Origin of the sequence: Rhodococcoides trifolii, assembly GCF_014635345.1 — a bacterium.
GTDB classification, from domain to species: domain Bacteria; phylum Actinomycetota; class Actinomycetes; order Mycobacteriales; family Mycobacteriaceae; genus Rhodococcoides; species Rhodococcoides trifolii.
Window position 1 is genome coordinate 964008 of record NZ_BMCU01000001.1, and the last position, 57671, is coordinate 1021678.

At 65.9% G+C, this 57671-nt stretch carries 52 protein-coding genes and 1 riboswitch (2 of these 53 cut by a window edge); of the genes, 36 read left to right on the top strand and 16 right to left on the bottom strand.

What is annotated here, in order from left to right:
* Together IEW02_RS04540 and IEW02_RS04545 are read left to right on the top strand one after the other, a co-directional pair.
* On the top strand, positions 1-5180 hold the final stretch of the coding sequence (locus IEW02_RS04540) for a non-ribosomal peptide synthase/polyketide synthase (protein ID WP_188543456.1). The gene continues 21070 nt to the left of window position 1, outside the view; 5180 of the gene's 26250 nt are visible here — the last part of the coding sequence; the start codon falls outside the window, past its left edge; the stop codon is at positions 5178-5180.
* Positions 5181-5279: 99 nt separating this feature from the next.
* The gene (locus IEW02_RS04545) at positions 5280-6527 is read left to right on the top strand and encodes an HNH endonuclease signature motif containing protein (protein ID WP_188543457.1); all 1248 of its coding nucleotides are present in this window, start codon (positions 5280-5282) and stop codon (positions 6525-6527) included.
* Here the strand turns inward: IEW02_RS04545 and IEW02_RS04550 are convergent.
* Positions 6524-7897, bottom strand: a complete 1374-nt coding sequence (locus IEW02_RS04550; protein ID WP_188543458.1) for a wax ester/triacylglycerol synthase domain-containing protein — start codon at positions 7895-7897, stop codon at positions 6524-6526. The genes IEW02_RS04545 and IEW02_RS04550 overlap by 4 nt on opposite strands.
* 243 nt (positions 7898-8140) lie before the next feature.
* On the opposite strand from IEW02_RS04550, the gene IEW02_RS04555 reads away from it, so the two are divergent.
* Both IEW02_RS04555 and IEW02_RS04560 read left to right on the top strand, forming a co-directional pair.
* Positions 8141-16603 carry a non-ribosomal peptide synthetase gene (locus tag IEW02_RS04555; protein ID WP_188543459.1) on the top strand — a complete coding sequence of 2821 codons (8463 nt, stop codon included), beginning with the start codon at positions 8141-8143 and terminating at the stop codon, positions 16601-16603.
* A 134-nt stretch (positions 16604-16737) separates the two neighbouring features.
* Complete coding sequence (locus IEW02_RS04560; protein WP_188543460.1) at positions 16738-17613, top strand: glycosyltransferase family 2 protein; 876 nt, start codon at positions 16738-16740, stop codon at positions 17611-17613.
* Here the strand turns inward: IEW02_RS04560 and IEW02_RS04565 are convergent.
* From IEW02_RS04565 to IEW02_RS04580, 4 genes are all read right to left on the bottom strand, one after another.
* Entirely contained in the window at positions 17610-18458 is an 849-nt protein-coding gene (locus IEW02_RS04565; RefSeq protein WP_188543461.1) for an ABC transporter permease, read from the bottom strand. The genes IEW02_RS04560 and IEW02_RS04565 overlap by 4 nt on opposite strands.
* Positions 18434-19234 carry an ABC transporter permease gene (locus tag IEW02_RS04570; RefSeq protein WP_188543462.1) on the bottom strand — a complete coding sequence of 267 codons (801 nt, stop codon included), beginning with the start codon at positions 19232-19234 and terminating at the stop codon, positions 18434-18436. Before IEW02_RS04570 ends, IEW02_RS04565 begins: the two co-directional genes overlap by 25 nt.
* Positions 19231-20208: an ATP-binding cassette domain-containing protein gene (locus IEW02_RS04575; protein ID WP_188543463.1), complete on the bottom strand. Its 978-nt coding sequence runs from the start codon at positions 20206-20208 to the stop codon at positions 19231-19233. The genes IEW02_RS04570 and IEW02_RS04575 overlap by 4 nt, the downstream gene beginning before the upstream one ends.
* A gap of 106 nt (positions 20209-20314) precedes the next feature.
* A complete protein-coding gene (locus tag IEW02_RS04580; protein ID WP_188543464.1) occupies positions 20315-21811 on the bottom strand; it encodes a wax ester/triacylglycerol synthase domain-containing protein in 1497 nt (498 codons plus the stop codon).
* 291 nt (positions 21812-22102) lie between these two features.
* Between IEW02_RS04580 and IEW02_RS04585 the strand changes: the two genes are divergently transcribed.
* Positions 22103-23158 carry an alpha/beta hydrolase gene (locus tag IEW02_RS04585; RefSeq protein WP_188544013.1) on the top strand — a complete coding sequence of 352 codons (1056 nt, stop codon included), beginning with the start codon at positions 22103-22105 and terminating at the stop codon, positions 23156-23158.
* Between the two features lie 6 nt (positions 23159-23164).
* Here the strand turns inward: IEW02_RS04585 and IEW02_RS04590 are convergent, their stop codons facing one another.
* Positions 23165-23626 carry a hotdog fold domain-containing protein gene (locus IEW02_RS04590; RefSeq protein WP_188543465.1) on the bottom strand — a complete coding sequence of 154 codons (462 nt, stop codon included), beginning with the start codon at positions 23624-23626 and terminating at the stop codon, positions 23165-23167.
* Positions 23627-24047: 421 nt separating this feature from the next.
* Here IEW02_RS04590 and rpsJ point away from each other — a divergent pair, with 421 nt between their 5' ends.
* The 12 genes from rpsJ (at position 24048) to IEW02_RS04650 (ending at position 30130) form a co-directional block, all read left to right on the top strand.
* Positions 24048-24353 carry a 30S ribosomal protein S10 gene (gene rpsJ / locus IEW02_RS04595; RefSeq protein ID WP_003938093.1) on the top strand — a complete coding sequence of 102 codons (306 nt, stop codon included), beginning with the start codon at positions 24048-24050 and terminating at the stop codon, positions 24351-24353.
* A 14-nt stretch (positions 24354-24367) separates the two neighbouring features.
* Positions 24368-25033 (top strand): 50S ribosomal protein L3, encoded by a 666-nt coding sequence (gene rplC / locus IEW02_RS04600; RefSeq protein WP_188543466.1) that lies wholly within the window; start codon positions 24368-24370, stop codon positions 25031-25033.
* Positions 25030-25707, top strand: a complete 678-nt coding sequence (gene rplD / locus IEW02_RS04605; RefSeq protein ID WP_188543467.1) for a 50S ribosomal protein L4 — start codon at positions 25030-25032, stop codon at positions 25705-25707. Before rplC ends, rplD begins: the two co-directional genes overlap by 4 nt.
* Positions 25704-26009, top strand: a complete 306-nt coding sequence (gene rplW, locus IEW02_RS04610) for a 50S ribosomal protein L23 (protein WP_188543468.1) — start codon at positions 25704-25706, stop codon at positions 26007-26009. Before rplD ends, rplW begins: the two co-directional genes overlap by 4 nt.
* Positions 26010-26056: 47 nt before the next feature.
* Positions 26057-26893, top strand: coding sequence for a 50S ribosomal protein L2 (gene rplB, locus IEW02_RS04615; RefSeq protein WP_188543469.1), 837 nt, complete (start codon positions 26057-26059; stop codon positions 26891-26893).
* A gap of 17 nt (positions 26894-26910) precedes the next feature.
* Entirely contained in the window at positions 26911-27192 is a 282-nt protein-coding gene (gene rpsS / locus IEW02_RS04620) for a 30S ribosomal protein S19 (protein WP_027504650.1), read from the top strand.
* Complete coding sequence (rplV, locus tag IEW02_RS04625) at positions 27189-27593, top strand: 50S ribosomal protein L22 (protein WP_188543470.1); 405 nt, start codon at positions 27189-27191, stop codon at positions 27591-27593. Before rpsS ends, rplV begins: the two co-directional genes overlap by 4 nt.
* Complete coding sequence (rpsC, locus tag IEW02_RS04630; RefSeq protein WP_188543471.1) at positions 27593-28399, top strand: 30S ribosomal protein S3; 807 nt, start codon at positions 27593-27595, stop codon at positions 28397-28399. The genes rplV and rpsC overlap by 1 nt, the downstream gene beginning before the upstream one ends.
* A 3-nt stretch (positions 28400-28402) precedes the next feature.
* Positions 28403-28819: a 50S ribosomal protein L16 gene (rplP, locus tag IEW02_RS04635; protein ID WP_188543472.1), complete on the top strand. Its 417-nt coding sequence runs from the start codon at positions 28403-28405 to the stop codon at positions 28817-28819.
* On the top strand, positions 28819-29064 hold the full coding sequence (gene rpmC, locus IEW02_RS04640; protein WP_188543473.1) for a 50S ribosomal protein L29: 246 nt from the start codon (positions 28819-28821) through the stop codon (positions 29062-29064). Before rplP ends, rpmC begins: the two co-directional genes overlap by 1 nt.
* Complete coding sequence (gene rpsQ, locus IEW02_RS04645) at positions 29061-29345, top strand: 30S ribosomal protein S17 (protein ID WP_188543474.1); 285 nt, start codon at positions 29061-29063, stop codon at positions 29343-29345. The genes rpmC and rpsQ overlap by 4 nt, the downstream gene beginning before the upstream one ends.
* A 92-nt stretch (positions 29346-29437) precedes the next feature.
* Complete coding sequence (locus IEW02_RS04650; RefSeq protein WP_188543475.1) at positions 29438-30130, top strand: hypothetical protein; 693 nt, start codon at positions 29438-29440, stop codon at positions 30128-30130.
* On the opposite strand, the gene IEW02_RS04655 is transcribed toward IEW02_RS04650, so the two are convergent.
* The 7 genes from IEW02_RS04655 to IEW02_RS04685 form a co-directional block, all read right to left on the bottom strand.
* Positions 30127-33249, bottom strand: coding sequence for a helicase HerA domain-containing protein (locus IEW02_RS04655; protein WP_188543476.1), 3123 nt, complete (start codon positions 33247-33249; stop codon positions 30127-30129). The two genes, IEW02_RS04650 and IEW02_RS04655, sit on opposite strands and share 4 nt — an antisense overlap.
* An 11-nt stretch (positions 33250-33260) precedes the next feature.
* The gene (locus IEW02_RS04660) at positions 33261-33926 is read right to left on the bottom strand and encodes a hypothetical protein (protein WP_188543477.1); all 666 of its coding nucleotides are present in this window, start codon (positions 33924-33926) and stop codon (positions 33261-33263) included.
* Complete coding sequence (locus IEW02_RS04665; RefSeq protein ID WP_188543478.1) at positions 33923-34939, bottom strand: endonuclease domain-containing protein; 1017 nt, start codon at positions 34937-34939, stop codon at positions 33923-33925. The genes IEW02_RS04660 and IEW02_RS04665 overlap by 4 nt, the downstream gene beginning before the upstream one ends.
* 76 nt (positions 34940-35015) lie before the next feature.
* Entirely contained in the window at positions 35016-36305 is a 1290-nt protein-coding gene (locus IEW02_RS04670) for an AIM24 family protein (RefSeq protein WP_188544014.1), read from the bottom strand.
* A gap of 13 nt (positions 36306-36318) precedes the next feature.
* Complete coding sequence (locus IEW02_RS04675) at positions 36319-37353, bottom strand: ABC transporter substrate-binding protein (RefSeq protein WP_188543479.1); 1035 nt, start codon at positions 37351-37353, stop codon at positions 36319-36321.
* The gene (locus IEW02_RS04680; protein WP_188543480.1) at positions 37350-38120 is read right to left on the bottom strand and encodes an ABC transporter ATP-binding protein; all 771 of its coding nucleotides are present in this window, start codon (positions 38118-38120) and stop codon (positions 37350-37352) included. The genes IEW02_RS04675 and IEW02_RS04680 overlap by 4 nt, the downstream gene beginning before the upstream one ends.
* Positions 38117-39160: a FecCD family ABC transporter permease gene (locus tag IEW02_RS04685; protein ID WP_188543481.1), complete on the bottom strand. Its 1044-nt coding sequence runs from the start codon at positions 39158-39160 to the stop codon at positions 38117-38119. Before IEW02_RS04685 ends, IEW02_RS04680 begins: the two co-directional genes overlap by 4 nt.
* 26 nt (positions 39161-39186) lie before the next feature.
* Positions 39187-39369, bottom strand: a riboswitch (cobalamin riboswitch).
* 134 nt (positions 39370-39503) lie between these two features.
* Between IEW02_RS04685 and rplN the strand changes: the two genes are divergently transcribed.
* The 15 genes from rplN to map all read left to right on the top strand — a co-directional run bounded on the left by rplN (position 39504) and on the right by map (position 49311).
* Positions 39504-39872, top strand: a complete 369-nt coding sequence (rplN, locus tag IEW02_RS04690) for a 50S ribosomal protein L14 (protein ID WP_188543482.1) — start codon at positions 39504-39506, stop codon at positions 39870-39872.
* Entirely contained in the window at positions 39873-40190 is a 318-nt protein-coding gene (rplX, locus tag IEW02_RS04695) for a 50S ribosomal protein L24 (RefSeq protein ID WP_188543483.1), read from the top strand.
* Positions 40190-40771, top strand: coding sequence for a 50S ribosomal protein L5 (rplE, locus tag IEW02_RS04700; RefSeq protein WP_188543484.1), 582 nt, complete (start codon positions 40190-40192; stop codon positions 40769-40771). The genes rplX and rplE overlap by 1 nt, the downstream gene beginning before the upstream one ends.
* Before the next feature lie 4 nt (positions 40772-40775).
* Positions 40776-40961: a type Z 30S ribosomal protein S14 gene (locus IEW02_RS04705; RefSeq protein ID WP_188543485.1), complete on the top strand. Its 186-nt coding sequence runs from the start codon at positions 40776-40778 to the stop codon at positions 40959-40961.
* 86 nt (positions 40962-41047) lie between these two features.
* On the top strand, positions 41048-41785 hold the full coding sequence (locus IEW02_RS04710) for a DsbA family protein (RefSeq protein WP_371829907.1): 738 nt from the start codon (positions 41048-41050) through the stop codon (positions 41783-41785).
* 58 nt (positions 41786-41843) lie between these two features.
* Entirely contained in the window at positions 41844-43349 is a 1506-nt protein-coding gene (locus tag IEW02_RS04715) for an APC family permease (RefSeq protein WP_188543486.1), read from the top strand.
* A 427-nt stretch (positions 43350-43776) separates the two neighbouring features.
* Entirely contained in the window at positions 43777-44175 is a 399-nt protein-coding gene (gene rpsH, locus IEW02_RS04720) for a 30S ribosomal protein S8 (protein ID WP_188543487.1), read from the top strand.
* A 14-nt stretch (positions 44176-44189) separates the two neighbouring features.
* Entirely contained in the window at positions 44190-44729 is a 540-nt protein-coding gene (gene rplF / locus IEW02_RS04725) for a 50S ribosomal protein L6 (protein WP_188543488.1), read from the top strand.
* Positions 44729-45136 carry a 50S ribosomal protein L18 gene (gene rplR / locus IEW02_RS04730; protein WP_188543489.1) on the top strand — a complete coding sequence of 136 codons (408 nt, stop codon included), beginning with the start codon at positions 44729-44731 and terminating at the stop codon, positions 45134-45136. The genes rplF and rplR overlap by 1 nt, the downstream gene beginning before the upstream one ends.
* Before the next feature lie 31 nt (positions 45137-45167).
* Positions 45168-45845, top strand: a complete 678-nt coding sequence (gene rpsE / locus IEW02_RS04735) for a 30S ribosomal protein S5 (protein WP_188543490.1) — start codon at positions 45168-45170, stop codon at positions 45843-45845.
* Positions 45838-46023, top strand: coding sequence for a 50S ribosomal protein L30 (gene rpmD, locus IEW02_RS04740; protein ID WP_188543491.1), 186 nt, complete (start codon positions 45838-45840; stop codon positions 46021-46023). Before rpsE ends, rpmD begins: the two co-directional genes overlap by 8 nt.
* Positions 46020-46463, top strand: coding sequence for a 50S ribosomal protein L15 (gene rplO, locus IEW02_RS04745; RefSeq protein ID WP_188543492.1), 444 nt, complete (start codon positions 46020-46022; stop codon positions 46461-46463). Before rpmD ends, rplO begins: the two co-directional genes overlap by 4 nt.
* 183 nt (positions 46464-46646) lie before the next feature.
* Positions 46647-47969 (top strand): preprotein translocase subunit SecY, encoded by a 1323-nt coding sequence (secY, locus tag IEW02_RS04750; protein ID WP_188543493.1) that lies wholly within the window; start codon positions 46647-46649, stop codon positions 47967-47969.
* A complete protein-coding gene (locus tag IEW02_RS04755) occupies positions 47966-48514 on the top strand; it encodes an adenylate kinase (RefSeq protein ID WP_188543494.1) in 549 nt (182 codons plus the stop codon). Before secY ends, IEW02_RS04755 begins: the two co-directional genes overlap by 4 nt.
* Before the next feature lie 2 nt (positions 48515-48516).
* The gene (gene map, locus IEW02_RS04760; protein ID WP_188543495.1) at positions 48517-49311 is read left to right on the top strand and encodes a type I methionyl aminopeptidase; all 795 of its coding nucleotides are present in this window, start codon (positions 48517-48519) and stop codon (positions 49309-49311) included.
* Here map and IEW02_RS04765 read toward each other — a convergent pair.
* Together IEW02_RS04765 and IEW02_RS04770 are read right to left on the bottom strand one after the other, a co-directional pair.
* The gene (locus IEW02_RS04765) at positions 49308-50318 is read right to left on the bottom strand and encodes a glutathione S-transferase family protein (RefSeq protein WP_188543496.1); all 1011 of its coding nucleotides are present in this window, start codon (positions 50316-50318) and stop codon (positions 49308-49310) included. The genes map and IEW02_RS04765 overlap by 4 nt on opposite strands.
* On the bottom strand, positions 50315-51037 hold the full coding sequence (locus tag IEW02_RS04770; RefSeq protein ID WP_188543497.1) for a GNAT family N-acetyltransferase: 723 nt from the start codon (positions 51035-51037) through the stop codon (positions 50315-50317). Before IEW02_RS04770 ends, IEW02_RS04765 begins: the two co-directional genes overlap by 4 nt.
* 116 nt (positions 51038-51153) lie before the next feature.
* On the opposite strand from IEW02_RS04770, the gene IEW02_RS04775 reads away from it, so the two are divergent.
* From IEW02_RS04775 to IEW02_RS04790, 4 genes are read left to right on the top strand one after another with little or no spacing between them, the layout of a single operon-like run.
* Positions 51154-51735, top strand: a complete 582-nt coding sequence (locus IEW02_RS04775; protein ID WP_188543498.1) for a PadR family transcriptional regulator — start codon at positions 51154-51156, stop codon at positions 51733-51735.
* Entirely contained in the window at positions 51732-53240 is a 1509-nt protein-coding gene (locus IEW02_RS04780; RefSeq protein WP_188543499.1) for a DHA2 family efflux MFS transporter permease subunit, read from the top strand. The genes IEW02_RS04775 and IEW02_RS04780 overlap by 4 nt, the downstream gene beginning before the upstream one ends.
* A gap of 9 nt (positions 53241-53249) precedes the next feature.
* Positions 53250-54539: a DUF2254 domain-containing protein gene (locus IEW02_RS04785; protein ID WP_188543500.1), complete on the top strand. Its 1290-nt coding sequence runs from the start codon at positions 53250-53252 to the stop codon at positions 54537-54539.
* Positions 54540-54569: 30 nt separating this feature from the next.
* The gene (locus tag IEW02_RS04790) at positions 54570-55361 is read left to right on the top strand and encodes an enoyl-CoA hydratase/isomerase family protein (RefSeq protein ID WP_188543501.1); all 792 of its coding nucleotides are present in this window, start codon (positions 54570-54572) and stop codon (positions 55359-55361) included.
* Here the strand turns inward: IEW02_RS04790 and IEW02_RS04795 are convergent.
* Positions 55358-57671, bottom strand: partial view of a non-ribosomal peptide synthetase gene (locus tag IEW02_RS04795; protein WP_188543502.1) — the final stretch only. Its footprint extends 15197 nt past the window's final position; the window shows 2314 of its 17511 coding nt (coding positions 15198-17511); its start codon lies beyond the right edge, outside the window; its stop codon occupies positions 55358-55360. The two genes, IEW02_RS04790 and IEW02_RS04795, sit on opposite strands and share 4 nt — an antisense overlap.

Below are 57671 nucleotides of genomic sequence, written 5' to 3' on the forward strand. Positions count from 1 at the left end.
CGGCGACGTTCGACCTGTCGGTGTGGGAACTGTGGTGGCCGCTCACCGCGGGCGCGCGACTGGTCCTCGCGAGCGCAGAGGGTCACCGCGACCCCGAGTACCTCGCTCGACTCACGCGCGAACGCGGCGTGACGGTGGCGGACTTCGTCCCGTCCCTGCTCTCCGTCTTCGCGTCGGTGTCCACGCCCGACGACGCCCGGTCACTGCGCCTGGTGCTGTGCATCGGTGAGGCGCTCCCGCGCGACGCCGTCACGGCGTTCGAGCGTGTGTCCGACGCTCCGGTGTGGAACCTGTACGGGCCTACCGAGGCTGCGGTATCGGTGACGGCGCACCGGGTGGCGAGCGGTGGATCGGGACCGGTCGCGATCGGAACTCCCGAGTCCAACGTTCAGGTCTATGTGCTCGACGAGCGGCTGCGTCCGGTGCCCCCGGGCGTCCCGGGTGAGCTCTATCTCGGCGGTATTCAGTTGGCGCACGGCTACTTCGGTCGCAGCGGGCTCACCGCCGAACGATTCGTCGCGAATCCGTTCGGCGACGACCGCCTGTATCGCACCGGCGACGGCGTGCGGTGGACCACGGACGGTGAGCTCGAGTTCGTGACGCGTCTCGACGATCAGGTCAAGGTGCGCGGTTTCCGCATCGAACTCGGTGAAGTAGCCGCGGCGCTGACGGCGTCGCCCTCCGTCGAGTCCGCAGCCGCAGCCGTCATGACGGACATGTTGGTCGGGTACGTGGTCCTGGTGGAGGGCGCCGAACTCGATGCCGACGCGATCATGCGCACTGCGGGAGAACTCGTGCCCGCGTACATGATTCCGTCCGCGGTGGTGGCGCTCGACGCGCTGCCGCTCAGTGCGAACGGCAAGCTCGACCGTCGCGCGCTCCCCGGAGTCGACGTCGTCGGCGCTGCCGGCTCGCAATACCGGGCACCGACCACACCGGTGGAAGAGATCGTCGTCGCCGCGTTCGCAACGGTTCTCGGAGTCGAGCGAGTCGGCGTCGACGACAACTTCTTCGCCTTCGGTGGCAACTCGTTGTCGGCGACTCAGGTCATCGCGCGGGTCAATGCCGAACTGGGCGTTCGTATTCCGTTGCGTGACATCTTCGTCGCACCCACCCCGGCTCAACTCGCTCAGCGCGCCGAGTCGGCCGAGAAGTCGACCGAGCGGCCTCCGCTCGTGCGTCAGGACCTCCCCGATCGGGTTCCGCTGTCGCTGGCTCAGCAGCGCATGTGGTTCTTCAACCAGCGCGATACCAACTCCAGGTTCTACAACATTCCGCTGGCGATTCGCATGCGCGGCGAAGTCGACGCGGACGCGCTTGCCCTCGCGGTCAAGGACGTCATCGGCCGACACGAGGTCCTCCGGACCGTCTACCCCATGGGCGAGCACGAGCCCTATCAGGTCGTTGTTCCCGTCTCCCACGTCGTCCCGACGCTCGACATGCGCGAGACCACGTCCGCCGTCGCCACCGAGGTCGTCACCGACTACGTCGCGGGCGGGTTCGACGTCACCGTCGCCCCGCCGACGAGAGTTGCCCTGTTCCGCCTGACCGACACCGCCGATCAGTGGGTGTTTGCCATGTCGGTGCAGCACATCTCGATCGACGGCGCGTCTCTGGGTGTTCTCGCGGAAGACCTGATGCTGGCGTACATTTCGCGCACCCACGGCATGGATCCGCAGTGGGCACCCGCCGAGCTGAGCTACGCCGACTTCGTCGTCTGGCAGCGGGCAGTCTTCGGTACCCCGGACGACGAGGGTTCCATCGTGGCGAAGCAACTCGACTATTGGCGTACGCAACTCGCCGGTGTCAGCGCCCCGATCGAGTTGCCACACGACCGTCCGCGTCGGGAGAACCAGTCCGTCGAGGCGGGAATCGTGGACTTCACGATTCCGTCGTCGCTGGCGACGGCGCTGCGGGACGTCGGGCAACAATACGGCGCAACGCAATTCATGGTCGTACACGCGGCACTCGCGGTATTGCTGGCCAAGCTCAGCGGCGGCCAGGACATCGTGATCGGAACACCCGCAGCCGGGCGGGGTGAGGACGGCCTCGACCGGATCGTCGGAATGTTCGCGGGCATGCTGGCTCTTCGTCTGCAGGTCGATCCGGACGCCACGTTCGAGGACCTGGTGGCGCACGCGCACGACACGGACCTGGAGGCGTTCGCGAATGTCGACGCGTCACACGATCAGGTTATCGACGCGGTATTGCCGGTCCGGCCGACTCGGCACGCGCCGCTCTATCAGGTCAGTCTGGCGTTCCAGAACCTCGGAGCGATGTCGTTCTCGCTGCCCGGCATCGAGATCGCGGGTTTCGACGTCGAGCTCGGCGCCGCCCGATACGACCTGCAGCTCATCGTCGGTGGTGCGGTGACCAAGGACAATGCCGACAATGCCGAACTCGCTGCGACTCTGCGGTATTCGGCTGCACTGTTCGATCGGGACACGGTGGAGCACATCGTCACCCGGTTCCTCGCGGTGCTGGACGCGGTCGCGACGAATCCGGCGACGCGCGTTCGTGACATCGAAGTGCTGTTCGACGCCGAGCGCGCCGACCTCGTGCACGTGCCGGAGCAGCTTCCGGACCTCGGAACGCTGCCGGATCTGCTCTCGGGTTCCTTCGCGGACGATTCGATCGCGCTCATCGTTCCGGTCCTGGCGCCCGGCGACGAACAGTACGGCCGCTACGCACCGGGTTCGCGCGTCACCCGGCGCGAGTACGACGCCTACGTACGACGTCTTGCTCGGTTCCTCGTCGCGAGCGGGGTGCGCACCGGTGACCTGGTGGCCGTGGCAATTCCACGATCCGCCGAGATGGTGATGACGGTTCACGCCGTGGTGACAGCGGGCGCGGCGTTCGTGCCCATCGATCTCGCGCACCCTGACGAACGCATCGAGTACGTACTCGGTGACGCCGATCCGACCCTCGTTCTCACACTCGACGGACTCCGTCTACCCGAGGTGAATGCGCCCGTCATCGCGGTCGACAACGTCGATCTCGAGCCGTTCTCCGACGCCCCGATCACCGACGAGGACCGCACACACCCGCTGCGACCGTCGAACCTCGCCTACGTGCTCTACACGTCCGGATCGACCGGTCGGCCGAAGGGTGTCGCGGTGCCGCACCGCGCCGTCGTGCGCCACATCGCCAACATGCAGTCGCAGTACCAGCTGGGGCCGTCCGACGCGATGATTCTGCGTACACCGGTCACGTTCGACGTCTCGGTCTGGGAGGTCTGGTGGCCTCTGACCGTCGGAGCCCGCGTGATCGTGGCGTCCGTGACCGGGCACCGTGATCCCGCGTATCTGGCCGCGCTGACGCAGCGGTACGCCGTCAGCGTGTTGGTGTTCGTTCCGTCGATGATGAAGGTCTTCGCCACCACGGCCAACCCGTCGCAGCTCGACACGGTTCGGCACGTGCTGGTGGCGGGCGAGGCGCTTCCACGCGACACGGTCGACGTCTTCGGCACGGTCAGCTCGGCAGCGGTCGACAACCTGTACGGCCCCACGGAGGCTGCCGTCACGGTGACAGCGCACCGGGTGCACGCCGACGCCGACTCCCGCGCGGTTCCCATCGGGCGCGCGCAACCGGGCGTCGCGACGTACGTCCTGGACCGACGACTTGCGCCGGTGCCGGCCCGCGTGCCGGGCGACCTGTACCTGAGCGGCACGCAACTGGCCGACGGTTACCGCGGCCGACCGGGACTGACGGCGGTGCGATTCGTCGCGTCGCCGTTCGGCCCGCCCGGAGCGCGGATGTACCTGACCGGTGACGCCGTGCGCTGGACCAAGGACCTGGAGATCGATTTCATCGGCCGTGCGGACGACCAGGTGAAGATCCGCGGCTTCCGCATCGAACTCGGCGAGATCGAATCGGTGCTTGCCGCCCAACCCGGCGTGATCGCCGCTGCCGCTGCGCCCACGTCGAGTGGTGGCCGACTGATCGGGTACGTGGTTCCGGAGCCGGACGGTGCGCTCGACGTCGACGCGGTCCGGGAGGCGGCCGCGGAGGCGTTGCCGGAGTACATGGTGCCGGCGTCGATCGTCGTCCTCGACGCGCTGCCCCTCGGAACGAGCGGAAAGCTCGACCGCAAGGCACTTCCGGAGCCGGCGATCGATCTGGATCGACGGATGGATCCGCCGGAGACCGACACCGAGACCGTGGTGGTCTCGGCCTACGCCACCGCACTCGGTATGGACGCAGTCGGAGTGCAGGAGAACTTCTTCGAACTCGGCGGCACGTCGCTCGTCGCGACCGAGGTCGTCAACCTACTGGTCAAGAAGTACGGTCTGGCACCCGAATCCGCGCGTCTACCATGGCTGTTCGCCTACCCGACCGCGCGGGAGCTGGCCGGTCGCATCGATCGGGGAGCGGATTCGGTGAACGAGCCGAGCGCACTCGACATCGTGCTGCCGCTGCGTGCCGCGGGTACGGGCACCCCGGTGTTCGCACTGCACCCGTTGGTCGGAATCGCGATCAGCTTCGCGGGCCTGGCCTCGTACCTGCCCGCGGACGTCCCGCTGTACGGAATCCAGTCGCCGGCCCTGACCCGCGACGAGCCGCTCGCCGAGTCGATCGACGACCTCGCTCGGAGGTACCTGCAGGAGATCCGACGGGTCCAGGGCACCGGGCCCTACCGTCTGATCGGATGGTCGTTGGGCGGCACGGTCGCGCACGCCATCGCGACCGTCCTGCAAGCCGAGGGTGAGCAGGTGGAGCTGCTCGCCATGCTCGACAGCGCAGCCGGAGGAGTCGAGGACATCGACGATTCCGACGCGCCGCCGGTGTCCTTGCTGGATCTCTTCGGCGCCCTCGGGACGGCTGCGGACGACGTGCCCGCAGCCGAGCTCGGATCCGTCGAGGAGACCGCCGCCTTCATCTCGGCGATCCCGGGAATCTCGGGCATCATCGATGAGGCCGGTGTGCGTCGCATGTTGGTCACTGCCGTCCACAACAACGAGTTGCTGCACGAGCACGTACCCGGTGTGTTCGACGGAGACCTACTGTTCTTCGCCTCGAGCGACGCGACCTCGGCAACCTTCGCGGACGGGTGGGGAGCGCACGTCACCGGCACGGTCGAACCGCACCGGATCGAGGCCTCGCACTGGAACATGACCAGCGAGTCGTCGCTGACGGTGATCGGGCCGCTCCTCGGTCGGCGCCTCGGAAAGGACTCCTGAACCATCCGAAAAGCGTCCCCGCGGGGACGCTTTTCGGTGGGATGTCAGTGAGTTCGCCTATCCTCGTCGAACATATGTTCGATCTTCGGGGAGGGTGTCATGGCGGTATCGGCTGTTCGATCGATCGAGGAACTAGAAGAAGAGATCTGCACGTTGGCTGGGCAGATCGCGGCGGGAACTGCTCGCTATCTGGCGCTTCTGGCCGAGTTCGATTCTCGTGACGGGTGGGCCGGGCCGCAGGTGAAGTCGTGCGCGCACTGGCTGTCGTGGAAGGCTGGTGTCGATCTGCACACCGCCCGTGAGCAGGTCCGCGTCGCAAAGTCGCTGACGCAACTGCCCGTGATGGCAGACGCATTCGCCTCGGGGACGCTGTCGTTCTCGAAGGTACGAGCCATGACCCGTGTGGCCACCGAGCGCACCGAACAGTCGCTGGTCGAGATCGCGCTGGTAGCGCCGGCTGCGCACCTCGAGCGGCTGTGCCGGGGTCTGAAGAAGACCGACAAACCTGAGCCCGAGGAGTCGAAGTGCGGTGGGCGATGGTGGTGGCACGAGGGTGGCGATCTGAAGGTGTCGCTGCGTCTGTCGCCCGAGGACGGTGCGCGGTTCCTGGCCGGCGTCACGCGTGCGGAGTACGAACGGCGCAGGACCGGCGACGACACGCCCGACCTGAACGCGCCCGCGCCCTCGAACGTTGCGCCTGCGGTCGTCGCCATGTCCGAGATCGTCTGTGCAGCAACGGATTCACCCGTCCACTCACCCGCAGCGGAGGTGATCGTCCATGTCGACCACAACAACCATGGGAACCTCGACAACGGGCCTGGTCTCGACGAATCCACGCTTCACCAATTACTGTGCGGCGCAACGCTTCGGCGGGTGGGCCATGGGAAACTTGGGGAGACGCTGGCGTTCGGTCGGAAGCGTCGGGCTCCGTCGCGGGCGCAGATGCGGGCCTTGCTGATACGAGACCGATGCTGCGCGGTGCCGGGATGCGGCCGCACCCGGTTCCTCCACGCGCACCACGTCGTGTTCTGGTCGAGGGGTGGTCTCACCGATCTCGACAATCTCGTCATGCTGTGCGGCGAGCACCACCGTTCACTTCACCACGGGCACTTCGCCATCAAGGCGACAGGCAATCAAACCTTCGAGTTCCGTGATCAGGACGACCGGATCATCGAGTACGCCCCGTCGATCGCGGGGTCGGCCGACGACATGGCGCAGCGCTACCGACACATCGGACCGTCGACGGTGGTGCCGGAGTGGGGAGGGGAGCCGCTGAACGAGTCCTACGCAACCGACGTGTTGCGACGAAACTGGGATCTGGAGCAGACGCGAAGAGCAGCGGCTTAACTCAAACTCGACATCGCGGCCTGGAGCAGATCCATGTAGTGCTCGATGTCCGGCATCACCGCACGGTTGGACGCAACGGAGATCGAGATGGAACTGCCGACGGATCGGACGGAGTGTGCGAGGTGCACCCCCCGCACGGTCGGTAGGACTCCGAGGCAGCCGACAACCGGGGCGCCGTTCAATTGCAACGGACCACGACCGTAGGTGACGTTGCTGATCATGGTGTTGACGAACGCTTCCGTCGCCTTCTTCGACGGTCCACGCAGCGTCTTTCCGATCGGCGGCAGGAGGACGGACGGGAGCGAGTTGAGCGGGTTCGGCGGCTGGCGGTTCTTTCCCAGCGTCGCGTCGGCGATGTACTTCTTCTCCAGGAGCGCCGAATCGTGAATGGCCTGCAGTCGGGCCACCGGGTCGGCGATGTCGGTGTGCATGCTCATCACCAGGATGGCGAGCTGATTCGCAGTGGTGGCGTCTTTCATGGTGCGGGTGTTCATGGGCATCGACATGCGGAGAGAGGCCGCCGGAGTCTCCCAGTGCTCGGCAAGGTAGGACGAGTACGCGAGGGAGATGGCGGTGAGCATGACGTCGTTGACGGTTCCGCCGTCGATGGCGGTCTTGACCTCGCGAACGCGATCCAGATCGAACCATGCGACATCCCACACCATGTCCGGTTCGAGATCGACGTTGAAGCGGGTGGCCGGGCCCTTGCGGTGAGTATCGGCGCTCAGGGCGAGTGAACCGGTCGACCCGCGGGCCGAACGCTTCATGCGTGCGGCGGTCACGAACGTCTTGGCCAACGTGCCGAAGCCGCGAGGTAGACCTCGAAGCGCAGCCAGTGCGCCGGGGACCGGGACCTGAGGCCGCGGCGGCGACGGCTGGGCGGGCTCGACAGCCAGCATGCGGGAGACCAGGTCGGACGCACCGACGCCGTCGATCGCGCTGTGGTGGAACTTGATGACGAACAGCGAACCACCGTCCGGGATGCCGTCGATGCCGTGCAGATCGACGAGGAAGTGAAGCTCCCACGCCGGCCGGGCGGTGAAGTCGAAGAAGGTGCGGGATATGTCGACGATGGTGCTGCGAACCGCCGTCGTGTCGCCGGGCGCCTGGGTGTGGACGAACACGTGGTGCGCGAGGTCGACGTCGGAATCCGAAATCCAGTAAGGGAAGTCGAGATCCAGAGGCACACGGTGCAGGCGTTTGGTGAAGATCGGATCGAGGTGCATCACCGACTCGGCGTACGCATTGGCATCGGCCTGCGTTCTCACCGCGCCGGGAACGTTTGCCGCATCGAGCACGAACGCATGCACGAGAAGTGCGGACGTATGCGTGGACTCGAAGTAGAAATTCAGCGCGTCCCGAGAAGACATCGGTTCTCCGCGAATCATGGCCGACCACCTTGTATATCGATCGATCAGAGCCCCGAAATTCCAGACTACCCGTCGATTGATTCCAATCCTGTCACCTTGTTCGGGTTTTCCGACTGTGAAACACTGTGTAATCGGCCTGACGCCCTTGTGCGCGGCCACCGACGGTAATGATCCGGAATTGCGGGACGACATCAGTCGAGAGGCGGGTTGCAGCCGTCGGACGAGACGAGGGAAAGGTTTTCAGTGCGCGACACCGATGGAACCTCCCCCGTCGACGTGGTACCCCTGACAGCTGCGCAGCGCGGCATCTGGTTCGCGCAGCAACTTGCCGGGAACGTGCCGGTCTCGATCGCTCACTACGTAGACCTGCGCGGATACATCGACGCCGACCTGCTCGAACGAACGATGAAGGCAGTCGGGGCCGAGTTCGGATCCGGCTACGTGCGCATGGCGGAGGAAGACGGTGTCCCCGCCCAGTGGGTGGACACGTCCTTGACCGACACTTTCCGGACCCGCGACTTCCGCGACGCGCACTCGCCTGTCGACGCCGCCATCGAATGGATGCGCGACGAATGCAGCTCGCCCATCGACCTGGCGACCGACCGCCTCGTGGTCACCTACCTGATCACCGTCGCCGACGATCGGTACTTCTGGTACAGCCGCATCCACCACATCGTGCTCGACGGTTTCGGCGCCATGACGATGATGCGCCGCGTGGCGGAGTACTACACCGCGCTGGTCGAGGGCCGCGAGCCCGCGCCCTCCCGCGCCGAGAACCTTCGGGCGATCTACGAGGACGACGTCGCCTACCGGGAGTCCACCCGTTTCGAGAAGGACCGAGAGCACTGGTCGGAGAAGTTCGAGACCCTGCCCGACCCGGTGTCCTTCGTCGACTCGGCGGCTCCGCTGGCGGTTCCGGCCGCGGCGGCTACCGGACCGACACCGGTTGCTGTGTCCGAACTGCTGGCCAAGCGGGTCGATTCCCTCGGATCGAGCACCGCCCCACTCGCGATAGCGGCGTTCGCGGCGTTTCTCTCCCGCATGACCGGAACCTCGCAGATCGTGCTGAGCCTCCCGGTGTCGGGCCGTACCAGTGCGGTGCTCCGTCGCTCCGGCGGCATGGTCTCGAACGTCGTCCCGCTCGTGATCGACCTCGACGCGGACGTCACGATCGCGCAGACCGTCGACCGGGTGCAGCGCGAGCTCACCGGAGCCCTCCGCCGACAGCGCTACCGCCACGAGGACATCCGCCGCGACGCGGGCGAAGCCACCAACACGCGCGGACTGTTCGGTCCGGCGGTGAACCTGATGCTGTTCGAGAACGAGATCGCCCTCGGATCGGTCAGTGGTTCGTACCACGTCCTGACCACCGGGCCCGTCGAAGATCTGGCGATCAATCTGTACCCGGCCGCGGGTGAGGGCGAGCTGCGCATCGATTTCGAAGCCAACCCGAACATGTACAGCGCGCAGGACGTCACCGATCTTCGGGATCGCTTTCTCACGTTCATGGGCCGATTCGCCGAGGTCGACATCGACTCTCCCGTGCGCGACATCGAGTTGCTCACCGCCGACGAGCGACTCGATCTCATTCCGGCGATCGGCCTGCCCGGCGTGGCGCCGCGGCGATTCGTCGACCTCATCGACATGGCCGTCGCTGCAGCGCCCGACGCCGTCGCTGTCGACACCATCGACAAGACGGTCACGTATGCCGAGCTCGACGCCGCCGTCAACCAGCTCGCGCGGGTGCTGATCGGCCACGGCGTCGGTCCCGAATCCGTTGTGGCGATTGCACTTCCGCGATCACTGGAAATGTTGGTCTCGACGTGGGCCGTCGTGAAGACCGGCGCGGCATTCCTGCCGATCGACCCGAAGTACCCGCAATCGCGTATCGAGTACCTCGTCGAGAACTCCGGTGCCTTCATCGGCCTCACCGACCGGCGGCACCGCGACCTCCTGCCGGACACGTCCGCCTGGCTCGTCGTCGATTCGGCGGAGCTGGACGAGAAGATGTCCGCCGAATCGGAGGCACCGGTCCGAGACGACGAGCGGCTCGAGGGTGTGCACATCGACACGTGCGCGTGGCTCGTCTACACCTCCGGATCCACCGGCCTGCCCAAGGGCGTGATGGTGGGCAACCGCGGTGTCGTCGGTCTCTGGCACCAGCTTCCGCTGATCATGGACATCGACCGGGACTCGCGCGTACTCGCACTGGCGTCACCGAGTTTCGACGCGTCGATCTTCGAGCAGCTCATGATGCTCAGCCGGTCTGCCACCCTGGTCATCTCACCCGTGGACGTCTTCGGCGGCGAGGACCTCGCGGACTACATGAGGGCCAAGCAGGTCACCCACTCTGTGGTCACCCCCGGCGCGCTGGCGTCCGTCGATCCTGCCGGGCTCGACCACATTCGCCACGTGGTGACCGCAGGCGAGGCCTGCCCGCCCGACCTGGTCGCGCGCTGGGCGCCGGGACGCAACATGTACAACGCGTACGGCCCCACCGAGTTCACGATGATCTCGCACATGAGCGACCCGCTCGTCGCGGGTGAGCAGATCACCATCGGTGGGCCGGTCCGCGGGGCGTCGTGCGTGGTGCTCGACCGCCGGATGCGTCCCGTTCCGGTCGGTGTCGTCGGCGAGCTCTACCTCATCGGGGGTTCGGAGGCGCGCGGATACGTCAACGCCGGCGGGGTCACCGCGGTGCGCTTCGTCCCGTGTCCCTTCGGCGAGCCGGGTCAGCGCATGTATCGCACCGGTGACCTGGTCCGGTGGACTCGGACCGGTGAGATCACATACGTCGGCCGCGCCGATTTCCAGATCAAGATCCGCGGAATTCGCGTCGAGCTCGGCGAGATCGACGCTGCCCTGAGCATGCACGACAGCGTGCGCACGTCGGTGACGATCGCGCACCGGCAATCAGCGGGCGTGCTGCTGCTGGCGTCGTACGTCCTGCTCGAAGAGGGTCGCACCATCGACCACGAGGAACTGCATCGCTTTGCGGTACAGAACCTTCCGGCGCACATGGTGCCGCAGTCGGTGATGGTTCTCGACAGTCTGCCCCTCACCGTGAACGGCAAGGTCGACCGCGCACGCCTGCCCGAGCCGGTCATCGAATCACGCGAGTTCCGCGCACCCACCATGCCCGTCGAGGAGATCGTGGCGTCGGTGTTCGTCGAACTGCTCGGCGTCGATCGCGTGGGCAGAGACGACGACTTCTTCGCCCTCGGCGGCAACTCGCTGATCGCGACCCGCGCCGTCTCGCGGCTCGGAGCCGCCCTCGGCACCACGGTCACCGTCCGCACGCTCTTCGAGGCGCCGTCGGTTGCCGCGCTCGCGGCCCGTCTGCAGGTCAACGGTGGTGGCGGTGTGCGTCGCGCCCTGACGCACCGGCCGAGCGGTGATCCGGCCCCACTCTCGTACGCGCAGCGACGGATGTGGTTCCTCAACCGGTTCGACCCGGAATCGGCGGCTTACAACATCCCCTTCGCGGTGCGGTTGATCGGCGATCTCGATGTGCCGGCGCTCCAGGTCGCGATGCTCGACGTGATCGACCGCCACGAATCGCTCCGGTCGATGTACCCGGAAACCGACCACGGTCCCGTGCAGGTGCCGATGATGGCCGAGTCCGTCGTGCCGGACCTGACTCCCGTGGACATCAACGAGAGCGATCTGCGTTCGGCCGTGTTCGACTTGGCCGCAACCACGTTCGACGTCACCGAGACCGTCCCGATCGCGTCGCGCCTGTTCCGTACGGCACCCGGGTCGCATGTCCTCGCCGTCGTGGTTCACCACATCTCGGCGGACGGTGCCTCGATGGCCCCGCTCGCGCGCGACCTGATGGCCGCGTACAGCGCTCGCATTTCCTGGTACGCCCCCACCTGGGCCCCCCTTCCGGTGCAGTACTCCGACTACGCGGTCTGGCAACGCGAGGTGCTCGGTGACGAATCCGACCCTGAATCGGTTATCGCGCAACAGGAACAGTACTGGCTCAGTGCCCTCGCGGACCTGCCGGACGAACTGCAGTTGCCTGCCGACCGTCCCCGGCCGGCGGAGCCCACACACGCCGGTGCCACGTACGACTTCCATCTCGACGCCGAACTGCACGAGCGCTTGCTCGAACTCGCCAGGCGCAACTCGTCGACCTTGTTCATGGTGATGCACTCCGTGCTCGCGGTCGTTCTGGCTCGCTACGGAAACACCGACGATGTCACGCTCGGCACCCCCATCGCCGGACGCGGGGACGCGGCGATCGACGACATGATCGGCATGTTCGTCAACACTTTGGCGCTGCGCACGCGTATCGACAGCAACCAGAACTTCACGTCGTTGCTCGAGCACGTTCGCGAGCAGGACCTGGCCGCCTTCGCGCACGCCGACGTGCCGTTCGAGCGTCTCGTCGAGGTCATCGACCCGCCGCGCTCGCGGTCCCGTCACCCCATCTTTCAGGTGATGCTCGCGTTTCAGAACCTGGAGCAGGCTCACTTCGAGCTCACCGATCTCCGTCTGGAAACCCTCGAATTCGACTTGGGTGTCGCGAAGTTCGACCTGCAGTTCACCCTCGTCGATTCGGTCTCACCGCTCGGGGCGCCCGACGGAATGTCGGCCTCGATCGGGTACGCCACCGACCTCTTCGATCACAAAACCGTTGCGGCACTGGCAGAACGGTTCCTGATCGTCGCCTCCGAGGTGACCGAGAACCCCGACAAGCCCGTCGGCGACATCGAGCTGCTCGGGTCGGTGGAGCAGTCGCGACTGGTGCGCCCGGTGCAACCCGAGGACCTCACGGACGCCTCCCGTAGCCTGCTGTCGTCGTACGACCGGCAGGTCGTCGAAACCCCCGACGCCGTTGCAGTGGTCTTCGGCGACACTGCCCTCACGTACCGGGAGTTCGATTCTCGCGCAAACAGGTTGGCGCGCGCGCTCATCGACGCGGGAGTCGGCCCGGAGAAGTTCGTCGCCACCTCGCTTCCGCGGTCGATCGACGCGGTCGTCGCGGTGTACGCCATTCTGAAGGCGGGTGGCGGGTACGTTCCGATCGATCCGGAGCAACCCGCCGAGCGCACGCAGTTCATCGTCGACACCGCGAAACCGGTCTACGTCCTGTCCGGTCCGGAGAGCTTGGACGCGCTGGACGCCGACGCGTACTCGGACGCACCCCTGACCGACGACGAACTGCGCGCTCCGGTGCGGAGCGGCAACGCCGCGTACGTCGTGTTCACCTCCGGGTCGACAGGAAAGCCGAAGGGTGTCACCGTCTCTCACGGCGCCATCACCTCGCAGATCGAGTGGTTCCACCAGGAGTACGAACTCACGGCCGACGACACCGTGCTGCTCAAGACACCGATGACGTTCGACGTCTCGTTGTGGGAACTGTTCGGTGCGCTCGCGAGCGGAGCCACCTTGGTGATCGCGGAGCCGGACGGCCACCGCGACCCGGACTACCTGGTGCGCGCCATCGAAGACCACCGCATCACGGCGGTGTCGTTCGTCCCGTCGATGTTCACTCTGTTCACCGCCCATTCCGATTCGCACACATGCGATTCGCTGCGGGTGGTCTTCCTCGCCGGCGAGGCGCTCTCACGCGCCGTCGTCGACGAGTTCCGGGCTCGGGCCGAGAACCGCATCGAGATCCACAACCTGTACGGACCCACCGAATTCTCGGTTCACGCAACCGAACACACGGTCGGCCCGGCGGGTGGTCCTGCCGTGCCCATCGGACTCCCGGTGGGAGACACCATCGCGCTGGTGCTCGATTCGCGCCTGCACGCTGTGCCCGACGGGGTCACCGGTGAGCTGTACCTGGCGGGCACGCAGATTGCGCGCGGATACAACGACAGGCCGACGCTGACGGCCGATCGGTTCGTGGCACGGCCGTCGGGGCGCGGCGAAAGAATGTATCGCACAGGCGATCTGGCACGCTGGAACTCGGACGGCGAGCTCGAGTTCGTGGGCCGCGCCGACTTCCAGGTCAAGTTGCGAGGGCTGCGAATCGAACTCGGCGAGATCGAGTCGGCGATGCTCGTGTCCGACCGCATCGCACAGGCCGTGGCCGTGGTGCGCGACGAAGTGCTGATCGCGTATGTGGTGCCGAGAGCGGGCGCCACCGTCGACACCGACACGGTGCGCGCCGACGCGGCGCGCATGCTGCCCGCATACATGGTTCCCGTCGTCGTCGTACTCGAGGCGATCCCGCTGACGGCCAGCGGCAAGATCGACCGTGCTGCCCTGCCGGATCCGGTGGGAGACCCGCGCAAGTTCCGCGAACCTCGCACGGTCGAGCAGCGCGTGGTGGCCGAAGTGTTCGCCGACCTTCTCGGTGTCGAACGAATCGGATTGGGCGACAACTTCTTCGCCCTCGGCGGCAACTCGCTGGTGGCAACGCAGGCTGCGTCGCGTATCGGTGCGGCACTCGGTGTCCGCGTTCCTCTGCGCTCGGTGTTCGACGCGCAGACCGTGGCCGATCTTGCCGCCACCCTCGACGCCGGTTCGTCGGGCGGCCGCCGTCCCCTCGTCGCCGTACCTCGACCCGACGTTCTCCCGTTGGCCCTTGCGCAGCAACGGATGTGGATCGCGAACCGGCTCGACCCGGCGTCGCCGATGTACAACCTCCCCTTGGGTCTTCGCCTGCAGGGCGACCTCGATCTGGACGCACTGCGGAACGCCGTGCGAGACGTGGTGGAGCGGCACGAGACGCTGCGCACCATCTACCCGGACGTCGACGGTGTCGGTCACCAGCAGATCCTCGACGCGGCCGACGTCGCACTCGACCTCGAGCCCGTCCCGGTCACGGAAGAATCTCTGTACGGGGCGTTCGTCGAGACAGCGTTGCAGGGCTTCGACGTCACCACCGAGGTTCCGCTGCGGGTGCGGCTGTTCAGAATCGGCCCCTCCGACCACGCCCTCGGGGTCGTGGTGCACCACATCGCTTCCGATGGTTTCTCGTTCGCTCCGCTGACGGGCGATGTGATGACCGCGTTCGCGTCGCGCGCCGGCGGAGCGCTGCCGGCCTGGCAGCCGCTGAAGTTCCAGTACGCCGACTACGCGCTCTGGCAGCGCGAGGTTCTGGGATCGTTCGAGGACCCCGACTCCCTCGCGAACCGCCAGCTCGAGTACTGGCGGCAGACGTTGGCCGCCCTGCCGGACGAGATCGACCTGCCCCGGGACCGTCCGCGGCCCGCGGTCCCGTCGCGTCGCGGCGCGTCGCTGTCGTTCGACATTTCCGCGTCGCGCTACGACAAGGTCCGGGACATCGCGCGAGAGCACCGCGCAACTCCCTTCATGGTGATGCACGCGGCCTTGGCGGTCGGGCTGTCCCGGCTCACCGGTTCGCTCGACGTCCCCATCGGTACGGCGGTTGCCGGTCGCGGCAACGCCGAGCTCGACCCGATGGTCGGCATGCTGGTCAACACCCTCGTGCTGCGCCTGACCGTCGACGAGGACGACAGCTTCGGTGACCTCGTCGACTCCGCTCGCGAAGTGGACCTGTCGGCGTTCGCCCACGCGGAGATTCCGTTCGAATCGGTGGTCGACGCGGTGACCACAGCGCGATCGTCGACCAGATCGCCCCTGTTCCAGACCGCGCTGGCGTACCAGAACACCGACCGCATGGAACTGGAGTTGCCGGGCCTGCGCGTGGCGCAGTTGGACAATCCGTTCGAGCCGGCCAACTTCGACCTGACGCTGACCATCGACGATCGGCCCGATCGCGAGAGCGACGCGGCGGTATCGGCGGTGCTGACGTACGCAGTCGATCTGTTCGACGAAGCCACCGTGCGCGGCTTCGCGAACGTGCTCGGTGCGGTCATCGTCGCCGTAACCGACGATCCGGCCGTGTCGCTGGGATCGATCGACATCGGGTCTGCTTCGCCCCGCCCCTCCGTCGCAATCGAGTCCGCGGTGTCGACGCCGTCGCTCGTGTCCCTGCTGCGCACGAGCGTCGAGGCGGACCCGTCGGCGCCGGCCTTCGTGAGCGGTGACGACGAGACCACATACGCGCGGCTCGACGCTCGGTCGAACCAGCTGGCCCGACTGCTGCTGAGGTCGGGTATCGGGACCGGCGATCTCGTCGCGGTCGAGACGGTCGATCCGCTCTTGCGTCTCGAGTCTCTGTGGGCGGTGATCAAGAGCGGTGCGGGTCTCGCATCGATGCGCTCCGATGCGGCGGTGGTGTTGTCGAGCGGGGTCGGCGCGGTCTCGAACGGACGGCGCGTGATCGACGTCGGCGACGCCGCAGTGACGGCCTCGATGGAATCGCGAGCGATCTCGGTCGGTGACCGCGAACGACCCGTCGACCAGTCGGCGCCGGCTTTCGCGCCGCAGGGAGCCGATCCGATCAGCTACGCAGACTTCGCCCGTTCCGTCACAGCGGCGTCGGCCGTGTTGGGCACCGACTACGAGTCACGTGTCTACGCCGATCCGGCCCTGGGAGCCGGGACCGCGTTGTTCGGTGCGATGGTGGCGGCGCAGGTCGGCGGCGTCGTGGTGGACGGAGGCCCGGCCGAACTCGACGACGTTCTCGCCGACAACTGGGTGACCCACGCGTTCCTGCCCGCGGCGTCCGTTCCGCAGGTCGATCCCGAGGACGCGGCCGACCTTCAGGTGGTGGTCGCCGACGACTTCGGTGGTGCCGATCTGGGAGCCGACGTGAAATCGGTGTCTTCGGCCGATCTGTTGCCGTGGGCCTCGGCGTCGCGCGACTCGCACTCCTGAATCGAGCCCGACGTCGGGAAATCGTCGACACACCATTCTGATCGATTGTTTCGATTCGTCTTTCGATTCATTGACCGAAATGTTCGCGAAACGTGCGCTTGAATGCGGCAAGAAATGCGCGGTACATTCGAAAAATGACACCTCCGACGCTTTCTGTCGTCGTCCCGGCGTACAACGAAGAAGAGACCGTTGCAGCGTGCCTCGAATCGTTGTTTGCACAGATCGACGAAATCGACGAGATCATCGTGGTCGACAACAACAGCACGGACGACACCGAGAGAATCGTCAAGGAGTACGCAGAGAAAATCGACTGCCTACGCCTGGTTCACGAGCCTGTCCAGGGGATTCTTGCTGCGCGGAGCGCCGGCTTCGGAGCGGCCACGGGCGACGTCATCGGTCGGGTCGACGCCGACTCGCTGGTACGGCCCGGGTGGGCGCGCGCAATCAAGCGGTTTCTCGAATCGGACGACAGTGGCGCATTCGGCGGTGTGACCGGAATATCCATTCCGTACGATTCGCCTTTCGGTGGTTTCAAGGAACATTTCGTCCGCGGATTGATGTCACTGAAAATGGTCGGCAACGATATGCCGATCGACAATCTTGCGGGCGCCAACATGGCCATTCGAAAGTCGACCTGGACGAAGGTGAAGGGGTCCGTCTCGACCCGCAGCGACGTCCACGAAGACGTCGACCTGGCGTTGACCATCAACGATCACGGCCTGAAGATCGCGTGGCTCGGCGACATGTGGGTGGACACGTCCCCGCGCCGACGGCTGACGCCGCCGACCGAGTTCACGAAGTACGTTCGCGCCGGTGTCGAAACGTTCGCGCTGCACGGCAAGGCCACCAGGCAGGTTCGGTACCTCGTCGCTCCCGTCACCTGGGGGATGCACGCGCTTACCTGGCTGCCGTACCGGGCCTACGACCCCGAACTGGGGCGGGTGTCGCTCCGCACGCTCGTGAGGACGAAGACCGGTGAGGTGCGAAGCTCACCGGTTCGCAGCGTCTAGACCGACTCGGCGGCGCGCCGGTACCCGCGGATGGCCGGCACCGCGAACACGATCATCAGCCCGAAGGCCCAGAACAGGGACTGAATCAGCGGCCACTGAACCGGTCCGCCGAGCGTGAGCCCCTTCATGGCGTCCACCGACACCGAGATCGGGTTGTGGGCGACGATCGGCTGCAACCACGTCGGGTATGCCTGCGTGGGTACGAAGCCCGAGTTGAAGAACATCAGCAGCGTGAACAGCATGCCGACGCCCTCCACAATGGGGAACGTCGTGGTGACGACTGCGGCCGCGCTGATGAACACCGCGAAGCCGATGCCGAACGCCAGGGGAATGCCCATCGCTGCGATGCCGGGCACGATGCCCTGGTCGAAGCGGAACCCCAGAAAGAACCCGACGACGACCATCAGGACGGTGGTCCCCAGGATGCGGACAGCTTCGGCGAGCAACCGGCCGACCAGACCCGCCGCTCGGTGGACGGGCAACGTCTGGAAGCGGGCGAGCAACCCGGCTTGGCGTTCGCGCCGCAACCCGATCGCGCTGGCGAGCGAGCCCGACATGGCGGCGACCAGCGTCATCAGCGGAACCGTGCCGAAGATGCTGTCCACCCCGGTGGCGGAGGATATCGAGTTCCCCAGCACCGTCCGCAGCATCAGCAGGAACAACACGGGGTAGACCATCGCCTGGATGATCGTGAGCGGGTCACGGGCCCACCGGCGGAGCAACCGGCCGCAGTGCATCACGCTCTGGGTGTACAGCGCGACGGGACTTCGCTCGCTGAGGTGACGCGTCGCCTGCGGAAGGGGGCGTAGATCGAGTTCGGTCATGATCGCCTCACGCTCGCCCATACGGCCAGGGGAACCAGAACGACGATGAGCCCGACGGCCCACGCCAGCGCCGGCCACAGCGTCGACGGATTGATGCCGCCGTCGGCCATGTCGCGCATTGCCTTGGAGAACAACGAGATCGGCTGGTTACGGACGAACGGGCGGATCCATTCGGGAAAGCCCGTCTCCGGGACGAACCCGGAGGACAGCATGCCGAGGATGAGCTGGGGGAGAGTTAGCGCCTGGCTGGTGGCTTCCGGGCTTCTCGACAGCGAACCGATGGCATCGCCACCCGTCGTGAGGGCTGCGCCGACCAGCAGGGCGAATCCGCAGAACACCACGGCATCGACGAATCCCGCCGTGAAGCGGAACCCGATGATCGACCCGTAGACGATCGCCGCGATCAGCGACAGCGACGCGTGTACGAAGTTCGCGGTGGCCCTCGCGAGCAGTGGCACCCAGACGACCACCGGCATCGTCTGCAGACGAGATGTCATTCCCGATTGGCCTTCGATGGCCGATCGCTGCGCCGCAGAAATGGCCGTGAATGCCATTGCCTGCAAACAGATGATGGGCATCAAGAACTGCGCGTAGTTGATCCCCTGAAATTGCATGACCAATTTCAGCGGCAGATAGAAACCGACGGTGTACACCGCGGGAGCCAGAACTGCGACGAGGAGGCCGCCGGACCGAATCATCCCACCGAGCGCTCGGCCGGACAGGCTGCTCCACTGCTTGAACGCGGTGGGGGTGGGGGCCCGATGAGACGACCGGGTACCCGCCGCGACGGCCGTCATACGGCGTCCGCTTCGGCGGCAGCCGGGCTGCTCTGCCCGGTCAGGGACAGGAAGACGTCGTCCAAGGACGGCCGGCGCAAGCCGATGTCCGAGAGCACGATGCCCGCCGCATCGAGCCGCTTGAGTGCCTCGGCGAGCACTGCGGGACCGTCGGCGGCCGGGATGGAGATGCTGTCGGCTGTGAGGTCCGACTTGGCGAAGTTCGGCGGCAGCAGGTCGGCGAGGGCACTCGCGGCGCGTGGGACGTCGGCGGGATCCCGAGGGACGATGTGGCAGTAGTTGCCGCCGGTGGTCGACTTCAGCTCGTCCGCGGTGCCCTGCGCGATCACGCGGCCGTGGTCGATCACGATGATGCTGTCGCTGAGTACGTCGGCCTCTTCGAGGTACTGAGTGGTCAGTAGCGTCGTAATGCCTTGTGTCCGAAGCGAATCCACGAGCGACCACACGGCCTTACGGCTGCGCGGGTCCAGCCCGGTCGTCGGCTCGTCGAGAAACACGACATCCGGTCGGACGACGAGCCCGCACGCGATGTCGATGCGGCGGCGCATACCGCCGGAGTAGCCGCGGACTGCGCGGTCGGCGGAATCCTCGAGATCGAAGTCGACCAGCAAGTCGTGTGCGCGGGCCCTCGCGGCCTTCTTGGTCAGCCCCATCAGACGGCCGAACAGGATGAGGTTCTCGCGCCCGGTCAAAGCGTCGTCGAGCGCCGCGTACTGGCCCGTCATCAGAATGGACCGGCGGACGGCCGACGGGTCCTCGGTCACGTCGTGACCGGAGACCACCGCGCGACCCTTGTCGGGGCGGATCAGTGTCGAGAGCACCTTGACGGTGGTGGTCTTACCGGCACCATTGGGCCCGAGTATGCCGAGAATGGAGCCGGTCGGGACACTGAAGCTGACGCCTTGCAGAGCAGCAACCGTTCCGAAGGACTTGTGTACGTCCTCCACGAGTACGGCTGTGTCGTGTGATGGCATGAGTCTCCACGGTCGCAGGGGATCTTGCTCGTTCGGTCGTACTGTCCGACGGAACAAGCAAGATGTTACGCACCGCTACATTCGTGGGGTGTGACGCGCCACGGACTCAGGCCGTGTGGCGGGCAACCTCCGCAAGCCGACGTTCGCCGGCATCCGACTCGTCGACGATCCCACGCGCCGCCTCCTCGAGACGGTCCACGGCCCCGCGGATCAGCGAGATGTACCGTCCCGTGTCCGGCATCAACGCACGATTGGACGTCACCGACAGCCACATGGTGGGCCCGTACGACGCGATGCAGTGGGCGAGCTGAATACCTTCGGCCGTCGGAAGGGGTCCGAAGACGCCGACCATCGGCGCGCCACGGAATTCGAGCGGATCACGCACGTACGCAAGGTTGGTGATCATGGTGTTGATCAAGGCCGTCGTCGGGTTCTTCTTGGGATGCCTCATCAATTTCGACAGAACGGCGAGCAGTGGAGCGGGCGCCACGAAGAGCGGATTGGTGGGCAGCTGCGTGGTCTGCGTGGTTCCCCGGTTCTTCGCTTCTTCGGCCGACGCGTGCACGGCGCGCAGCCGAGCGAGCGGATCCGCGATGTCCGTGTGCAGGCTGAGCATCACGACGGCGATCTGGTTCGCGTTGCCCGCCTCGTTGTGATTCATGGACCTGGTGCTCATGGGGATCGACGTGCCGAGCGATTCCGTGGGCAGTTCGCCCAGTTCGCGCAGGTAGTCCGAGAGTGCCAGCGAAATCGCGGTCATCATGACGTCGTTGACCGTGACGTCCCCGAAACCGGATTTGATGGCGCGGATGCGTCCCAGATCGAACGGCGTCTGGTCGTACGTCATGTCCGGGGGAAGGTTTCGGCTGAACCGAGTTGCCGGGCGCTTCACCGGTTTCGGGGCGGTGGAGCCCGCCGCGTCCAAGGCCTTGCGGCGATCTCGGACTGCCCGCGAGTGAGTACGGAAGGCCGACACGAAGCGCCCGATCTCCGCGGGAACCTCACGCGCAGCCTGCAGTCCGGTCGGTACCTCCACGAGAGGGGCGTTCGAGGAGACCGTACGAGGCGCGCTGCCGAGGATCTGCGTGCAGAGCTTCGCGACCCCCATTCCGTCGACCGCGCTGTGGTGCGAGTGGGTGATGATGAGCATCCCGCCCTCGGGGATGCCGTCGACGCCGTGGACGTCGAGCACGAAATGGAATGCCCACGGGGGGATGTCGAACCGCGGCTGCGACGAGGCCAACGCCGCGATCTTGTCGTTGATGTAGCGGGCGTGGTCCGGCGTATCCGGTGTCGACGTGAACACGTGCTGGCTGAGATCGACCTGGCATTCGATCCACACCGGGAACGACAGATTCCCCGGAACGGTGCGTAGCCGTCGGCGAAACATGGGGTCGACGTCGACGAATTCGGCCACGAACGCCTGTGCGTCGGCTTGGTCGCGGATCGGAGACGCGGTCTTGGCCGCGTCGATCACCCAGGTCGCGATGACGGCCGCGCGTGTCTTCGGAGATTCGAAGTAGTAGTTCAGTGCGTCACGACCGGTCATGGGCGTGCCGGATTCGGGGCGCTTCTGCGTCGAGATCAAGCGCTTGGAGATCATGGGGTTCCTCCCTTGCGGCGGACGTCTCGTCGACTCTCTCGACACCCCTCCGCCCCGATCGGAGAGGACGCCCGGTACCGCGGTATTTCGTAATAAAATACCCCCTGGTCCGGGCGACAACAAGACTTTTGCCCGTTTTTCGCTCTCAAATGGGCACGGTGTCATTCATTCGGCGGATGCCCCAGCGTCACGACAACGGCGTGCTTGGACCCGCCGACCTCGGCGTGCGATATTGATGCCGACGGCAAAACTGTGAAACAAGGTGCGCAAGTGAAGAGAGCGAAGCTGCGAATGGGTAGTTCAGTCTCGAGACGAATCCTGTCCATTGCCCTGTCGGGTGCTCTGTCGCTCACGGCCGCCGCGGTGATCTCCGCGGCCCCCGCCGGCGCCGACCCCGTCTCCTCGCCTCCTCTGTCGGGGATCACCGCGTCCGACGGGACCCGCGTCGTCTCGGTGACACCCGTTCCCGGCGTGCGGCGCTTCGACGTCACCGTCTACTCGCCGTCCATGGACCGCACCGTCGACCTTCAGGTGTTCCGGCCCGCAGACACCTCCGTACCGCGCTCCACCGTCTATCTCCTCAACGGTGCAAGCGGCGGCGAGGATTCGGGGAGCAACTGGCCCGATCAGGCGGACGTCCAAGGATTCTTCGCCGACAAGAACGTCAACGTCGTGATTCCTCGGGCCGGTGCGTTCTCGTACTACACGGACTGGAAGAGCGACGACCCCGAGCTCGGACGCAACAAGTGGACGACGTTCTTCACGAAGGAGCTGCCGCCGGTTCTGAACGACTCCCTGGGCGCTACCGGCAAGCAATCGATCGCCGGAATCTCGACGTCGGGCAGTTCCGTGTTGATGCTCGCGGCGAACGCACCCACCCTGTACTCCTCCGTCGCCGCGTTCAGTGGCTGCGCACGCACGTCCGACGAGTTGGGCCAGGCATACGTGAAATTGGTCGTCGAAGCACGCGGGGGCGGCGAGACCGTAAACATGTGGGGTAAGACCGACGATCCGGACTGGGCCGCGAACGACGCCGTCCTGCAGGCCGACCGACTCCCGCGCATTCCGTACTACATCGCGACCGGCAACGGCCTTCCCGGCTTCGACGAGAATCTGCAGAGCCCGCGGATCAACGGGAACGTGAGCACGCTCGTCGACCGTGTTGTGCTCGGTGGTGGCATCGAGGCCATCACCAACGCGTGCACACACCAGCTCGCCGACCGGTTCTCCCAGCTCGGGATTCCGGCCACCTTCGACTTCCGGGACAACGGCACCCACTCGTGGGCGTACTGGGAGGACGACCTCCACAAGGCGTGGCCGATGCTGCGCGACTCGATCGGCGCCTGAGTCGTCTCAGCGCGGCGTCACCCAGATCGTGATGTCGGCGTGCACCACTTCCTTGCCGGTCTTGTCCCTGATCGCCACGGGAACGACCACCTCGCGCCCGTCCGAAGGCCACTGCACGTCCTCGAGCTCGGCCGTCGCGCGTAGCCCGGTCGTTGCCGGCGCGAGGTAGCTCACCGACATCCCCTTCGGGATCCACCGATGCGTCGACGGCACCGTGGCCTCGGCCAGCATTCCCATCGCGATCTCGGCGATGTTGCAGGCCGCGATCGCATGGAACGTCTTCAAATGGTTGTTCACTCCCCACCACTTGGGCGCCGTGACGACACAGCGGCCGGGTTCGAGTTCGATCACACGGGGGAGAACGGTCCGGAAGTACGGCACGCGCAGGCACATGCCCAGGGAGAAGGCGACGCTGCGAACAGGGCCTTTCGGCAGCTTTGTCCACATGGCATAGGTCGACGAGGTCATGGATCGCGATCTTACTGCGCGGTAAGTTCGGCGGGCACGAGGCTGATTTGAACTAGGACCCTCTCGTGGTCCATACTGTTCGGGTTGCCTTGACCAAGGTGAGGAATTCGTGCGGCCTCCGTACGGCACTTCCTCTGGTCGGGACGATGCAGTTGCTCGATGAAGGACCGTAAGACACGCGCCGGCTCAGGTGGGCGCATCCGGACATCCATGCGCAGGATTGCGACACGCCCGACCGCGTGGACCGGAGAACCATGACAGATGAACAGTGGCAACGAGATGCAGAGCGCTTTCGAGCGCGCCCGCACCCGCCTTGTTCGGATTGTTCATGGAGACCGCTTACGCATCCTCCACGCGAGTGAGTGCAGCGAAGTACCGAAAGAACAGCCGATATTCACCGGGCAAGGAAGAGGACATAAGCGTGGCGGGACAAAAGATCCGCATCAGGCTCAAGGCCTACGACCACGAGGCGATCGACGCGTCAGCGCGCAAGATCGTCGAGACCGTGACCCGCACCGGGGCACGCGTGGTCGGACCTGTGCCGTTGCCCACCGAGAAGAACGTGTACTGCGTCATTCGTTCGCCGCACAAGTACAAGGACTCGCGCGAGCACTTCGAGATGCGTACACACAAGCGGCTCATCGACATCCTGGACCCGACGCCGAAGACGGTCGACGCGCTCATGCGCATCGATCTGCCGGCAAGCGTCGACGTCAACATCCAGTGAGCGCGGAGAAGACATTGACTGACAACAAGAACCGTCCGGCCAAGGGAATTCTGGGCACCAAGCTCGGCATGACCCAGGTCTTCGACGAGAACAACCGCGTCGTTCCGGTCACCGTGATCAAGGCGGACCCGAACGTCGTCACCGCAATCCGTACCGAGGAGCGCGACGGCTACAGCGCCGTCCAGGTCGCTTTCGGTGCCATCGATCCCCGCAAGGTGAACAAGCCGGTCACCGGTCAGTTCACCAAGGCAGGCGTCACTCCCCGTCGCCACCTCGCCGAGCTTCGTGTCGCAGACACGTCCCTGTTCGAGGTCGGCCAGGAGCTCACCGCGTCCGAGTTCGAGGACGGCGCATTCGTCGACGTCACCGGAGTCAGCAAGGGCAAGGGCTTCGCCGGAACCATGAAGCGTCACGGCTTCAAGGGTCAGGGCGCGAGCCATGGTGCGCAGGCCGTGCACCGTCGTCCCGGATCCATCGGTGGCTGCGCGACTCCCGGCCGTGTCTTCAAGGGCATGCGTATGTCGGGCCGCATGGGTAGCGACCGCATCACGACGCAGAACCTCTCGGTCCACAAGGTGGACGCCGAGAACGGTCTGCTGCTGATCAAGGGTGCGATCCCGGGCCGCAAGGGCGGCGTCGTGATCGTCAAGAGCGCAGTGAAGGGTGGTGCGCGAGCATGACCAGTCTGGAAAAGAACAGCGCAACCAAGTTGACGCTGGACGTCAAGGAGGTCGGCGGCAAGACCAACGGCACCGTCGATCTCCCTGCGGAGCTCTTCGACGTCACCGCGAACATCGCGTTGATGCACCAGGTCGTCGTCGCACAGCTCGCTGCTGCACGTCAGGGCACGCACTCGACCAAGACTCGTGGCGAGGTCCGCGGCGGCGGCAAGAAGCCGTACCGCCAGAAGGGCACCGGCCGCGCACGTCAGGGCTCGACCCGCGCCCCGCAGTTCGTCGGCGGTGGAACCGTTCACGGACCGCAGCCGCGTGACTACAGCCAGCGGACCCCAAAGAAGATGATCGCCGCCGCCCTGCGCGGAGCGCTCTCCGATCGCGCCCGCAGCGAGCGCATTCACGTGATCACCGAACTCGTACCGGGACAGGTCCCGTCCACCAAGGGCGCGCAGACCTTCCTCGCCGAGCTCCACGATCGCAAGAAGACGCTTCTGGTCATCGGTCGCGAGGACCTCGCTGCATGGAAGTCCGTGCAGAACCTCGAGGGCATCCACCCGATCGCTCCCGATCAGTTGAACACGTACGACGTGCTCGAAGCAGACGACGTGGTCTTCAGCGTCGAGGCTCTGAACACGTACATCGCCGGCCCGGCTGGCAAGAAAGGTGAGGGCGAGTGAGCACCATCGCTGACCCCCGCGACATCCTGCTGGCTCCGGTCATCTCGGAGAAGTCGTACGGACTGATCGAGGAAGGCACCTACACGTTCATCGTGGCGCCCGACTCGAACAAGACGCAGATCAAGATCGCCGTCGAGAAGATCTTCGGTGTGAAGGTGACCAGCGTCAACACGATGAACCGGCAGGGCAAGCGCAAGCGGACCCGTTTCGGCTACGGCACGCGCAAGAGCACCAAGCGCGCGCTCGTGACCCTTTCGGCTGACAGCAAGCCCATCGAGATCTTCGGGGGCCCGGTCGCTTAGGCGGCCGGCGCACCGAGGGTCCTCGAGGATCAAGGGACGAGAAAAACATGGCAATTCGTAAGTACAAGCCGACCACTCCCGGTCGTCGTGGCGCGAGTGTCTCCGATTTCGCGGAGATCACGCGTTCGACACCGGAGAAGTCGCTCATCCGACCGTTGCACGGACGCGGTGGGCGTAATGCCCACGGCCGCATCACCACTCGGCACAAGGGTGGCGGTCACAAGCGCGCATACCGTCTCATCGACTTCCGTCGCAACGACAAAGACGGCGTGCCGGCCAAGGTCGCTCACATCGAGTACGACCCCAACCGCACGGCGAACATCGCCCTCCTGCACTTCGCGGACGGCGAGAAGCGCTACATCGTTGCGCCCAAGGGCATCTCGCAGGGTTCGCCCATCGAGACCGGTCCGACGGCCGACATCAAACCGGGCAACAACCTGCCGCTGCGCAACATCCCGACGGGTACCACCATCCACGCGATCGAGTTGCGTCCGGGTGGCGGAGCCAAGATGGTTCGTTCCGCCGGTGCCGGTGCTCAGCTCCTCGGTAAGGAAGGCACGTACGCCACGCTGCGTCTGCCGTCCGGTGAAATCCGTCGCGTCGACGTGCGCTGCCGCGCCACCGTCGGTGAGGTCGGCAACGCCGAGCAGTCGAACATCAACTGGGGCAAGGCCGGCCGTATGCGCTGGAAGGGCAAGCGCCCCACCGTCCGTGGTGTCGTCATGAACCCGGTCGACCACCCGCACGGTGGTGGTGAGGGCAAGACCTCCGGTGGTCGCCACCCGGTCAGCCCGTGGGGACAGCCGGAAGGCCGCACCCGCAAGAACAAGCCGAGCGATCAGCTCATCGTCCGCCGCCGCCGCACCGGCAAGAACAAGCGATAATCAGGAGGGAGTAGCAGATGCCACGCAGTCTGAAGAAAGGCCCGTTCGTCGACGACCACCTCCTGAAAAAGGTGGACGTTCAGAACGACAAGGGCACGAAGCAGGTCATCAAGACCTGGTCACGCCGCTCGACCATCACCCCCGACTTCATCGGTCACACGTTTGCCGTTCACGACGGACGCAAGCACGTACCGGTGTTCGTCTCGGACGCGATGGTCGGACACAAGCTCGGTGAGTTCGCGCCGACCAGGACCTTCAAGGGTCACATCAAGGACGACCGGAAGGCGAAGCGTCGATGACCAACTACACCGAGACCGCGAACCCGACCGCTCGGGCCACGGCCAAGCACGTTCGTGTGACGCCGATGAAGGCGCGACGCGTCGTCGATCTGGTCCGCGGCCGCAGCGTCACCGACGCACTCAACATCCTCAAGTTCGCACCGCAGGCGGCCAGCGAGCCGGTTGCGAAGGTCGTCGCAAGCGCGGCTGCCAACGCGGAGAACAACTTGGACCTCGATCCGAGCACGCTGATCGTTGCTGCTGCCTACGTCGACGAGGGTGCAACCCTCAAGCGTTTCCAGCCGCGTGCACAGGGTCGGGCGTTCCGCATTCGTAAGCGCACGTCTCACATCACGGTCATCGTGGAGAGCATCCCGAAAACGGGTGGCTCGACACGTGGTCGCCGGAAGGGAGCTCAGTAGTGGGCCAGAAGATCAACCCGCACGGCTTCCGCCTCGGCATCACGACCGACTGGAAGTCGCGCTGGTACGCAGACAAGCAGTACTCGGAGTACGTCGGTGAAGACGTCGCCATCCGCAAGCTCCTCGCCACAGGCATGGAGCGGGCCGGCATCGCGAAGGTCGAGATCGAGCGCACGCGTGACCGCGTTCGCGTCGACATCCACACCGCGCGTCCGGGCATCGTCATCGGTCGCCGCGGCGCCGAGGCCGATCGCATCCGTTCCGAGCTCGAGAAGCTGACCGGCAAGCAGGTCCAGCTCAACATCCTCGAGGTCAAGAACGCCGAGTCCGAGGCGCAGCTCGTCGCACAGGGTGTGGCCGAGCAGCTCTCGAACCGCGTCGCGTTCCGTCGTGCGATGCGCAAGGCCATCCAGTCGGCCATGCGTCAGCCGAACGTCAAGGGAATCCGAGTCCAGTGCTCGGGTCGTCTCGGCGGCGCGGAAATGTCGCGTTCGGAGTTCTACCGCGAAGGTCGCGTTCCGCTGCACACGCTGCGTGCGGACATCGACTACGGCCTCTACGAGGCAAAGACCACCTTCGGCCGTATCGGTGTGAAGGTCTGGATCTACAAGGGCGACATCGTCGGTGGCAAGCGTGAAGCCGTAGCCGCCGCTGCTCCGGCAGGCGATCGCCCCCGCCGCGAGCGTCCGTCCCGTCCGCGTCGCAGCGGTGCCTCGGGCACCACGGCGACCAGCACCGAGGCCGGCCGCGCAGCAACCGCAACAGCCGAGGCTCCGGCTTCGGCCGAGCCCACGAAGGAGGGCTGACGCATGCTGATCCCACGCCGGGTCAAGCACCGCAAGCAGCACCACCCGGGTCGTAGTGGCGCCGCCAAGGGCGGCACGCAGGTCACGTTCGGTGAATGGGGCATTCAGGCTCTCGAGCCCGCTTACATCACCAACCGTCAGATCGAATCGGCTCGTATCGCGATCACTCGCCACATCAAGCGTGGCGGCAAGGTCTGGATCAACATCTACCCGGACCGTCCGCTCACCAAGAAGCCTGCCGAGACCCGCATGGGTTCCGGTAAGGGTTCGCCGGAGTGGTGGATCGCCAACGTCAAGCCGGGACGCGTGCTCTTCGAGCTCAGCTACCCCGACGAGCAGGTCGCGAAAGAGGCACTCACTCGCGCGATCCACAAGCTGCCGATCAAGGCACGCATCATCACGAGGGAGGTGCAGTTCTGATGGCTACCGGTACCCCGGCTGCTGAGCTCCGCGAGCTCACAGAAGAAGAACTGATCACCCGCCTTCGTGAGTCGAAGGAGGAGCTGTTCAACCTCCGCTTCCAGATGGCCACCGGCCAGCTGGACAACAACCGTCGTCTGCGCGTGGTTCGCCACGAGATCGCGCGGATCTACACAGTGATGCGCGAGCGTGAGCTCGGGCTTGCTGCCGGACCGGCCGAGGACACGGCAGGTGACGCAGCATGAGCGAGGAAACAGTGACCAGCACAGAAGCAACGCGCAACAGCCGCAAGGTTCGTATCGGCTACGTCGTCTCCGACAAGATGGAGAAGACGATCGTCGTCGAGCTCGAGGACCGTGTGAAGCACGCCCTCTACGGCAAGATCATCCGCCGCACCACCAAGGTGAAGGCACATGACGAGAACGGAGTTGCCGGCGTCGGCGACCGCGTTCAGCTCATGGAGACCCGTCCCCTGTCCGCCACGAAGCACTGGCGGCTCGTGGAGGTTCTCGAGAAGGCCAAGTAAGCCCTCTCTGTTCTCGAAGGCCCCGGTTGCGCTCAGCGCGGCCGGGGCTTTCTGCGTGCCTGGCTAGACTCGTCCCACGGGAAGGGATGCCGATGGATGCACTGTTCGAGTTCGCAGGAAACTACTGGTGGCTCGTCTTCGTCTTCGGCGGGTCCATCGCCGGTGCGGTGAAGGGTGTCGGTGCCGCCAACGAACGCCGCGCCGAACGGCGACTCGAGCGATACCGCATCAAACAGCAGTCCAAGGTCGCGGCGCTCGAGCTCACCAAGAAGACGAGCGCGGACAAGGACACGCAACGTCGCGGGATCGACAAGACCCTGGCCGAACACGACGACGTCAACATGCGCTGGTTCGCCTACGAGACCGACGTCATCAACCTGCTCGAGTACCCGATGATGACGAACATGCGTGATCCGATGACCGTCGCGTTCCATCGAGCGAAACTCGAGGCCGACTCCCTCCGACCGAACGCGGCGAACGACCTCGTCGGCGACATCGACGCGCAGAACTCGTATCGCGCTGCGGTACACGACTATTCGGTCGCCTTCGCGGCCGCCGAGTCCGAGGCCAAGCGCCGCCGCCGCGGAGACTTCAGTGAGCCGGAGCAGAACCGTCTGAACCGGGCACAGTCCTTGCTGCGGATGGCGATGGATGGCGGCGCCACCCCCGCCGAGCGCCAAGCCGCCTACCGCAAGGCGCGCAGCGAACTCGAAGGACTTGTGACGCTGCCGACGACGGCCTACGCCCAGATCGAGCAGCGGATCGCCGGCGCGCTCGAAGCCTAGGGTCGGGCGATCTCCAGCACTTCTTCTTCCGTCGGTGGGCTCTTCGGGTGGTACGTCAGGCACAGTGGTGTCGCGGTGCGGCGGAACTCCGAGCCCTCGACGGCGGCGTAGAACTGACCGGCGGTCAGCCGTCCGACGTCGGGCACCGACCCGCCCTTGGCGCGTGCCATCTCCTGTGCGGCTGCGATCTGCGCGGGACTGTTCAGCAGGCCGTAGAACTGGGTCGACGCGTTGCCCGCGATCCGGTTGTGCAGACCCTTGGGCGCTTGCGTCGCGTAGACAAGCCCGAGTCCGTACTTACGGGCCTGCGACGCCAGAGCCAAGGTGCTTCGGGTAGCTGCCGTGGTGCGGTCGGACGGAGCGAAGTTCTGAGCCTCGTCCATCACGAACAGCCCGCCGAGTGGGCGGTCACCGGCCGGGTTCTTCTTGATCCACGCGAACAGGCCCATCTGCAGCTGGTTCACGAAGTTCTGTTTCTGCTCCTCCGTGGTGAGTCCGGACAGGTTGACGACGGATACCCGCGCCTTTTTTCCGGCCGGAGGAGTGAGGAGGACGGCGGGATCGACCGGTGTTCCCGATCCCGCGAACATCGGGTCGTTGGTCATCGCGGCTTTCAGGTTCTCGGCGAGACCGGCCGCGATGCGCACCGCATCGCGCATCTCTGACACATCCTCGGGGAGGTCTTCGAGCAGGTCGACGAACTGCGCAAGGGTGCGTCCGCCGCTTCGGCCGAAGCTGTCGACGGCGCGGCGCAGCACCGCTTCACGGTGCGTCGCCTTCTCCGAGCCCCCCTTGATTCCCGCCGCCGGTGCGAGAGCTGCCATGGCGGACTCGACCGATTCGTCGAACTCGTCCGGATCGCCGAGCACCGACGCGAAGTCTGGTAACGGCTGGAAGCTCAGCGGTCGGCCCGCCGACTTGCGAGGCGTCCACACGACGACGTCCGTGTCGCGGAGATACGCAGCAGCTTTCGCTTCGTCGCCCGGCGGCCACGTACGCTCGTCGTCCGGCCACGGCGTTCCCAGCCGGGCAAGGTCGTTGTTGATGTCCAGCACGATCGACGAGACACCTTGCAGGGCAACCTCTTCGACTAATCGCCGGATGAGAACGGTTTTTCCCGAGCCCGATCCCGCGAAAATCGCGGTGTGTTTGCGAAGGGCTTCGAGCGCGATGTGGACTTCGGCGTTGGTGGTCACGTCACTGCCCACGACGATGGCGGGCGAGCGTGAGGCACCGGTAAGCTCCTCGGTCGCTTCGGGTTCGGCCGCGATGAGCGCGGTGTCGTCGTCGACCACACTGACCGCCGGCAGGACCTCACGGAACAGTTCGACGTCGTGCGCGGGTTTGCGTGCGAGCAGCCACGACGTCAGAGCGGGCGAATTCTCCGCGAGCAGGGTGCCGATCGCGGACAGGGACCGACGATCCTCGTCGGACAGCGTCGCCTGAACGCCACCGGCACGTCGGAACGCGGCCAGCGTCTGCTCGGTCTTGGCTCCGTTGGGCCAGCCGGTGTTACGGATCAGGATCAACCGGCGGCGGGGCATGTCGATGTTCAAACCGGCGGCGGTCACGGCCTTTTCGACGCGCGCGAGCGCCGCGCGAGCGTTGAGGGTGGTGATGGCGCGGAAGCACCAATGTTCCTCGTCGTCGGTGTCTGTGTCGACGGTGTGCCGCAGACGGGCGTGCAACGCGGGTTTGCCGCTGGGAGGTGGGTCCTGCGCCAGGCTGTCGTCCGAGCTCTGGTGCTCGTGAATCCACGCGGTCAGACCCGCCGACAGCAGTGCGGGGACGACGGTGTCCTCGGTGATGCCCGTGATCGCTGTCGTTAGGTCTGCTGCCGAACGCAATTCGGCATAACGGCTGTCGAGTGCATCCATTTCCTTCTGGAGAATCGGAGGCAGGACCGGCTTTTCCGACGGCCCGCTGCTCTCACGGAAATCGACGAGCTCCCGCGCTTCGCCCACGTCCAGGCAGTGCCGGATGTGGCGGTCGACCGCGATCAGCAGTTGTCGAGGCGTGAAGTCGGGAGCCTGCTCGAACGCCTCGCGGGCGACCGGCCACGTCGCGTGCGGCGGCACGAATCCGATTTCGCGGAAGCAGGCCTGCAGGCGTCGTCCCAGAAGCAGTCGGCCCACTTCCGACGACGGGATACGCTCGAGATCCTGGGTGATCCGGAACCGGTCCTTCACCGGGCCGGTGCCGCGGGAGGCGATGAGGTCCCACGCGCTCGACAGTGCGGACAGCACGGATGCCGTGCGCGGCAACGTTTCTCGCAGGGACATCAGTCCGTGAGCAAGATGCTCGACGACCTTGTCCTCCTGCGCATCGGCGGCAACCTTGTCCGCTCCGGTGCGGGCTTGCGCGACGAGGGTGTCGATCTGGTCGATGGCAAGGATCGTCGGGCCGGTGATCGCGAGCAGTCTGGAGATGTTCTCGGCGATGCCTTGGTGTCCGAGTTCGGCGCGGCGAATGCCCCACGGCTCGAACTCTTCCGGAGCGACGTCGTCGATGGACTGGAGGTAGGCGTCTCCGATGTCCTGCACGGTCGGATCCGGGGCGATGGACAGCACGAGCGCGCGCAACGTGTGCTGCGACGTTCGTCGGTGCCGAGGATGAACCTTGTAGACGGCCGTCACGAACTCGTTCAGCGTCTCGAGGTCGATCATCGACTCGCCCAACACCTTCGCGCGGCGCGCGTCGTCGATCCCGCCGAGTTCGCACATGCGTGTCAACATCAAGCCGAGCTGGCTCACGCCGGCCCGGCCCGACGGGCGCGTGAGGTCGTCGAGCATGCCCATCAACGTCGAGCGCCAGAAACCGGCCGCGTCGAGGAGTCGAATCAGGAAGAAGTAGCCGCCCCGTTCCTGCACCTCCTCGCGCACCTGACCGAGCAAGTGGGTCTTGCCCGATCCCGCCGGTCCGCGGACGACGACACCCAGAGGGCTTGCGTCGTCGGACTTCTCCGCGTCGGCATACGCGTTCATGACGTCGGAGAAGACGCGGTCGTGAAGGCCGGGGACGTGCACGTCGGACTGCGAGCGCCAGACGTCGTCGGGCGTGGGAGCCCAACTCAGGCGGACGGATTCGAGTGCGTGGATCTGATCGGCTGCGGTGCTCACTGGACTACCTATCACGAGTGGATCGCCAGAAGGTGGTTGTGCTGGTTGCCGACGACGACGGCAGCATCGCGGTCCTCGTCGGTGAGCGTCTTCTGATTCTCTTCCGGAATCAGGTGCACCCCCGGTTCGCGTTGGAGTTCGTAGATCGCGGCGTCGAGGTCGGCGCGGGGGATTCCGTCCAGAGCGGGCCGTAGACGCGAGAGCCGCACGTACGCACCGGGTTCGGAGGCCAGGGACGCGTAGGCGTCCCGCACATGTTGGGCGACGTCGGTGGCCGGACCGATCACGATGGGTGCCCGGTCCGGTGCCACCGAGATCACGGACGGGGTGTCACGGGGGAAGAACACTTCGGCCGGGCGTATGTCGTCGCGGTGGAACCACCGCCCGAGGCCGGCCATCACGGTGAAGAGGGCCTTGCTGGGTCCAGCGGCGCCCTTGGGTGCCTCGGTTCCCATGAGGTCCGAGCAGAACTTCCAGCCCTTGTCGGTGAGTTCGAGGGTCATCGACCGACCGTCCTTGCCGATGTCGATGAGACCGCGGTTCTGCAGTCGGTCGCGCTGGGGTTTCTTCAGCTCCGGACCCAGCGTTGCCAGGTCCGGGTTCCGCACCGAGCGAGCCTCGGCCATCAGAACCATCAGCACCGCGATCTCCGTGCCGGTCAACTCGTCCGCGCTCACGTGTGAGCCCCCTTCGATCGTTGTGTCACAGCTTGGTGGATTGTCGCCAACACGCGTTCATGGTCGGCGTGCACGTCGTCGTTGGTGAATCGCAGAACCATGTAACCGTGCGTCTGCAGCGCATTGTCGCGGGAGCGGTCGGCGGAGAACTTGCCCCGCGCTCGATGCTCGGGGCCGTCGATCTCGACGACCACCTTCGCGTCGGCCCACAGCACGTCGACCGTGAACGGCGGGGACAGCTCGGTGAGCTTCAAGGTGCGGTTGTGGCCGCGGCCGGCCGCCCACTCACGCGCGGACAACAGTCGACACAGCGTGTCTTCCGCCGCGCTCGCCGCGTGCGGGCGACCTTCGACGGGTGGAAAGCTCATCGGGCGGAATCGGTCCACGATCGTCACCACGTCGGCCGGCGCACGCGGCGCATCGACGCGGACCCGGGGAAAGCGGTCGACCTCGTCGGCGCCGATCAACCACACGCCGATGCTGTTGCTGCACAACCATTCCGCCATGGCCGACACGGCGTCTCGGTCGGCGTCGGCAGGCACGTCGACGATCAGCACGGTCGTCGAGCGACCGTGTGCGGCGGCGATGACACGGCCGGCTTCGGTCGCTCGGGTCTCGCGAGCGAAGGCGTCGCCCCGCGGCGCGCGTTCGTCCATCCGCGCGTCCACGAGGTGCGCGAGGTACGGCCCGAAGAGATTCGACGTCGACGCGACGTCGTGAGCTCGTACCCGGGCGCTGTCTCGTGCCAGATTCGACCGGTCGTCGTCGCTGTACCCCGGCAGCCAGATCGGGACGAGGTCCACGGCCGCCTGTTCGAGCGCATCGACCACCGCGGCCGCCATCTGCGAGGCGGTGCCTGCGGTGAGCGCGAAGAAGAGCGGGGCGGGGGCGTCGGCTGGCAGCGGATCCACCGACTCGGCGAGATCACGGAACGACGGACCGTCGAGTCGGACCACCCGATCGAGGGGCAACCGTCGCCACCAGGGCGGCGCGTCGAAGTCGACTGCGGTCACAGCGGCGTCACCCCCATTTCGCCCGATTCCATCGTAGGAAACCGTACGCGGGAGCAAGAACCCGGGTCGGGCGGGCTCACCGTCCGAGCAGACCGCCCAGCGCCCCGCCGACACCGGACTGCTGGCCACCGCCGGTTCCGCCGATCATGCCGCCCGGCGGCTCCTCCGAAGGCTGCACCACGACGAAACCCTGTCCGGAGAACGAGAGTGTGAACCGTTCCCCGGTGCTCCGGCCGATGAGCGTCCCGAAGTTCATCTGGTCGTTTCGCTTCACGCCCGTCTGCAGGCTCGACGACCAGCACACAGCGGCCTGCGGATCGGCGAAGGTCGGCTGGTCCACGTTCAGCACCACCGGGACGCCGTCGGTGGTGATCGCGATGCGACCGCGGCCGGTGAAGACGCAGTTGAACAGCCCGGCGTTGCTGCCCATCGCGGCGCCCTGCACACGGCCGATCTTGTACGACAGAGTCGTGTCGAACGCCAGGACGTTGGCACCGTTGATGGTGAGACCGTCGCTGCCGTCGAGGTCGATGATGTGGACGTCCTGGGCGGCGTTGGCGAGGAACAGGTCGCCCCGACCGCTGACCTTCATCAGCGGCACTCCTTCACCGGAAAGCTTCTGCCGGACGATGTTTCCGATGCCGCCGGCGCCGAGGGCTTCGAACTTCAGGTCGCCCTGGTACGCGATCATGGATCCGGCGCGGGCCATGACCTCACCGTTCATGCCGACCTTGGCCATTTTGCTGCCCTGCTTCTGAATTCCGACGCCGGCGGTCGATTCGGCGTAGTTCGGGGCGAACAGTTCGCTCTGCATGGGTAGCGCTCCCTGGGTCGGTACTGGTGCTGGTGCCGCTTGCTGTGCGGGTGGCTCGTCGTCGATCGAGATGCCGAATGCAATCGCGATTCCGGCCAATCCGTTGTCGAATCCCTGGCCGACGGCGCGAATTTTCCAGGCGCCGCTGCGTCGGTAGATTTCCAGGCAGACGACGGCCGACTCGGTGCTCAATCCGGTGATGTCGAAATGCACCACTTCCTGTCCGCTGGGGTCGGCGACGCCGATGGCCAGGAACCCGGCTCCAGCGAAAGTCGCCGGACCGGTTCCGTCGAGGCTTGCGGTGATGGCGACGGTCTCGACGTCGGGCGGGAGGGCACTCGTCTGCACGTGGACGATCGAACCGTCGTAGCGCACTCCGGGGCCGGACGGGTTGTTGAAGAAGACGAGGTCGTCGTCGGACCTGACCTTGCCGTCGGCGGCGAGCAGGAGTGCGGACACGTCCAGCGCCGATGCCCCGGCGACCGTCACTCCGAGCGTCTCCGACGGCGCGGGACAGTTCTCTCCGCGGGCGAGGGTCTTCACGGCGTCCAGTGTGCACGGATTCCTACTGCCCGTCGACACCCACCGAATCGTCGAACGTCGCCGTGACGTCGGACGGCGGAACCAGCCCCCACGTCTCGAGTTGCTTCCGAACCTGCTCGGCTGCATCGATGTTCAACGGTCCGCTCGTCCACAGGGCGTACGGCAGGTTCAGGAACCGACGGTCGACGACGGCGGGAATCTGCGAGATCCCCGGCCGCGCGTCGAGAAGTGCAACCTTCTCCTGAAAACTCTGCGGCGGGTAGTCGACGAACAGGAAGGCGTCGGGGTTTGCGGCGGCCACCCGTTCCCAGGACACGGCGGTCCAGGTGTCGTCGAGGTCGGCGAGCGCGTTGACGCCACCGGCGGCGTCGATGATGGCCTGCGGCGCGCCGAACTTCCCACTCGAGAACACTGTGTCGCTCGCGCTGTCGAACAGGAAGATCACCGGCGGTCGTTCGGCCTTCGGGGCGGCGGACAACGCGTCGAGTCGGGTGTCGAGGTCGTCGACGACTTCTGTCGCGTCCTCGGTCCGGCCGGTGATGGTGCCGAGATTGGTCAGGTCGGTGCGCAGTGCGTCCCACGGCGCGACGACTCCGCGCGCCTGTTCGCCGTCACGTTGGCGGCAACTCTCGGTCAGCGTGTACGGCGCGATGCCGTCCTGCTCCAATGATGCGGGCGTGAGGTTCTTCTCCTCGCTGTAGCCGTAGTTCCATCCGGCCACCATCACGTCCGGATTCTGAGCCAATACTGTTTCACGCGAGGGGTATTCGGGCGCCACGGAGTTCAGGGCATCGACCGCGTCGCCGTAGTGCCGGCGCAGTGTCTCGGAGTCCCGTTGCACGCTCGAGACGGCTGCGACGGAATCCTGTGCGCCCAGCGCCAGTGCCATCGACACCATGTTTCCGTCGTTGACGAACAATCGCTGTGCGGGAGAGGGAAATTGGACCTGTTCACCGCAGTTGGTGACGGAAATCGTGGCGGTATCGGTGGTAGCCGGCGCGCTGCAGGCCGTCAGGCCGACGACGAGCAGCAGGGCGGGGGCGAGAGTCTTCTTCATCGGTTCTCCTCGAGTGCGGTGATGAGCAGGTGGGTGTCGCCGGTGTCCGGGTGCACCACCGGGGTGGCCTTGACTCCGAACACCTCGGCGAGAACGTCGGGGGACAGTGCGGCATGAGCGGTCGCGGCCGGTCGCGTCGTGCCGTCGTGCACGACGACGATGCGGTCGCAGTGCGTTCGTGCGAGTGAAAGGTCATGCAGCGCAACGACGACGGTGCGCCCGCTGGAGCGCACCAGGTTCATCACCTGCAGCGAGTGCCCCACGTCGAGATGATTGGTGGGTTCGTCGAGCAGCAGGAGACCGGTGTCCTGGATCAGGGCCCGTGCGAGCAGGACCCGACGCCGCTCGCCGCCGGACAGCTCGGTGATGCGCCGGTCGGCGAACCCGGCGAGGTCCACGCGCGCCAGTGCGTCTCCGACCGCGCCCGCATCGGACGCTCCCCAGGGTGGGAGGTACGGCATTCGCCCGAGTGCGACGACGTCTCCTGCGGTCAGATCGGCGTCGGGGTGTTCGTCCTGCGTGAGCAGTGAGACCGACCGGGCGCGACGACGGACCGGTAGCACGTGGAGATCGTGGCCGTCGATGGTCACCGTCCCGTCGACGGGACGGGTCAGGCCCGCGAGAGTGCGCAACAGCGTCGACTTTCCGCTGCCGTTCGGGCCGACGATGCCGAGCACCTCACCGTCCGTCGTCGCCAGGTCGACGTTCCGCAGGACGGTCCGGCGGCCGACGCGGCAGGTCACCCCGGTCGCCACCAAGTTCGTCACGTCGCCCCGCCGAATCGGTAGCGGCGGCGGCCCATCACCAGAAGGAAGATCGGCGCGCCGATGAGACCGGTGAGGACGCTGACAGGAATTTCGGCCGGCCGGGCCAGGATTCGCGTCCCGATGTCCACCCACACCAGCAGCAACGCTCCGCAGAGTGCCGCCGTCGGTAGCAGCACACGGTGTTTGGGCCCGACCAGCAATCGCGCGATGTGGGGGACCACGAGTCCGACGAAACCGATGCCGCCCGACACCGCGACGAGCACCCCGACCAGGACCGCCAATAGCAGGAACAAGCCCAGCCGTAGGTAGCGGACCGGGACGCCGAGCGATCCGGCCGTGTCCGGACCGAGCATCAGTGCGTCCAACCACCCCGACACGGCGAGCAGGGCGAGTCCGCACACGAGGACCGTGATCGCCGGCAGCAACAGTCGGGTTCGGTCGGCCCCGGCCAGGGATCCGAGCAACCAGAACAGCACGGATTGCGCTGCCGCCGGGTCGCTGCTGCGGAAGACGAGGTAGCTGCTCAGGGACGAAAATGCCGATCCGAGAACGGTTCCCGTCAGCACGAGGCGTAACGGAGTCAGACCGCCCTGAGCCAGCGCGACGAGGAGAACCAACGCTCCGGCGCTCAGTGCGCCGACCAGAGCCCCCGCCGACAGGGCCCACACGCCGGCGGCGGCGAACGCACCCGAGGTCAGCACGGCAGCCGCGCCCACGCCCGCTCCCGACGACACGCCGAGCAGGTACGGGTCTGCAAGTGGATTGCGCACCAGCGTCTGCATGGCCGCGCCGGCGAGCGCCAGGCCTGCGCCGACGACGACCGCGAGAGCGGTGCGGGGGAGTCGCAGCTCCCAGACGATCGTGTCCAGCGATCTCGCGACCGACCCGTCGCCGGTGATGCGGGCGACGAGGACGTCGACCACCGTCGACACAGGAATCGGTTCGGCGCCGAAGGCGGCGCCCAGAACGGCACTGGGGATCAGCAGTCCCAGCAGGGACAGCAGAACAACGGGGGCGGGCGGGCGTCGCCCGGCCTTCACCAGGTCGAGTCTGGTGGGCGGGGCGGGGCTGAGGTGGACATGCGGCGGCCTCCTGGCGGGCGGTTCGCGGCCCGAGATAGGTACGTCGACGACGAGTGAGGTCTGGCTCCCGCTGCCCACCGAAATCGTGGGCGACGGTCACAGTGGCGCGACCGCTCCGAATTCGCATCGGATTCCCGGCTCGTCGCCCGGAATGCGCACATCGTATCCGTCGGACGATTTGGCGTTCCACCGGCCTGTTCCCTACACTTGACCGGTTGCCTGTCGCGCGAGCGAGGCAGCAGACCACGCGTATCGGGTCGGTATCCGCTACGTACGTACATCCAGGTCTGAGGAGATCAGAGTGATTCAGCAGGAGTCGCGGGTACGCGTCGCCGACAACACGGGTGCGAAGGAAATTCTGTGCATCCGCGTTCTCGGTGGTTCGTCACGCCGCTACGCCGGGATCGGCGACGTCATCGTCGGTACCGTCAAGGACGCCATCCCCGGTGGCAACATCAAGAAGGGCGAGGTCGTCAAGGCGGTCATCGTCCGTACCACCAAGGAGCGTCGCCGTCCGGACGGTTCGTACATCAAGTTCGACGAGAATGCTGCCGTTCTCATCAAGCCTGACAACGATCCCCGCGGTACCCGCATCTTCGGCCCGGTCGGCCGCGAGCTGCGCGAGAAGAAGTTCATGCGCATCGTGTCGCTTGCTCCGGAGGTGTTGTAAATGAAGGTGCACAAGGGCGACACGGTTCTGGTCATCTCCGGTAAGGACAAGGGCGCGAAGGGCAAGGTCATCACGGCCTACCCCGAGACCTCCAAGGTCCTCGTCGAGGGTGTAAACCGCATCAAGAAGCACACGGCTGTCTCCGCCAACGAGCGCGGCGCATCCTCGGGCGGCATCGTCACCCAGGAAGCTCCCATCCACGTATCGAACGTGGCCGTGGTGGATTCCGACGGCAACGCAACCCGCATCGGTTACCGCCGTGACGAAGAGTCCGGCAAGAACGTGCGCATCTCCCGTAAGAGCGGGAAGGACATCTGATGACAACCACCGAAGTTTCGAACACCGAAGAAAAGACTGCACCTCGTCTCAAGGCCCGCTACCGCGCCGAGATCAAGGATGCGCTCAACACCGAGTTCGCCTACGACAACGTCATGCAGATCCCCGGCGTCGTCAAGGTCGTCGTGAACATGGGCGTCGGCGACGCTGCCCGTGACGCGAAGCTGATCAACGGCGCGGTCGCAGACCTCGCCGCGATCACCGGCCAGAAGCCGGAAATCCGCAAGGCCCGCAAGTCCATCGCGCAGTTCAAGCTCCGCGAAGGCATGCCCATCGGCGCCCGCGTCACCCTCCGTGGCGACCGCATGTGGGAGTTCCTCGACCGTCTCGTCTCCATCGCGCTTCCCCGTATCAGGGACTTCCGCGGGTTGTCGGGCACCCAGTTCGACGGAAACGGCAACTACACGTTCGGCCTCAACGAGCAGTCGATGTTCCACGAGATCGACGTGGACTCCATCGACCGCCCGCGCGGTATGGACATCACCGTCGTGACCACGGCAACCAACAACGAAGAAGGCCGCGCGTTGCTCAAGCACCTCGGCTTCCCGTTCAAGGAGATCTGAGCGTATGGCAAAGAAGGCACTGGTCAACAAGGCCAACAAGAAGCCGAAGTTCGCGGTTCGCGCGTACACGCGCTGCCAGAAGTGCGGCCGTCCGCACGCTGTGTACCGCAAGTTCGGTCTCTGCCGCATCTGCGTCCGTGAAATGGCGCACCGCGGCGAGCTCCCCGGAGTGCACAAGAGCTCCTGGTGATCTGACACCGTTTTCCACGACAGGCCCGAGCCGGATGGCTCGGGCCTGTCGTGTTTTCGGGGCAGCATCCGTGCCACGATGGATGTGTGACGACGTCCGAAGGATCCCGATCCGACATCGACTTCTACTTCGACCCGGTGTGCCCGTTCGCGTGGATGACGAGCAAATGGGTTCGTATCGTGCAGTCGCAGCGTGACTACGCCGTCGAATGGAAGTTCATCTCACTACGGCTGATCAACTCGCACATCGACTACGACGCTCATTTTCCGCCGGAGTACGAAGCCGGCCACACCGCTGGTCTGCGCCTGTTGCGCGCAGCGGCCAGCGTTCGCGAAGCGCACGGGTCGGAGGCCGTCGCTCGTCTGTACGCGGCGCTCGGCACACGAATCTTCGACTCCGCGCCGGACCCGGACGAAGACACTGGTTTCCGCGGCACTGCCGAGTTTCTGGCGCCTGTCCTCGACGAGCTGGGTCTTGCGGACACGCACCTCGCCGCGCTCGACGATTCCGTGTGGGACACCGTGATTCAGGGCGAGACGGACGCGGCGCTGGCGTTGACCGGCAAGGACGTCGGGACGCCGATTCTGCACTTCGAGCCGCCGGAGGGCGTCGCCTTCTTCGGGCCGGTGATTTCTCGACTGCCGAGCGAGGACGAGGCGGCGCAGCTGTGGGACCACGTCGTCGGACTCGCTCGGTTCTCCGGGTTCGCCGAGCTCAAGCGCAGTCTCCGGGAACAGCCGCAATTGGTCGGGTTCGGTGTCGCCGACGGAGATGTCGGGGCCACCGAGGACTGGCACGGCGGCAGTCGGCGCCAGAAGAAGTAGCGCGATTCGCCGTCCAGTTCGTCCGACATCTACGTTCTGCCGGGTTTAGTGTCCTTGCATGACGGATGTTGCGAGCGAGAAGAAGACCGAGTCGCCCGAACTGAAGCGGGTGCTGGGCCCCGGTTTGCTGCTTCTGTTCATCGTCGGCGACATCCTCGGCGCGGGAGTGTATGCCGTCACGGGCCAGATGATCGAGAACGTCGGCGGAATGGCGTGGCTTCCGTTCATTCTTGCGTTCGTCGTCGCAACGCTCACCGCGTTCTCCTATCTGGAGTTGGTGACTAAATATCCGCAGGCGGCAGGCGCTGCTCTCTACACACACAAAGCGTTCGGCATCCATTTCGCGACGTTCATCGTCGCCTTCGCCGTGATCTGTTCCGGCATCACCAGTGCCTCGACGTCGTCGAACGTCGTCGCCGGCAACCTGCTGGCCGGTTTGCACGAAACCTTCTCCAGCGCAGACGGACTCGGCTGGTTCGATGTCCCGACGGGTGACACCGCTCAGCTCGTCGTCGCACTTGCGTTCATGCTGCTCCTCGCCGGCATCAACCTGCGCGGCGTCGGCGAATCGGTCAAGTTCAACGTGGTGCTCACCATCATCGAGATGACGGCGCTGGCCATTGTCATCGCGATCGGATTCGTTGCCGTGGGTGGCGGAAGCGCCGAGGGCGACATCGCCAATCTCGTCGTCTTCGAGGATCCGAACGAAAAGGGTTGGTTCCTGGCGGTCACGATCGCCACCACCATTGCCTTCTTCGCGATGGTGGGCTTCGAGGACTCGGTCAACATGGTCGAGGAGACGAAGGAACCGCAGAAGATCTTCCCGAAGATCATGCTGTCGGGCCTCGGCATCGCGTGTCTGATCTACGTGCTCGTCGTGGTCGCGGTCATCGCGGTGCTGCCGCTGAACTACGACTCCGGCAGCGAAGGCATCCTGCTCCATGTCGTGCGAACCGGCGCGCCGAGCCTGCCGATCGACGAAATCTTCCCGTACCTCACCGTCTTCGCCGTCGCGAACACCGCGTTGATCAACATGCTCATGGCCAGTCGCCTCATCTACGGTCTCGCCCGCCAGCGGGTGCTGCCGCCGGTCCTCGGGTCGGTGTTGCCGAAGCGCCGATCGCCTTGGGCCGCAATCGCATTCACGACGGTCATGGCTCTGGTCCTCATCGTGGTCGTCAACCAGCTCTCCGGAAACACGGTCGTCGGTGCGCTGTCCGGCACCACCGGCCTGCTGCTGCTCGGCGTGTTCGCGGTGGTCAACGTCGCCTGTCTGGTGCTGAAGCGACGAAACGACAAAGTGTTCTTCCGCGCACCCGTGTGGGTTCCCGTCGCCGGAACCGTGCTGTGTCTGTTTCTCGTCGGCCCGTGGGCGCGGACGTCGTCGCAGATGATCCAGTACAAGATCGCCGGAATTATGCTGCTCCTCGGCGTCGTGCTGTGGGCCATCACCTACGTCATCAACAAGCGCAGCGGGAACGGGAGCGACTTCGACGTCGAGAAGCTGACGGACGACGACGCGAACCTGGGAGACCGGGTGCGGGATCGGGGCGAGCCGCTCTGATAGGCCGGGTAGTGCAGGATTTGTCTCGCTGAGCGGGATAAATCCTGCACAATCGCGGGTCCGCGCACAACTGGGCAGGTTCCAGCAGTTCTCACAGGTTGTAACCAGTGCGGCTTGCTCGAAGGTGCGCAGTCGCCGGCGACCAGCGGCCGCGATTTGGTCCTCACCAGCCGATTGCCTACACTTACACGGTTGCTCGGGTTCCGTCGTGCCTGCACACGGCCCCGCGCACTCCAGACGGTAGAGGTTCACCAGCTTGTCAGTGCAGTCGATGCACTCGCAGGAGCTACCACCCCTGACCGGCAACAGTCGGTCAGGACAAGTTACTTCGCTGTAGGCCCACGATGTGACGAACGAGGCCCCGTAGGGGAACCGGTCCGCGCGTGTTGCATGGGAACCGCTGCGAGAAAGGGCCATGAACTCTGTCATGACCATGACCGACCCGATCGCAGACTTCTTGACACGTCTGCGCAACGCCAACTCGGCGTACCACGACGAGGTGAAGCTTCCCCATTCGAAGATCAAGGCGAACATCGCCGAGATCCTCAAGCGTGAGGGCTACATCTCCGAGTACCGCACCGAGGACGCCGAGGTGGGCAAGACCCTCATCGTCGACCTCAAGTACGGACCCAGCCGCGAGCGCAGCCTCGCCGGGATCCGCCGGGTGTCCAAGCCCGGTCTGCGTGTGTACGCAAAATCCACCAATCTGCCCAAGGTCCTCGGCGGGCTGGGCGTGGCGATCATCTCCACGTCCACCGGCTTGCTCACCGATCGTCAAGCTGCTCAGCAGCGCGTCGGTGGCGAAGTCCTCGCGTACGTCTGGTAAGGGAGCCAACCACTATGTCGCGTATCGGAAAGCTGCCCGTGCCGGTTCCCGCGGGCGTCGATGTTGCCATCGACGGCCAGGACGTCACGGTCAAGGGCCCCAAGGGCTCACTGAATCTCACCATTGCCGAGCCCATCACCGTCGCCAAGAACGACGACGGCACGATCTCGGTCAGCCGGCCCGACGACGAACGTCGTAGCCGCTCACTGCACGGACTGTCGCGCACCCTCGTCGCGAACCTCATCACGGGTGTCACCACCGGTTACACCACCAAGATGGAGATTCACGGCGTCGGCTATCGCGTGGCGTTGAAGGGAAGCGACCTCGAGTTCGCTCTCGGATACAGCCACCCGGTGCCGATCACGGCGCCCGACGGCATCACCTTCACGGTCGAGACCCCCACCCGCTTCACGGTGTCGGGCATCGACAAGCAGAAGGTCGGACAGATCTCCGCCAACATCCGTCGCTTGCGTCGTCCGGACCCGTACAAGGGCAAGGGCGTTCGCTACGAGGGTGAGCAGATCCGCCGCAAGGTCGGAAAGACAGGTAAGTGATGAGCAATCCCGAAACCACCCAGAAGAAGCGCATCCCACTGGGCAAGGACGTATCCACCCGTCGTCGCCTGTCGAAGACGCGTCGCCACTTCCGCCTGCGCAAGAAGGTCTCCGGCACGCCGGATCGGCCTCGGCTGGTCGTCAACCGGTCCTCGCGTCACCTGCATGTGCAGTTGATCGACGACCTGGCCGGCCACACGCTGGCGTCGGCGTCGAGCATCGAAGCCGATGTTCGCGCCCTCGAGGGCGACAAGAAGGCGCGCGGCGCCAAGGTCGGCGCACTCATCGCCGAGCGTGCCAAGGCAGCCGGCGTGGAAGCTGTGGTCTTCGACCGCGGCGGCCAGAAGTACGCCGGACGCATCGCGGCCCTCGCCGATGCGGCTCGCGAAGGTGGGCTCAAATTCTGATGACCACACATACCAACGGAAGGACAGCCTGATGCCGGGACGTCAACGGCGTGACGGCGGAAGCGGCCCCGCCGGACCCAACACTGGAGGACCCAACGCAGCCGGAGGTGACAACCGCGGTGGAGGTAACGACCGCGGCGGTCGCGGCGGTCGGGATTCTCGGGGCGGCAACGCCCAGGAGAAGAACAACCTCGAACGCGTAGTCGCGATCAACCGCGTCTCGAAGGTCGTGAAGGGTGGTCGTCGCTTCAGCTTCACCGCCCTCGTGATCGTCGGTGACGGCAACGGTCTGGTCGGCGTCGGCTACGGCAAGGCCAAGGAAGTTCCCGCGGCCATTCAGAAGGGCGTCGAGGAGGCTCGCAAGAGCTTCTTCCGTGTCCCGCTGATCGGCAGCACCATCACGCATCCCGTTCAGGGTGAGGCTGCGGCCGGCGTCGTGATGTTGCGTCCGGCCAGCCCCGGTACCGGCGTCATCGCCGGTGGCGCGGTGCGTGCCGTGCTGGAATGCGCCGGCGTTCACGACATCCTCGCCAAGTCGCTCGGTAGTGACAACGCGATCAACGTCGTCCACGCCACCGTTGCAGCACTCAAGGCTCTGCAGCGTCCGGAAGAGGTTGCGGCCCGTCGTGGCCTGCCGATCGAGGACGTCGCTCCCGCCGGCATGCTTCGTGCCCGCGCCGCAGCAGCAGGGAGTGCATCTCATGGCTGACCTGAAAGTTACCCAGATCAAGAGCTCCATCGGTCAGAAGAAGAACCAACGCGACAGCCTGCGTACGTTGGGCCTCAAGAAGATCCGCCAGACGGTGACTCGCGAGGACAACGAGCAGAACCGCGGTCTGATCAACGTGGTGCGCCACCTCGTAGTCGTTGAGGAGGTCACGAAGTGACCATCAAACTGCATCACCTTCGCCCGGCTCCGGGTTCGAAGAGCGCCAAGATCCGCATCGGTCGCGGTGAAGGCGGCAAGCGAGGCAAGACCGGTGGTCGCGGAACCAAGGGCACGGGTGCTCGCAAGAACACCCCGGCCGGCTTCGAGGGTGGACAGATGCCGCTGCACATGCGGCTTCCCAAGCTCAAGGGCTTCACGAACCGCAACCGCATCGAGTACCAGGTCGTGAACCTGGTCGACATCGAGCGTCTGTTCCCCGAAGGTGGCGAGATCAGCAAGGACGATCTGGTCGCCAAGGGTGCAGTTCGCAAGAACCGTCTCGTCAAGATCCTCGGCGACGGCGACTTCTCGGTGAAGGCCAACATCACTGCCGACAAGTTCACCGGCAGTGCCAAGGAAAAGATCAGTGCAGCCGGCGGAACCGTCACCGAGCTGTAAGAAACACCGCGTGAGGAATGGCCGCGGCACGACCACCGTCGTGCTGCGGCCATTGCCTTTCGTAGATCGCCCGACTGGCCAGGTCGGTCGTCGATCACCCGCTGTTAGAGTGCTTAGCGGCGGTCCCGTTGCCTCGCACCGGGCTCCTTTCGTTCTTTTCAGATACCCGTCCCAGGAGGATCTTTGCTTTCCGCCCTCGTGTCGGCCCTCAGGACTCCGGACCTGAGGCGGAAGATCCTCTTCACGCTCGGCCTGATCGCTCTGTACCGCTTCGGCGCGACGCTTCCGTCGCCCGGCGTCGACTACGGCAACGTGCGTCAGTGCATCGACCAGGTGTCCGGCGGATCGTCGGCCGGTATCTACTCGCTGATCAACCTGTTCTCCGGCGGCGCGCTGCTGCAGCTGTCGGTGTTCGCGATCGGCATCATGCCCTTCATCACCGCCAGCATCATCGTTCAGCTGCTGACCGTCGTGATCCCGCGTTTCGAGGAACTCCGCAAGGAGGGCCAGGCCGGTCAGGCCAAGATGACGCAGTACACGCGGTATCTGTCGATCGCGTTGGCCGTTCTGCAGGCCACCGGGCTGGTCGCGCTCGCCTCGCGAGGCCAGCTGCTGCAGGGCTGCAACCTCGACATCATCGCCGACACGTCCATCTTCGGCCTGGTCATCATCGTGCTCGTCATGACGGCCGGTGCGGCCCTGGTCATGTGGTTCGGCGAGATCATCACCGAGCGCGGCGTCGGCAACGGTATGTCGCTCCTCATCTTCGCCGGCATCGCGTCGCGTATCCCGTCCGAGGGCAAGTCCATCCTCGACAGCCGCGGCGGCCTGGTCTTCGGCCTCGTGTGTGTCGCAGCGCTGCTCATCATCGCCGGCGTCGTCTTCGTCGAGCAGGGCCAGCGCCGTATCCCGGTGCAGTACGCCAAGCGCATGGTCGGCCGCAAGATGTACGGCGGATCGTCGACGTACCTGCCGCTCAAGGTCAACCAGGCCGGCGTCATCCCGGTGATCTTCGCGTCGTCGCTGCTCTACCTTCCGAACCTCATCGCCCAGCTCACCAACGCCACGACGGCAGCGGACCCGAGCTGGTGGCAGAGGGCAATCAACACGTATCTGGTGAACCCGGCGAACCCGGTCTACATCCTCATCTACTTCGGCCTCATCGTCTTCTTCACCTACTTCTACGTCGCCATCACGTTCAACCCAGAAGAACGTGCCGACGAGATGAAGAAGTTCGGCGGCTTCATTCCGGGTATCCGGCCGGGTCAACCCACGGCCGACTACCTGAATTTCGTTCTCAGTCGCATCACGCTGCCCGGTGCCATCTATCTCGGCACCATCGCGGTTCTCCCCAATCTGTTCCTCGACATCGGTAGCTCCGGTGGTGGCCAGAACCTGCCCTTCGGCGGCACGGCGGTGCTCATCATGGTGAGCGTCGGCCTGGACACGGTCAAGCAGATCGAGAGCCAGCTCATGCAGCGCAACTACGAAGGGTTCCTCAAGTGAGACTCGTTCTCCTCGGTCCTCCCGGTGCCGGCAAGGGCACTCAGGCAAAGCTCCTGTCGGAGAAGCTCGGCATCCCGCACGTGTCCACCGGAGACCTCTTCCGCGCGAACATCGGCGAGTCCACCCCACTCGGAATCGAAGCCAAGAAGTACCTCGACGCGGGCGATCTCGTGCCGAGCGAGCTGACGGTCGACATGGTGCGCAGCCGTGTCGCCGAGCCCGACGCGACGGGTGGCTTCATCCTCGACGGTTTTCCTCGTTCCGTCGGTCAGGCCGATTCGCTCGCCGAGATCCTCGCCGAGCTGGACAAGAAGCTCGACGCGGTCGTCTCCTTCGTCATCGACGAGGACGTCGTCGTGGAGCGCATGCTCGCGCGCGGACGTGAGGACGACACCGAGGACGTCATTCGCAATCGTATGAAGGTCTACCGCGACGAGACTTCGCCGCTGCTCGACTACTACAAGGACCACGGCCGGTTGGTCACCATCGATGCCGAGGGCGACGTCGACGACGTCAACCGCAAAGTCCTGGACGCGCTCGAGTAAGCATGGGGTTCGGACGCAAACGCAAGGTGGTCCCGTTCAAGAGCGCGGGCGAGCTCGACGCGATGGAAGCCGCGGGTGCCGTCGTCGGTCGGGCCTTGGTCGCGGTCAAGGAACACGCGAAGCCGGGTGTCTCGACGCTCGAACTCGACGAGGTGGCCGAGTCGGTCATCCGTGACGCTGGCGCGGTTCCGTCGTTCCTCGGGTACCACGGTTTCACCGGCAGTATCTGCAGCTCCGTGAACGAGGTTGTGGTGCACGGCATTCCGAGCAGTGCTGTCGTCCTTGGCGAGGGTGACCTCGTCTCGATCGATTGCGGGGCCATCCTCGACGGTTGGCACGGCGACTCGGCGTGGACGTTCGGAATCGGTGAGGTCATCGAGGCAGACGCCCGCCTCAGCGAGGCGACACGCTTGTCGATGGAAGCCGGTATCGCCGCGATGGTGCCCGGCAACCGCCTCACCGACGTTTCCTGGGCCATCGAACAAGGCACTCACGCCGCCGAGAAGGCACACGGGCGCAGCTACGGAATCGTCGACGGTTACGGCGGGCACGGCATCGGCCGCGAGATGCACATGGAGCCGTTCCTCGCCAACGAGGGCGCGCCCGGTAAGGGACCCGAGTTGGTGGTGGGATCGACCTTGGCGATCGAGCCCATGCTGACCCTCGGAACCTACGAGACCGACGTTCTCGGCGACGGGTGGACCGTCGTCACCACCGACGGATCCCGAAGCGCCCATTGGGAACACACCGTCGCCGTGACCGAGGACGGGCCCCGGATTCTGACGCTGCGACCCTAGGCCGAGTGCGCTGGGTCCACGACCTCGTCGGGCTTCGGCGGCGGCGGGGGAGTGCCGTCACCGAAGGGCCTGCCGCCCAGCTGTTCCCGGCGGTGCGGGGTCAGCCAATTCGACAGGTCCGGCCCCTTCGGCACGATCTGCGTCGGATTGATGTCCTTGTGGACGATGTAGTAGTGCTGCTTGATCTGCACGAAGTCGGTGGTGTCGCCGAACCCGGGGGTCTGGAACAGGTCTCGTGCGTATCCCCACAGCGCCGGCATCTCGATGAGCTTGTTGCGGTTGGCCTTGAAGTGCCCGTGGTAGACGGCGTCGAAGCGGGCGAGCGTGGTGAACAGGCGCACGTCGGCCTCGGTGATGGTGTCGCCGACGAGGAATCGCTGCCTCGAGAGGCGCTCTTCGAGCCAGTCCAGCCGGGAGAACAGTTGGTCGTAGGCTTTGTCGTACGCCTCCTGTGAGCCGGCGAAGCCGCAGCGGTAGACGCCGTTGTTGACGTCCTTGAACACCAGTTCGGCTACTTCGTCGATCTCGCTGCGCAGCGCATCGGGGTAGAGGTTGGGCGCGCCGTCGCGGTGGTACTGCGTCCATTCGGTCGAGAAGTCCAGCGTCATCTGCGGGTAGTCGTTGGTGACGACTTTGCCCGAGGAGACCTCCACCACGGCGGGCACGGTGATACCGCGGGGATAGTCGGGGAAGCGAGCGAGGTACGCGTCCTGGATGCGTGGGATCTTCAGCACCGGGTCCAGGCCGTCGGGGTCGAGATCGAATGTCCAGCTTCGCTTGTCGTGCGTCGGACCGCAGATGCCCATGGAGAGAACGTCTTCGAGGCCGAGAAGCCTGCGCACGATGATCGCGCGGTTGGCCCAGGGGCAGGCGCGGGCCACGACCAAGCGATAGCGATCCGGCTCCACCTTCCACCCGTCACCGCCGTCCGCCGTGATGCGGTCCTCGATGTAGTTGGTGTCGCGGTTGAACTCGTCCTGCTCGACGTACGAACCCTCGTTGCTCATGCCTCCAACGTACTGGTGAGCCGCACCTGCGTCCGCACCCCTAGTTCGACGTAGCCCAATGCTTGGCCGAGCAGTCGTCCGGCGAGGTTGTCGACGTGGGCCTGCCACTGCGGAACGAGCCCGGCGTCGATGGCGTCGTTGGTGGCCAGTCGCCCGGCGGTGAAGCCGTATCCCCGACGTCGATGATCCGACGCCGTCAGCACTCCCATGTCGGCGACGAAGCCGTGGAACTCGACGTAACCCGCACCGGACGCTGGCTTGGCCGAGTCCTCGCCCTCCGAGTCGTCCATGACGGTGAACCAGTTGCGTTTGCGGGCGATGTCGGCTTCGGCGGCGTCGTCGGGCGGCACGCTGTGTTCCAGTGTCAGAACATGATTCAGGTCGTGGGAAATCAGCGGACTCTCTTGTCCGACATCGCCGCGTACCTCGTCCGCGTACGCGAGAGTGGTCGGTCCGGCGCACCGTCCGGCGCGCTGGCCGGCGAGACCGCGGATCCCGTCACGCGTGGCCAGTTCCTCGTTGCTCATGCCGTCGGCACGGGCGATGGCCCACGACGGCCCGGTGAGGGCGCTGCGGCCGTCGAGCACGACGAAATCGATCGTGTCGGTGTCGTCGTCCTCGGCCACGACTCGGGTGCGGGGCTCGAGGAACGCGTCGTCGGGAAGTCCCAGTGCACGCGCCCACGCGAGTCGGACGATGTCGATCTGGTGGGAATTCACGGGAACCACGCTAGCGCGGCGCCGTCCGGTCCAGGTTGCGTCGCACCCATTCCACGCCGTATATTCCACTTGGAATATTCGACACGGGGCAATTTGTCCGGTTAGGGGGAATCGGTATGGCAGCAACACCTCTGACCCCTATGGCCATCGCCGTCCTCGCCCTGCTGTTCGAACGCGCCATGCACCCGTACGAGATGTATCAATTGCTGATCGCACGTAAGGAAGACCGGTTGCTCAAGATCAGGCCGGGCTCGCTGTACCACACGGTCGACCGCCTGGCCGAGCGTGAACTCGTGGCATCCGTCGGCACGGACCGCGACGGCAACCGCCCCGAACGCACCACCTACGAAGTCACCGATGCGGGCAAAGATGCTCTGCGAGAACGGCTCACGGAACTTCTCTCCGCACCTGCCGAAGAATATCCGCAGTTCACCCTCGCACTGTCCGAGGCGCACAACCTCAGTGCCGAGACCGCGTCGGAGTTGTTGAAGAACCGCGTGGCACTGCTCCAGAAGGATCTCGACGAACTACTGCTCATCGCGGAGTCCGTCTGCGAAAAACGCATCTATTACGTCGGACTCGAATACACCGTCGCCATGCGCACAGCCGAATTGTCGTGGCTGCGTGCTTTCGTCGTCGACATAGACAGCGGCGCACTCGAATGGCAACCCCACGAACTCGCAAAAGGAAACCGATGACCACTCCCACCACCGGCACCGCGCCGCAGACCAACCCCTGGGTTGCACTGTGGGTGCTCTGCCTCGGCTTCTTCATGATCCTGGTCGACACCACGATCGTCGCCGTCGCGCAGCCCGCCATCCTGACGGGCCTGAACACCGGCATCGACAACGTCATCTGGGTCACCAGCGCCTACCTGCTCGCGTACGCAGTGCCGCTGCTGGTCACCGGGCGTCTCGGCGACCGGTTCGGCCCCAAGAACCTCTACATCGGCGGCCTGATCGTCTTCACGCTCGCCTCGCTCTGGTGTGGTCTCTCCGGGTCCATCGAGATGCTGATCGCCGCCCGCGCCGTGCAGGGCGTCGGTGCCGCGATGATCACCCCGCAGACCATGGCCGTGATCACCCGCATCTTCCCCAAGGACAAGCGCGGAACCGCGATGGGCGTCTGGGGTGCCGTCGCCGGCGTCGCCACTCTCGTCGGACCGCTTCTCGGCGGCGTCCTCGTCGATTCGCTGGGCTGGGAGTGGATCTTCTTCATCAACATCCCGGTCGGCATAGTCGCCGTCGTTCTGGCTGTGAAGTTCGTGCCCACGCTGCCGACCAACGAGCACACCTTCGACATTCTCGGTGTGGTGTTGAGTGCGGTCGGACTCTTCTTCCTCGTGTTCGGAATCCAGGAAGGCCAGAAACACAGCTGGAACGCCTGGATCTGGACGTCCATCATCTTCGGCATCGCCGTCTTCGCTGCCTTCGTCTACTGGCAGGCCCGAAACAAGAACGAACCGTTGGTCCCGCTCGGCCTGTTCAAGGACCGCAATTTCTCCATCTCCAACATCGCGATCGGCACGATGGGGTTCGCGATGTCGGGAATGATGCTGCCGGTCATGCTCTTCCTGCAGAGTGGCACCGGGCTGTCGCCGACGCGCGCCGCACTCACCTTCGTCCCGATGGCCATCTTGACGGGCGCGTTGGCGCCGGTGGTCGGCAAGCAGGTGGACAAGGTGCACCCGCGCTACATCGCGGGGACCGGCTTGTTTCTCCTCGCCATCGCGTTGGTATGGCTCACGACGGTGATGACCCCGTCGGCTCCGATCTGGCAGCTGATCCTGCCGGTCGGCGTGATGGGTGTCGCGAACGCGATGATCTGGGCCCCGCTGGGCGCCACCGCAACTCGGAACCTGCCGTTGAGTCAGGCGGGCGCCGGTTCCGGCGTCTACAACACGACCAGGATGTTCGGATCTGTGCTCGGCAGCGCGGGAATCGGGGTGTTGATGCAGAACCGCATCGCCGCCGAACTGCCCGTCCAGGCATCGGGCGCGGGCGCCGAAATCCAGTCGGGCCGAGTTCCCGCCATGATCGCTGACGGGTTCAGCTCCGCACTGGCGCAGTCGTTGTACCTCCCCGCCGCGGTGCTGTTACTGGGCGCGATCGCGTGCGCGTTCTACGCGCGGCCGGCGTTCGGTGAGCATGCAGGGATGGCGGCAGAGAAAGCGGCTCCGGCCAAGGTGGTTGCGGGCCCCTAGGCTGACGGAATGGCCGACACCCGCGCAGCACTTCTGCGCGCTCGCGACACGTTCTGGTTCCTGCCCGCCGTCCTCGGTCTTGCTGCGGTAGCACTCGCCCAAGGGCTCATCACGTTCGACCGGCGGCTGTCCAACACGGACTTCGGTGCCTGGGGCGCGTTGTTCTACCGGGTGGGCGCGAGCGGAAGCCGCGACATTCTGGGCGCGATCGGCGGATCGATGCTCGGTGTCGCGGCTACCTCGTTCTCCATCACCATCTCGGTGTTGGCCACGGCCAGTTCGACGTATGGTCCGCGGCTCGTCCGAAACTTCATGGCGGATCGCGGAAACCAGTTCGTGCTGGGCATGTTCGGGGCGACGTTCCTCTACGCGCTGATGGTGCTGCGGTCCATCCGATCGGCAGCGGACGATCACATCGCCTTCGTGCCCGACATCGCCGTCAACGTCGCGGTGCTGCTCGCGGTGGTCGACGTTGCCGTCCTGGTGTACTTCATTCACCACATCGCGAACTCGATCCAAGTGTCGACGCTGTCCGCCCGTGTCCGCCGCGAACTGGTGGACGCAGTGGACATGCTGTATCCAGCAGAGCAACCGGACAATGCCGTGGCTGCCCCCGCGCTCGACGCCGTGTCGCTTTCGACGGTAGTCGCCAAGTCGTCGGGCTTCGTGGTGTCCATCGACGAAAGTGCATTGCTCGAGGCGGCGCGCCGGCACGACTGCGTGTGCGAATTGCGGGTCCGCAGCGGCCATCACCTGGTCGCCGGCGAGATCATCGCGGTCGTGTCGTCGTCCGAGATGGCCGATGACGTTCGCTCCGCGGTGCGGCTCGGCGACAGTCGCACCCCGAGGCAAGACATCACCTTCGCGACGCAGCAGCTCACCGAGATGGCGGTGCGCGCGCTGTCCGCCAGCACGAACGACCCGTACACGGCCCGCAACGCCCTCGACGAGCTGGCGGTCGGCCTGGTTCCTCTCAGTCGCCGTCCCGTTCCGCTGACGGGCCGAACGGACGACGAGGGCGTCCCGCGCCTGACGGTCACGCGGGTACCCGTGGTCGAGCTGCTCGACGACGTCTTCGACGCCATCCGCGTGTGCGTCGCCGACGACCCGATCGCCGTGGAGGCCGTCATCAGGTTGGCGCGTCGTATCGGCCTCGCCACGGTGCACGACGACATTCGCGAATGCGTACAGGAGAAGCTTCGTGCTCTCCGTCGCGCGGTCGAGGCCTCCAGTCCCGACCCCAGCGACCTGGACCGGTGCGCTCGGCACGTGGACGAAGCTCTGGAATCCATGGCGTGAGAAATTCGATGGCATGAGAAAGTGACAACCATGACGCTGCAACCCACCCGCCTCGAGCGCACCACCACCGACGCCGGCGCCGAACTGGCCATTCTCACCTTCGACGACGGTGGCCTGAATCTGTTCGATCAGGCCATGTTCGACGCGGTGATCGAGGACATCGCGTCGCTCACCGAGCACCCGCCGCGCGCCCTGCTCCTGCGGGCCGAGGGCAAAGTCGTCTCCGGAGGGGTCGACGTCCACGTGTTCGACGGGCTCACCGAGGCCGAGGGCACTGCCCTCTGGGAGGACATGTTCGCGCAGATCGCGCATCCTCTCGAGGATCTGCCCTGCCCGGTCGTCTACGCGGCGCACGGGCTGACGCTGACGGCGGCGCTCGAGATCGCGCTGGCGTGCGACATCATCCTGGCCGCGCCGAGAGCGAAGTTCGGTCTCGTCGAAACCGTTGTGGGACTGACCCCGTCGATGGGTGGACCGCAGCGGATGGCCGAGCGCGCCGGGTCGGGGCGGGCACGCGAGTTCGTGATGACCGGCGATCTGTACGACGCCGCGACGATGTTGGAGTGGGGTGTCGTCAACCAGATTCACGACGACGTCGACACTGCCGCTCGCGCGTTGGCCGCCCGTCTCGCCGACGGCCCGACCCGCGCGCACGCGGCGACCAAGGAGATCATCGGTGCTTGGCGCTCCGGCGGTGTGCGACATGCCGATTCGATCACGTCCGCCGTCTCGGGCGCGTTGTTCGAGACCGAGGACCTGAAGGGCGCGGTGCGCAGCTTCCTCGACGTGGGGCCCGGTAAGGCCACGTACACCGGGCGCTAGTCCCTCTCCTCGATCCACCGGAGAACGTGCGGCGCGATGTGGTCCACGGCGCGGGCCGTCATCATGTCGCCGTGTCGTGACGGCACCGACGCTGTCGTTGTCGGCCCGTCGCAGTAGGGCGCCCAGAAGTCCGACACTCGGGAGAGTTCCGCCGTCGTGACGTCGGAATCGACCAGCAGGACAGGTCCGTTCCACGGCCGCGGTTCGTGGACGTCGACGAGAGCGTGAATGCGCAGCATGGCGCGGGTGACGCGCAGGGCCTGCTCGTCCGATACCGGGAGCGCATCGCCGCCCATGGACTGCCAGATGTCGCGCACCGAGTCGATCGGCATCACCGACGGGTTTTCAGCGGCGGCGTCGCCGTACAGGCTGTGGAACTGGCGGGTCTTGATCTCGTCCCCGGGGGTGATGCTGTGCACGGGGTCGAGCATGGTGAGCGAGACGATGTCGGCGCCGTGCCCGTCCGCAGCCATGCGTTCGGCGATCGCCTGCGCCAGCACCCCGCCGATCGACCAACCGAGCAGATGGAACGGACCCGAAGGGTGCACCTTCCTGATCTCGTCGACGTAGCGAGTGAGCAACGCCGACATGGTGTTCGGGTCGAACTCGTCGTCAGTGAGTGCAGGGGAGTGGACGCCGAAGACGGTGCGCCCCTCGCCGATGCGGCTCGCAAGCTCGACGTAGGGCCACGCGAGTCCGAGCATGGGATGGATGCAGAACACCGGCGCACCGTCACCTCCCGCGTCGAGCGCCACGACGGTCTCCCATGCGGTGGACGTCGTCGTATCGATCTGCGCCGCAATCGCTTCGACGGTCCCGCGCGTGAAGATGGTGCGCAGCGGCGCGTCGATCGACGTGGACCGAGTGATCTGAGCGGCCAGTCGTGTTGCGGCCAAGGAGTTCCCGCCGAGCGCGAAGAAGTCGTCGTCCAGGCCGACGTCGGCCCGGTCGAGTCCCAGGACCTCGGCGACGGCGTCGGCCACAGCGCGTTCGGTCGCGGTGACCGGCGCCCGGAACACGGCCGGGACCACGACGGGGGCCGGTAACCGTCGACGGTCCAGCTTGCCCGATGTCGTCAGCGGAAGCGCGTCGACTTCGATGATCTGCGTGGGCACCATGTACTGCGGCACCGTGTCCGCGACCCCGCGAAGCAGTGCGGACGTGTCCAACGATCCGTTCGTCGCGCTGACGTAGGACACGAGACGGTCGCCGACCGACGCGTCGTGGTGGACGATCGTCGCGGCCGTGTCCACTCCCTCCTGCGCGAGCAGGGCGGAGTCGATCTCGCCGAGTTCGATTCGCTGTCCTCGTACCTTGACCTGGAAATCGCTGCGGCCCAGGTAGATCAGCTCTCCGTCCTCGTCCCACCGCACCAGGTCGCCGGTCCGATACATTCTGGACCCGCCGACGCCGTTGGCCTCGGCGACGAACCGCTCCGCCGTCAGCGCGTGTCGACCGAGGTACCCGCGCGCCAACTGAGGGCCGGACAGGTACAGCTCACCCGTCACCCCCACCGGAACGGGATGCAGACGACGGTCGAGTACCAGCGTGCGCACACCTCGAACAGCGGAGCCGATCGTCACCGGCTCGCCTGCAGTCATGGGGCCCGATGCCGTTGCCCAGACGGTGGTTTCGGTGGGCCCGTAGTCGTTGTACATGCGCTGCGAGGGTGCCCACATGGACACGAGCTCCGGTGGGCACGCCTCGCCGACGCTGATCACGTGCTCGAGGTGGTCGAGTCCGTCGGGATCGACGGTCGCCAGCGCGCGGGGCGTGATGAGGGCGTGGGTGACGCGGTGCCGGCGAAGCACAACGGAGAGTTCGTCGCCGCCGTACACCGCGGGCGGCGCGATCACCAGGGTGCCTCGCAACCCGACGACGAGGATCAATTCTCCGATGGAAGTGTCGAACGTCGTCGGTGCCAGACCCGCGACACGAGGGTCCTCCGGCCGGTCCCATCGGCTGCGGTGGTGAGCGACGGCGTTCTCGAGACCCGCATGGGTCACGGCGACACCCTTGGGTCGGCCGGTCGATCCGGACGTGAACAGGACGTACGCCAGGTTGTCCGGATGCAGCGGCGCCGGCAGTTCGTCGTCGGCGAGCGGCCCGTCCTCGATCTCGTTCAGTCGGGCGAGCGCGTCGCGGTCGTCGAGGCACCACCAGAAGTCGCTCTCGTCTGGGCGTTCTGCAGTGGTCGTCAGCCCGAGTAGGGCGTCGGACTCGGCGAGCATCGATTCGATTCGCGCAGAGGGGAATCGGGGGTCGACCGGGAGAAGCGCGGCGCCGGCTTTGGTGACGGCCCACAGTGCG

Bases quoted from the DNA above. Each gene is read 5' to 3' on its own strand.
- IEW02_RS04545 (WP_188543457.1), top strand. From the start codon at position 5,280: ATGGCGGTATCGGCTGTTCGATCGATCGAGGAACTAGAAGAAGAGATC.
- IEW02_RS04550 (WP_188543458.1), bottom strand. From the start codon at position 7,897: ATGTCTTCTCGGGACGCGCTGAATTTCTACTTCGAGTCCACGCATACG.
- IEW02_RS04560 (WP_188543460.1), top strand. From the start codon at position 16,738: ATGACACCTCCGACGCTTTCTGTCGTCGTCCCGGCGTACAACGAAGAA.
- IEW02_RS04565 (WP_188543461.1), bottom strand. From the start codon at position 18,458: ATGGGCGAGCGTGAGGCGATCATGACCGAACTCGATCTACGCCCCCTT.
- IEW02_RS04570 (WP_188543462.1), bottom strand. From the start codon at position 19,234: ATGACGGCCGTCGCGGCGGGTACCCGGTCGTCTCATCGGGCCCCCACC.
- IEW02_RS04575 (WP_188543463.1), bottom strand. From the start codon at position 20,208: ATGCCATCACACGACACAGCCGTACTCGTGGAGGACGTACACAAGTCC.
- IEW02_RS04580 (WP_188543464.1), bottom strand. From the start codon at position 21,811: ATGATCTCCAAGCGCTTGATCTCGACGCAGAAGCGCCCCGAATCCGGC.
- IEW02_RS04585 (WP_188544013.1), top strand. From the start codon at position 22,103: ATGGGTAGTTCAGTCTCGAGACGAATCCTGTCCATTGCCCTGTCGGGT.
- IEW02_RS04590 (WP_188543465.1), bottom strand. From the start codon at position 23,626: ATGACCTCGTCGACCTATGCCATGTGGACAAAGCTGCCGAAAGGCCCT.
- rplD (WP_188543467.1), top strand. From the start codon at position 25,030: ATGACCAGTCTGGAAAAGAACAGCGCAACCAAGTTGACGCTGGACGTC.
- rplB (WP_188543469.1), top strand. From the start codon at position 26,057: ATGGCAATTCGTAAGTACAAGCCGACCACTCCCGGTCGTCGTGGCGCG.
- rpsS (WP_027504650.1), top strand. From the start codon at position 26,911: ATGCCACGCAGTCTGAAGAAAGGCCCGTTCGTCGACGACCACCTCCTG.
- rplV (WP_188543470.1), top strand. From the start codon at position 27,189: ATGACCAACTACACCGAGACCGCGAACCCGACCGCTCGGGCCACGGCC.
- rplP (WP_188543472.1), top strand. From the start codon at position 28,403: ATGCTGATCCCACGCCGGGTCAAGCACCGCAAGCAGCACCACCCGGGT.
- rpmC (WP_188543473.1), top strand. From the start codon at position 28,819: ATGGCTACCGGTACCCCGGCTGCTGAGCTCCGCGAGCTCACAGAAGAA.
- rpsQ (WP_188543474.1), top strand. From the start codon at position 29,061: ATGAGCGAGGAAACAGTGACCAGCACAGAAGCAACGCGCAACAGCCGC.
- IEW02_RS04650 (WP_188543475.1), top strand. From the start codon at position 29,438: ATGGATGCACTGTTCGAGTTCGCAGGAAACTACTGGTGGCTCGTCTTC.
- IEW02_RS04675 (WP_188543479.1), bottom strand. From the start codon at position 37,353: ATGAAGAAGACTCTCGCCCCCGCCCTGCTGCTCGTCGTCGGCCTGACG.
- rplX (WP_188543483.1), top strand. From the start codon at position 39,873: ATGAAGGTGCACAAGGGCGACACGGTTCTGGTCATCTCCGGTAAGGAC.
- rplE (WP_188543484.1), top strand. From the start codon at position 40,190: ATGACAACCACCGAAGTTTCGAACACCGAAGAAAAGACTGCACCTCGT.
- IEW02_RS04705 (WP_188543485.1), top strand. From the start codon at position 40,776: ATGGCAAAGAAGGCACTGGTCAACAAGGCCAACAAGAAGCCGAAGTTC.
- IEW02_RS04715 (WP_188543486.1), top strand. From the start codon at position 41,844: ATGACGGATGTTGCGAGCGAGAAGAAGACCGAGTCGCCCGAACTGAAG.
- rpsH (WP_188543487.1), top strand. From the start codon at position 43,777: ATGACCATGACCGACCCGATCGCAGACTTCTTGACACGTCTGCGCAAC.
- rplF (WP_188543488.1), top strand. From the start codon at position 44,190: ATGTCGCGTATCGGAAAGCTGCCCGTGCCGGTTCCCGCGGGCGTCGAT.
- rplR (WP_188543489.1), top strand. From the start codon at position 44,729: ATGAGCAATCCCGAAACCACCCAGAAGAAGCGCATCCCACTGGGCAAG.
- rpsE (WP_188543490.1), top strand. From the start codon at position 45,168: ATGCCGGGACGTCAACGGCGTGACGGCGGAAGCGGCCCCGCCGGACCC.
- rpmD (WP_188543491.1), top strand. From the start codon at position 45,838: ATGGCTGACCTGAAAGTTACCCAGATCAAGAGCTCCATCGGTCAGAAG.
- map (WP_188543495.1), top strand. From the start codon at position 48,517: ATGGGGTTCGGACGCAAACGCAAGGTGGTCCCGTTCAAGAGCGCGGGC.
- IEW02_RS04765 (WP_188543496.1), bottom strand. From the start codon at position 50,318: ATGAGCAACGAGGGTTCGTACGTCGAGCAGGACGAGTTCAACCGCGAC.
- IEW02_RS04775 (WP_188543498.1), top strand. From the start codon at position 51,154: ATGGCAGCAACACCTCTGACCCCTATGGCCATCGCCGTCCTCGCCCTG.
- IEW02_RS04780 (WP_188543499.1), top strand. From the start codon at position 51,732: ATGACCACTCCCACCACCGGCACCGCGCCGCAGACCAACCCCTGGGTT.
- IEW02_RS04785 (WP_188543500.1), top strand. From the start codon at position 53,250: ATGGCCGACACCCGCGCAGCACTTCTGCGCGCTCGCGACACGTTCTGG.
- IEW02_RS04790 (WP_188543501.1), top strand. From the start codon at position 54,570: ATGACGCTGCAACCCACCCGCCTCGAGCGCACCACCACCGACGCCGGC.